Below are 56,919 nucleotides of genomic sequence, written 5' to 3' on the forward strand. Positions count from 1 at the left end.
GCCGGTCGCGAGGAGGGCCTCGCGGGCCCGGTGCCGTTCCTTGACCAGTGCCTCGACCCGCTCCATGAGCTCGCGTTCGGCACCGAGGGAGGCGACGGCCGCGGCCTGGGCCATGGCACCGACGCCGAACGGGACGACGGCTCGGCGGATCGCCGCCGCGACCGGCTCGTGGGCGAGGGCGTAGCCGACGCGCAGGCCGGCGAGCCCGTAGGCCTTGGAGAAGGTGCGCAGCACCACCACCTGGGGACGGTCCCGGTACAGTTCGACGCCGTCGGGCACGTCCTCGTCCCGGACGAACTCCCGGTAGGCCTCGTCGAGGACGACGAGGACGTGCCCGGGTACGCGGTCGAGGAAGCGTTCCAGTTCGGTGCGGCGCACGGCCGTGCCGGTCGGGTTGTTGGGATTGCAGACGATGACGGCCCGGGTGTCGGCGGTGACCGCGTCGGCGAGCGCCTCCAGGTCGTGCCGGTGATCGGTCAGCGGCACCCGTACGGACCGTCCGCCGCACAGCCCGGTCAGGTGCGGGTAGGCCTCGAACGACGGCCAGGCGTAGGCGACTTCACCACCCAGCCCGCCCTGCCGGCCGTCCACGCTGTCCACGCCGTCCGCGCCGACGAGCAGCGAGTGCAGCAGGTGCAGGGTGACGCCCACCGATCCGGCGCCGACCGCGACATGGCCGGCGGGAACGGAGTGCCGCCTGGCGACGGCCTCGGTGAGCTCGGTGCAGAAGCGGTCCGGGTAACGGTTGATCCGGGCCGCCTCGGCGCCCAGCAGTTCCCGCACCGAGGGCAGCGGCGGGTAGGGGTTCTCGTTCGCGGAGAGTCCGTACGGAGCGGACGGCATGGGTCACCTTTCGGACGTGGGGCTGCGGCGGACGGCGGGTCGGTCCGGGGCCGTCGGGTGGGCACCCTGGGACGGCGGGGTGCGATCGGCGGCGCGCCCGGTGGGCGGTAAGACCTTCAGGGTTCCGGAGGCTTCGGTCTCCGAGACGGTCGCGTCGCGTGCGCACGAGCCGCGTCCGGGCTCCGCGAGGTCCCGTTCGACGCCGCTGGGGTCGTCGGGCGCGGTGACCAGGTCCTCCGGGCGGGCCTCGGTGATGCGGCCCTCGCACCTCTCCTTCACACCCATGAGGTAGCCGAGCTGGAGCCGGTGCTCGGCACCGTAGTCGTCCTTGAGCCGGGCGACGTGCGACTGCAGGGAGCGCAGGCTGAATCCGAGGCGGCGGGCGATCTCCCGGTCGGACCGTCCCTCGACGAGGAGTTTGCAGATCGCATCACGTATGGACGGGATGATTTCCGCCGCGGCGTCGGCGGCCCGAACCGGAATGAAAGGATACGGTTCCGCGCGGTCCCAGGCCCTTTCGAACATGTCCGTCAGGAATTTCACGACGGCCGGTTCGGTGACGACGATCGCGGTGGTGCGGTCGGCGTTCGCCGGGATGAACACCGTCTTGCGGTCGACGATGATGAGCCGGTCGAAGAATTCGGCCAGGGTGCGTATCTGGGCACCGAAGCCGGTCACGGTGCGGACGTATTCCTTTGTCGGTTCGTCGAAGCGGGTGCTGTGTTGGTAGAGGGTCCGCATGGACACCCCGGATGCGATACGGTCGCGTACCGCTTCGAGGGCGTGGGCCAGCACGACCCCGGGGCGCGGTCCGTCCGGCTGTGCGGTGAGGATCTCCGAGGTGGCACGGTCCAGTTCGCGCTGAATGGCCTCGCCGATCTCTTCGAGACCGTGTACGTAGCGGAATCCGGAATCGGAGGGGCCGGTCCCGCCTTCGGGGTGGCGCCCGTCGGCGGGCGGGCGGAGGAGTTCCGCCTGCGTCTCGAGCGACCGGGACAGCCCCTTGAGCGCCACCGCCGCGTGACGCAGCGCCTGGGTTGCGCGCCCGGCGTCGGCGGGAGCGCGGCACGGCTCCCCCCACACCGTGCCCGACATCTCCGTCATGCCACTCTCTGGCACCTGTGTATGCATTTGCATCCCTCGTTTCACAGCAGTGCGCCGACCCGAAGTATCCATGATTATCCGGGTCCACTCCAAGGCTGGCACCATTTTTCGAACGGGAGGGGGCCCGCCATTCAAGACGCATTCTTGCCAATGGGCCGAGGAAACGTCGATCCGTTATCGATCGGCTGAAAACATTCGGCCAGACTCCGCTTCTCATTCAACCGGGCGTCGACGCGCGGCCCATTGCCGCGGTGTCCGGGGGAACGGCGTTCGCGGGCCCGATCACCAGCACATTCCACATGCCACTCGGGGATCACCGAGGACAGACGAAGAAGGGGGACTTCCATGTTCGAGGGGATTGCCAGGACGTCACGATCCTGGCGTGCCGACGGCCGGGGGGCCGTCACCGCACTGGCCCTGGCAGGCGCGCTGGGGGCGGCCGTCACGACCGGCGGCTCCGCGCGGGCGGCCGATGTCGGCTGGAACCGTCTCGTCGCGTCCGGCACCGCGGTGTTCGCCACGTCCGTCGGCGGCGGCAGCGGTCCGTCCGGCGTCGTCACCGGAAACGCCACTGGTCACGATCGTGAGAGCGACCGCACCCTCCGCCGGGCCGGCGCCGCCGCGGTCCGTGCCGTCCCGGCCGGGGACGTCGGCTGGAACAGCGCCGGGCGGCTCCTCACCGCCGGACTGCCGGCCACCGGGCCGGCCCCCGACGGCGACGTCGGCTGGAACGCCGTGCGCGTATGAGCAGCCCCGCTCCGGTCCACCGGCCCACGCCCACAGCGGAGGCCGGCAACTGAACACCGGAGGACACTCAGAGATCGGCACCGCCGGGACGGGCACCCGGAGGCTGTCCGCTCCACCGGCCGGGACGTCTTCGGCACCGGCGCGACACTGATCGCCTCCCGCGCCCACGGCGTGGTCCTCGACGACCTGCGGCGCCCGGCCGCCATCCGGCGACGGCGGTCTCCGGGCGGGCCGGCGAGGAGGGCCGCACCCTCGGCTCCGTCCTGGCCGGCCTGCCCGGACTCGACGGCGTGCTCCGGCCGGGGGAGTTCGCCGCGCCGCTCGACCCCACCCAGTACACGGGAACGGCAGGCCCCCCGGCCGACCGCGCCCCGAAGAGAGGGACACCACCGCTGTGACCGTCAGCCGGCTCACCGAGCACCCCATCGACACCAGCCATCCGAGCGGCCGCCCGGCCGGAGCCGCCCACCGCACGACCGGTGCGGCGACCCCGCCGGACGGCCGCGGGCCCGGACGCCCGCACTCCGTACCCACCCCGCATCCCTTCCCGCCGTCGGACCTGCCCGCCGCCCAGCAGCCGGAGTGGCCCGACCGGGAGGCCCTCGCCGAGGCCGTCGCGGAACTCGGCCTGGCTCCCTCCCTGGTCCTGCCGGAGGAGTGCGACACCCTCCGCGACCGCCTCGCCGCCGTCGCCCGCGGCGAGGCCGTCGTCCTCCAGGGCGGCGACTGCGCCGAGACCTTCGACGGAGCCCGCGAGGAGCAGATCGACGCCAAGTTCCGCACGCTCAACCAGATGGCCGCCGTCGTCGCCGAGGCGGCCGTCATGCCCGTCGTCACCATCGGCCGCATGGCCGGTCAGTACGCCAAGCCGCGCTCCCACGCCCACGAGACCCGGGACGGCGTGACACTGCCCGCCTACCGGGGCGACCTGGTCAACGCCTCCGCCTTCACCCCCGAGTCCCGCACCCCGCAGCCCGGCCGTCTCGCCCGGGCGCACCGGGTGTCGGCGACCACGCTGAACCTGCTGCGTGCGCTGGCGGCGCACAGCCGCACCGAGTTCTGGACCAGTCACGAGGCCCTCGTCCTGGAGTACGAGCACGCCCTGACCCGCGGTACCCCGTCCGGCCCCTACAATCTGTCCGCCCACACCGTGTGGGTGGGCGAACGCACCCGCCGACCCGGCGACGCCCACATCGACTACGTCGCACGCATCCGCAACCCGATCGCCGTGAAGGTGGGCCCCACCACGACCCCCGACGACGCCCTCGCCCTCGTGGACCGGCTCGACCCCGAACGGGAACCCGGCCGCCTCACCTTCGTCGCCCGCATGGGAGCCGACGCCGTACGCGACGTCCTTCCCGACCTGGTGGCCAAGGTGACCGCCGCCGGTTCGCCCGTGGTCTGGGTGTGCGACCCCATGCACGGCAACACCTTCCTCGCCGACGGCGGGTTCAAGACCCGCCGCCTCGACGTGATCGTGGACGAACTCCGCGGATTCTTCGAGGTGCACCGCGCACTCGGCACCCATCCCGGCGGGGTCCACACGGAACTGACCGGTGATCAGGTCACCGAATGTCTGGGGGGCACCTACCCGGTCACCCCCGCCGACCTGCCGACCCGCTACGAAACCGCCTGCGACCCCAGGCTGAACCGCGGCCAGTCGCTGGACCTGGCACGGGCGCTGGCCGATCTGTACGCCGAACACCAGCTCAGTAGGAGGTAACCCTTGCAGAGTCTCACCCCCGCCGAAGACTTCCGTCGCATGCACCAGCGGGAGGAGGCCGCGTCACCGCTCGTCATCCCCAACGTGTGGGACGCGGTCAGCGCCCGCGTCTTCGCCGGGGCGGGCCATGCCGCGCTCGCCACGTCCAGTGCGGCCGTCGCCGCCGTCCTCGGCCACGAGGACGGCGGGCACACCCCGCCCGACGAGATGTTCGCCGCCATCGCCCGCATCACCCGCGCCGTGGACGTCCCCGTGACCGCCGACATCGAGGACGGATACGGGCTGTCCCCGCGCGAGATCGTCGAGCGGCTGCTCGAGGCCGGCGCGGTCGGCTGCAACCTCGAGGACTCCGACCCCGCCACCGGCCAGGTCAAGGACGCCGACCGGCACGCCGACTGGCTGGCCGAGGTCAGTGTGGAGGCCGGCGACCGGCTCGTCGTCAACGCCCGGATCGACACGTTCCTCTTCGGGGACGGCTCCGTGGAGTCCGCCGTGAAGCGTGCCCGCCGCTATGTCGAGGCGGGCGCCGACGTGGTGTACCCGATCCTCGCACCCAGCGAGCTGCTCCCCGACATCGTGGCGTGCGTGGACTGCCCGGTGAACGCGCTGTGCCTGCCGGACGGGCCCACCCCCGCCGAGCTGGGCGCTCTCGGGGCGATGCGCGTGACGTTCGGCCACACCCTGCACCGCCGGGCCACGAACGCGCTGCTCGACATCGTCAGCGACCTGGCCTGACGGAGCTTTCGTTCCGGCCTCCGGAGCCGTTCCGACCTTGTCACCGGCCCCGGAGGCATCGCCTTGCTCACAGGTGCCCCGCCCGGACCTTCCCCCTGCTCCGCGGCCGGGTTCCACCGGTGGCGTCCCGGGACGCCGCACCGCCCGAGCGGTCAGTGGTCAGCGGTGGTGACGAGCCGCGAGGACGACGTTCTCCTCGGAGCTCTGATCCGTCGGTGAGCCGGCGCAACCCGTCCGGCGCGCAGCTGACCTTCTTCCCGCCGGTGGGCGGCCCGTGGTGCGGGTCGTCTCCACCGCGCGGGCAGTGATCTCCGACTGCCGCCGGACGGGACTGGCTCATGTGAACCGCCATCCGCAGGTGTGGGGCGGTAGGCCCCTCCCGGCGACAGCGTCCCCGCTCCGGCCGCGAAGTCCCCTCCCCCACCGGATGGGAGAGCACATCGTAGTCGAGGTCCGGCGGGACGGACTTCCCCGCGTCCCCCTGTTCGGTGCTCGAGGAGCCCGGACGCGTCAGGCCTCCGCGACCTCGGCGTACAGCTGCGACAGCTCCGGCACCCCACTGGCGGCCCACTGGTGTCCGGAGTCCACGACGTCGAACTCCCGCCCGGAGGCGAGCCGTACGACGGGCTGCCCGTCGTACCGGATCTTCCAGGCGGCTCCCGGCACGGTGCGCACGATGACGGTGCCCAGGTAGAGCCCGGCGTCGTTGCCCAGCCAGGTCAGCGTGTCCTCGTCGTCCCGCCAGCTCCCGGGCACCAGTTGGTCCAGCGCCTCCAACGAGGCCTGGGAGTCGTCCAGTCGGACTCCGGCACGGGAGGCCTGGGAGCGCAGCAGCTCGCATTCGGCGAGGAGTTCCGCGATGCCCTCGGAGTCACGGACTGCCGGCTTCTCGCGCCGGTGGCCCAGGAAAGGGATGTTCATCCCCCCAGCCTGACATTCGTACCGCCGTGCGCACCACAGGCGCGCTGCCGGCGCCTTGGCCGAGTACCGCCGCCCCGGGCCCTACACGTCGAGGTCCACCACGACCGGCGCGTGGTCCGAGGCGCCCTTGCCCTTGCGCTCCTCACGGTCGACGTACGCGTCGGAAACGGCCTTGGAGAACGGCTCGTTGCCGTACACCAGGTCGATGCGCATGCCGCGGTTCTTGGGGAAGCCGAGCTGGCGGTAGTCCCAGTACGTGAACGGGTGGTCGTACTTCAGCGGGCGCGGGACGACGTCGGTCAGGCCGGTCTCGCGCAGGGAGGCCAGGGCGGCGCGCTCGGCCGGGGTGACATGGGTGGAGCCTTCGAAGACGGCGATGTCGTGGACGTCCTCGTCGGTCGGCGCCACGTTGTAGTCGCCGAGCACCGCGAAGGGGCGGCTGCCCGCCGCGTCCCCGGCCACGGCCGCCTTCAGCGCCTCGAACCACTGGAGCTTGTACGCGTAGTGGGGGTGGTCCACCTCGCGGCCGTTGGGCACGTACACCGACCAGACGCGGACCGGGCCGCAGGTCGCGGAGACGGCACGGGGCTCCAGCTCGCCGTCGTACCCCGGATCGCCGGGCAGGCCCTTGACGACGTCCTCCAGGCCCACGCGGGAGAGCACCGCCACGCCGTTCCACCGGCCGGTCGCGTGCACCGCGGACTCGTAGCCCAGCTCGCGCAGTTCCTCGGCCGGGAAGCGCTCCTCGGCGACCTTGGCCTCCTGGAGGCACAGCACGTCCGTGCCGCTGCTCTCCAGCCAGGCCAGGAGCCGGGGCAGGCGGGCGGTGATCGAGTTCACGTTCCAGGTGGCGATGCGCATGTCCCACAACCTACCCGGCACCACCGACAATGCCCGCCCGGCGGTGGGCGGCCCCGGCTCACAGCTCGGCCGTCGCCCCGGGGGCGAGCCGCAGGTGCTCGGCGCCGCCGAGCTCGCCGATCTGGCGGTCGTAGATCGGACGGGCCAGATCGGTGAGCAGGGCGTCGTGGATGTCGTAGGCGCGCTCCGGCCGGACCTCGCGGACGTAGTCGATGACCTCCGAGATCTTGTTCCAGGGGGCCATGACCGGGAGCATCAGCGTCCGGACGGGGTGGTCGGGGACGGTGAGGGCGTCGCCGGGGTGGAAGAGGGCCCCGCCGTCGACGAGGTAGCCGACGTTGGTGACGCGCGGGAGGTCCGGGTGGATCACGGCGTGCAGCTCGCCGTGGACCTGGACGTCGAAGCCCGCGGCGGTGAACGCGTCGCCGTGCCCGACGGTGTGCACCCGGCCCGGGAACGCGGCCGAGAGCTGTTCCGCGACGGACCTCAGAGTCCAGACCGCCGCGGCCGGGTCGGCCTCCAGGGCGGCCCGCAGCCGGCCCTCGTCGAAGTGGTCGGGGTGCTTGTGCGTGACCAGGATGACGTCCGCGCCGAGCGCGGCGTCCTCCTCGCTGAACCCGCCGGGGTCGACGACGAGGGTGCGGCCGTCCTTCTCCAGGCGGACGCAGGAGTGCGACTTCTTCGTGAGCCTCATGGGCCCATCATGCCCCCGCGCCTCCGTCCGCGCGGGGTGCCCGGTGCTCACTCCCGGTCTCACTCCTGGGGGGTGGTCTCCTCCCGGACGACCTGCTGGGCCACCCGGAACGCGCTGTTCGCCGCGGGGAGGCCGCAGTAGACGGCCGCCTGGAGCAGGACCTCCTTGATCTCCCCCGGGGTGAGGCCGTTGCGCAGGGCCGCCCGGGTGTGGACGGCGAGGTCCTCCAGGTGGCCGCCGGCGACCAGGGCCGTGAGGGTGACGCAACTGCGGGTGCGCCGGTCGAGACCGGGCCGGTCCCAGACCTCGCCCCAGGCCGAGCGGGTGACGAACTCCTGGAAGTCGCCCGAGAAGTCGTCGGTCTGCGCCAGTACCTGGTCGACGTGCGCGTCGCCCAGCACCTCCCGGCGGACCTTGATCCCGGTCTCGTACGGGTCGGGCCTGCCCTGGGCCTGCGGCGGTACGGCGGCGGCGATCTCGGCGACGGGCCCGCCCTGCGGCCCCACCACCGCCCGCACGGCCTGGTCCGGGACGGCGGGCAGGACGGTCTGCCCGGTGGTCTGCTCGAAGCCGGGCTGCCAGGCGGTGGAGAAGTGCCGGACCAGCAGGTCGGTGACCGCGGCGGGCTGCTCCACCGGTACCAGGTGGGAGGCGCCGGGCACCACGGCCAGCCGGGCGTCCGGCACGCCGGCGACCAGCGTGCGGGCCTCGGCGGGGCCGGTGACCTGGTCGTCCGAGCCGACCAGGACCAGGGTCGGCACGCCGAGGCGGCCGAGTTCGGCCCGCACGTCGAACGAGGCGAGGGCCTCGCAGGCGGCGATGTAGCAGCCCGGGTCGGTGGTACGCACCATCTGCACGGCCCACTCGGTGATCGCGGGCTGCGCGGCCGCGAAGCCGCTGGTGAACCAGCGGTCGGGCGAGGTGCGGGCGATCGGGTCGAGCCCGTTGGTCCGGACGACCACCCCGCGCTGGCGGAACTCGTCGGCGGTGCCGAACCGGGGCGAGGCGGCGATCAGCGCGAGGGAGGCGACGCGCTCGGGGTGCCGCAGGGCCAGTTCGAGGCCGATCGCGCCGCCGAAGGCGCAGCCGGCGTAGCCGAAGCGCTGCACCCCGAGGCCCTCGAGGGTGGCGAGCAGCCGCGCGGTGAGCTCGCCGACCGATCCCGCCGGGTAGGCGGGCGCGCCCCCGTGCCCCGGCAGATCGAACCGGAACACCCGCCACTGCTTCGTCAGCTCGGGGATCTGCCGGTCCCACATGTGCCAGGTGGTACCCAGTGAGGGAGCCAGGATCAGGACAGGTGCCTCTTCCGGCCCGTCGAAGCGGTATTGCAGGGTGTTCGGTGGTGTCTCACTCACGCCCCAAACTCTCTCACGTGTCACGAGCTGTCACACGGCTGGGGAAAAACCCGGCGACTCCCGCGCCCGGCAGCGCCACACCGCCGGCGCTGGCGGAACCCTCGGAACCCGGGTACGAGTTCTCCGGCGTGCACACGTGGTCGCCCGGACAGTGCATCCTCCTGACACGCGTGCTCTCCCAGTACCTGCTCCGCAGAGCTTCCCGCTTCGGCGCGGCCTTCAAGCGGTCCGGTTTGCAGCAAAGCGTATAGTGTCGGCCCCAAGGGTCAGCACGACGCACCTGAAAGCCTTCCGGGATCTCACCGACCAGCAGCCGGAACTGAACCGCCGACTTATACGTCCGTAGCGGAGCGCGGTAGTCACGCAGGTCTTGCCGCCGACGCTGCCCTTGGTCTTGTTGCAGGCATACAGGAACAGGGTTCGTTTCACGGACCTCCCCTGCTGGAGCCGACGCCGGGACACGATGCGGTGGTGCGCTTCGCGGCACGGCCACACGTGGACCGCTCGCCCGACGGCGCCGCGGAGTTCGTGCGCACGAACGTGCCTGGCACGCGGTCGGCGCTTCAGGCGGCACTGCGCACCGGGACCGTGCGCAGTGCCCGCTGCTCGAATGACTACGGCTGGTGTCGGCGCACCGAGAAGCCGATCCCACGATTCGCCACCGGCCTTCTGGAAGGCTCGCCCGTCTCCGGCCCCCGGTCCACGGCGAAGCCATGCCGAAGGTCTCGCTGATCGTGGCCGTCGCGCAGCGATCTCCTCGAACCCACGCCGTTCGTCCGTTTCCGCCTCGGGTCCGAAGCTGACTGGGCATCAATTTCTTCGGAAAACAGATCTTTTCGGTGGTCGCTGCGAGGGAAAAGCCCGCGTCGCGACGATCCGTCCCGGTGACGGCGGCACCGGCGATGAGAAGACCTCATCCACTTCACTTGCATGACATTAACATGTCAAGTCTTCAACTCCCTTGATTATAACCACCAGTTACCACACTCTTTACTCGGCCTTGAGCGGAACGCAGCGCTCAGGGCCGTGTGCGCGACCCCGTGCGCACCCCCACATCGCGCGCCACACCCAGGCGCGCTTGCCTGAGGAGGACTCCCTCGCATGGCACAACCGCGTAGCAGGAAGATCCGCTTCGCCGCCCTCACCGGCGTTGCGACCGCCGCCCTTTTGGGCGGACTCACCGCGCTTCCCGCCCAGGCCGCCCCGGCCGAAGGAAAAGTACTCGCCGCCGACTCCCCCACGGCGATCAAGGACAGCTACATCATCACGCTCAAGAAGACCGCGGGCTTCAAGTCCGCGTCGAGCAAGGGCAAGGGCCTGATCACCAAGTACGGCGGCACGGTGGAGAAGACGTTCGGCAGCGCGCTGAACGGTTACACGGCGGACCTCTCGGCGACCGAGGCCAGGAGACTCGCGGCCGACCCGGCGATCGCCACGGTGGAACAGAACCAGAAGGTCCACCTCGACGCCACGCAGACCAATGCCCCCTGGGGCCTGGACCGCATCGACCAGGCGGCACGCCCGCTCTCCGGCACGTACACCTACCCGGACTCGGCGGGCAGCGGCGTGACCGCGTACGTCATCGACACCGGGGTGCGCATCACACACTCGCAGCTCAGCGGGCGGGCCTCGTACGGCTACGACGCCGTCAGCGGCGGCACGCCGTCGGACGGCAACGGCCACGGTACCCACGTCGCCACCACCATCGCGGGCTCCACCTACGGCGTCGCCAAGAAGGCCAGGATCGTGGCAGTCCGCGTGCTCAACGCCAGCGGCTCGGGGACCACGGCCGGCGTCATAGCGGGCGTCGACTGGGTCACCAAGAACCACTCCGGCCCCTCGGTCGCCAACATGTCGCTGGGCGGCGGCGCCTCCGCCGCCCTGGACACGGCCGTGCGCAACTCGATCGCCAGCGGTGTCACCTACGCGGTCGCCGCGGGCAACGAGAACGCCAACGCGTCCTCCTCCTCCCCCGCCCGGGTCACCGAGGCGATCACGGTCGGCGCCACCACCAGTACGGACGCCAGGGCCAGCTACTCCAACTACGGCTCGGTCCTCGACCTCTTCGCCCCCGGCTCCTCGATCACGGCGGGCTGGCACACCAGTGACACCGCGACCAACACCATCTCGGGCACGTCGATGGCGGCACCGCACGTCGCGGGCGCGGCCGCGGTCTACCTCGCGGGCCACACCACGGCCACCCCGGCACAGGTTTCCGCGGCCCTGGTGAACGGCGCCACTTCGGGCGTGGTCACCAGCCCGGGCTCCGGTTCACCGAACAAGCTTCTGCGTCTCGTTCCGTGACGCACCGTCAGGTGTGAACGCCGTTTCCCGGAGGCCGCCGTGCCATCGGGAAACGGCACTTGCCCGGCCGGCGAGCGGACGGAGCCCGCTCCAGCTGCTCCGGCCGGGCCTGTCCGGCGTGCATACGGCCGCGCAGCCCCTGAACGGTCGTCAGCGCGGCCTGCCGCGCGGGGTAGAACCGCCCGTCGACCCACCGTTGGAGCCGGGTGCGCAGCGGGGACAGCGCGGCGGCGCAGACGGCGGTGGCCGCGGCGGCCGCGACCGGTGAGGACCGTCCGGCGCCGAGGCCGGCCACGAACGAGGCGGCCGTGTAGAAGCCCAGCAGGATCGTGGTCACCAGGCCGTAGGTGACGGCGGTGCTGATCGCCCGGTCGATGTCGTAGAGGTCGTGCCGCAGGATCGCGATCGTGGTCGCGGCCGGAATCGCCAGGGCCGCCGCCGCCAGGCCGACGACCGCCGGCTCCGGCCCGCCGAGGAACAGGTAGCCGGCCCAGCACAGCAGCAGCGTCAGTGGCAGGAAGGCGGCACCGAGCGCGAACCACTTGAGCTGCGCCCGCCTCGCCTCGTCGGCCGCCCGCCGGTAGCGGACGACCACCGCCGCCGCGGACGCGATCAGCAGCCCGAGGAAGACCGGCAGCAGGGCGAACGCCACCGCGCGCAGTACCGGGAGGCAGGGCTCGGGCACCCGTACAGGGTGCGGCATCGCCTCGAACGGCGGCCGGAACGGTGCAGGGTCCAGCGCCGCGATCAGCATGAACAGCGGAGGCACGGCCAGCAGTCCGGCCGCCGCCCACCGCCGGCGCCGGCCCGACAGCCTCCCGTCGGGGAAGACCAGCATGAGCAGCGCGGCCGGGACGTACAGGAACATCCAGTCGCCCTGCGACAGGGCCGCGTACCACTGCGCGAACGCCAGGTCCGTCCGCCGCGCGAGGAGCAGCCCGCACAGCTCGCCGACCGTGAGCCACACCGCCGTAGCGCCGACCAGCACCAGCAGCAGCCCGACCACGCTGTCCGGACGGCGCACCGCCACCACCACGCCCAGCACGACGGAGGGCAGCCCGAACGCCACACCGATCGCGAACGCCGTGGTGGCGCCCCCGTCACCGCCGAGCACCGCCAGGATCACTCCGGCGGCTGCCAGCACGCTCGTCAGGACCGCGGCGGCGACAGCGAACAGACCCCGAGTTGCCACGCACCCAGGGTAGTGCAGCGGTCACCCGGAGTGAATACGTGGCAGCACGGAGAACGGTTCCGGGCCCGCCCCGATCCGCGGACCCGACCCGCGAACCCAGACTGCGGACACGACACCGGTATTTCCGACCCCGGTACTTCGTCCCTCACTCAGGAGGACCACGTGAACCGCACCCGCCTTCTTGTCACCGGACTGGTTCTGTCCGCCCTGCTCGGCCTCATCGACGTGATCTCGCTGCCGTTCGGAGACGGTGGGCACCCTCCGGTCGCGGTGGCCGTCGTGGGTGCCGCACTCGGGCTGATCACCCTGGTCGGCGCCGTTCTGGCCTGGCGGGGCAGCCGCGCCGGCGCGGTGGCCGTGATCGTCACCCGGCTGCTGTCGGGGCTCAGCGCCGTCCCGGCGTTCTTCGTCGACGACGTGCCCGGAGCGCTGGTCGGCGCGGTCGCGTTCGCCCTCCTCGTCACCCTCGCCGGCGTCGCGCTGGTCGCCTCGGCACTGCGGACGCGGGCCGTGACGGAGGGGTGACCATGTCCTCCACCACGGCGGACACCGCCCCGGCACGCCGGACACGCCGACCCGCCGCCCCGTCCGCGACCTGTGCGGCTTCTGGCGGGCGACGGCGACGGTCCTCGGCACGGTGCTGCTGGGGCCGGCCCTGTGGCGGGCACGCGTGGTGCCGCTCCGGCTCGCGCTCGGGTTGACGGTGTCACAGCCCGTCCACCTCGCCTCGGTGCTGAGCGGTGTCCGCGAGCTCGACCTGGTCGGCTGGGGGCTCACGGCGGTCGGCTTCGCGGCGGCCGGCCGACTGCTGCTGCGCATGCAGAACGACGGGTTCGACCTGCCGCCCCTGCGGGACTGAGCGCCCGGCCGGGCGGCGCGTCATCCCCTTCCCCGTATGAAGGCGGGGGAGAGAAGTCGACTCCGAGTCAGCCCTTCTGCCGCTCCACGAGATCCCTGAAGTGTTCCAGGTCGTCCCGGACCGTCCGCTCGACCGCGTGGATCTGGGCCATTCCCTTCGGACCGCCGAAGGCGTCCTGGATGCCCTGCGGGTCGTACTCCATCCGGATCTGCACCTGGCTGTGGTCCCTGTCCAGGGACCTGACCGCGAGGGTGCCCTGCAGCTCCGGGCTGCCCTGCGTCTGCCAGGTGATGGTCTGTTCGTCGGAGCGGTCGGAGAGAACGGCCTCGAACACCTGTTCACCACGGCCGGTCCGGACATCGAGACGGGCACGGTCACCGCCGCGTGCAGCAGCGCGCTGCACCCCGTTCATGAACGACGAGTACTCCTCAATGCGGTGCAGCTGGTCCCACACCTTCTGTGCCGGGGCGCTGATGTCGATGTGCTCCTGGAGCCTGCTCATCGCGGACCTCGCCTCCTGGCCCGGCCACCCGGGCACATGGTCCCTTCCAGGTTGCGCCGTGAGTCGGCCACCTGGCAACCAGACCGGGAAGCGCCCTGCCGATCACGAGCACGGCCGGCCCGTCAGCTCCTTGGCCTGCTCGGCCTTCGGGCAGGGCTGATTCGAAGTCGTGGTGATCACGCTGCGGCGCTGGTCAGCTGATGCCCAGGAGCTCGAGCGGGCGGGTGAGGGATCTGCAGGACATCTCGCGGAGTCCGGTGGCGATGCTGCGGTACACGGCCGGCGCATCGCGGCGGCGCGAGCGCGGGCGGTCTTGCCGTCCACCGTCGGGGGGGTCGGCGGGGTCCTGGCCGGTCAGATCCGCCAGACCGCCCGGGCACACCGCGCCGACCACCTGGCGGATCGTGGACAGCGACGGCATCCGAAGGTGGCCTGCACGGCTGTTACGGAGCAGGTCAGACCCCGAGCAAAACACGCACAAGCCAGTAAGAACTACGGCTGTGCCAAGCGTCTGATCCAGGCCTCCTACCGCCCCTCAGCGAGCCCGGAATCTGCGGGCTTTCCTCAGCGTGTGCCGGTCGTCGCAGTGCTGTAGGCGTACAGGGCGACGACGCCGACCACACAGGCGAGGATCATCCAGGAGGCGAGGCTCATCCGTCTCCCTTTGCGCCCGGACCGTTTCGGCTTCCCCGACCGCTGGGCCCGGCCGGGTGCCGCCGGGGCGGGCGGTGCGGGGTCGGCGGCGGTCTCGGCGAGCAGGCGGCGGCAGGCCGTAGCGAGCTCGCCGGTGCCGGCATCGAGCGGTAGGACCATCTCCGAACGCGCCGGAGCGGTGGTGCCGCCGTCGAGGATACGGCCCGCACGGAGCAGGATTTCGTCCCTGCGGCCCGAGGGGGCGAGACTGATCCAGCGCTGCACATGCTCTCCGCGGATGACCACTCCCCCGGCCCGGTCCCGGTACACCGTGTACCGGCGCCAGAGCATGTCCGCCAACTGCGTTGCGGTTTCTCTCAGTTGGGCGCTCAAAACCCGTCCCCCAGAGCCGTACGGTCAATCGAACGGGAATCGTACTCCAGCGTCTCCGTTTCGCTCGGGGCGGCCCACCGCGAGGTGAGGCCCTCGCCGATCTCGCCGACCGCCTCGGCCCGGAGTCACAGCGCTGAGCATCGGCTGGCGAGGACCCCCACGACCATCCGATGATCCACAACAGCGACTCGTCATCACCCCCCCATGAGCCCGCGGAGTCGCATCGTGTGACTGAGTCTTTGACCTGGGCCGTGAGCGGCCGAGGTGGCCCGGGCGAGTATCGGAGGTGGCCCACACCCCAGATCTGGGAGGTCAGGGGCGGACGGCGGCCACCAGCTCGCCGGTTGTCACCACCCGGGCGAAGCCCCCGCCGTGCAGCGAGACAGCACTCGCCCGGGCCAGCTCGTCGGCCGTCAGGCGCCAGCCGTTCGGACCGGTCAGGTCGAAGGTGTGGGTGGCGTCGAGAGGGACCAGCACGTCGTAGCCGAGGTTGCCGCCCATGCGGGCGGTGGTCTCCACGCACATGTTGGTCTGGATGCCGGCCAGTACGACCTGGGTGATGCCCACCGCCTTGAACCAGTCGTCAAGGTCGGGGGTGCCGTAGAACGCCGAGTTCACGGACTTGGTGACGAGCAGCTCCGGCCCGCCGCCCTTGCCGCGCCGCTCCTCGACGTACTCCTTGAAGTCGTTGCCCTCGTACCCGGTCCGCAGCGGGGAGCCGGGCTTGTTGGAGTCGTGCCGCACGAAGACGACCGGCCGGTCCGTGTCCTGCCAGGCCGCGATCAGGGAAGCGATGTTCTCGTCGGCGGCCGGGTTGTTGCGCGGGCCCCAGAACTCCGACTCGTCGAAGCCCTTCTGCACGTCCACCACGACCAACGCCGCGTTCGATGTGATTTCCATGCCCACGATCCTGCCGCCGGGCGAGGCCGGTTCACAGGAGACGGAAAGACAGCGATCGATGGTTTACTGCCAGGATGACCCGACCAGCACCGGCCCACCGCATCGCCCTGCTCGCCTTCCCCGGCATCCGGGCCTTCGACGTCTCGGTGATCACCGAGGTATGGGGCGCGGACCGCACCGACCGCGGGGTGCCCGCGTTCGAGTTGCGCCGGGTGGCCGTCGGCCCCGAACCGGTACCGATGCGCGACGGGCTCGCGCTCGCCCCGGACCGCACCCTCGCCTGGCTGCCCCGCGCCGAGCTGATCCTGGTGCCGGGCCTGGACGACCATGTCACCCCGGCGCCCGAGCCGGTCCTTGCGGCACTGCGCCGCGCCCACGTCCGGGGCACCACCATCGCCGCGCTGTGCGGCGGGGCGTTCACGCTCGCCCAGGCGGGCCTGCTGGACGGCCGCCGGGCGCTGACCCACTGGGCACTGGCCGATCAGCTGCGGGCCCGGCACCCACAGGTGCGGGTCGAGCCGGACGCCCTGTTCGTCGGAGACGGCAATCTGTGGACGTCCGCCGGCACCGCCGCCGGCATCGACCTGTGTCTGCACCTGGTGCGCGCCGCGCACGGCGCGGAGGCGGCCGCGACGGTCGCCCGGTCCATGGTCACCGCACCGTTCCGGACCGGCACCCAGGCCCAGTTCATCGAGCATCCGACACCGCACGCCGACCGCGACACGGACACGCTGGCCCAGGTACGCGCCTTTGCCCTGGCGCATCTCGACGAGCCGCTCACCGTGTCCGCGCTCGCCGCCCGTGCCGGGATGTCGCCGCGCTCCTTCGCCCGGCACTTCGCGGCGGCCACCGGGACCACCCCGCTGCGCTGGCTTGTGGGCCACCGCATCGTGGCGGCCCAGAAGCTCCTCGAACGCACCGACCTGCCCATGCCCGAGGTCGCCCGCCGGTCCGGTTTCGGCAGCGAGGTCACCATGCGCCAGCAGTTCGCATCCCGCCTGGCGACCAGTCCGCGCGCCTACCGGGCGTCGTTCGCTGCACCGGACAAGCCCTGCAGATAGCGGTGCAAGGAGGTCTTCGGAATTCCGGTCTTGGCCGCGATCTGGCCGAGGCTGCGGTCCTGCTCCTTGGGGAGCTCGGCGTATTCGATCTTGTCGTCGGGGTGGGCGACGGGACGGCCGATACGGCGGTCGGCGGCTTCGGCGACAGCGCGGGCGTGGGCGTGGGCGTTCGGAGGTGAAGGGGCGTTCCCTCTCGGCGAACAAGGCCACTTGGCCAACCCCCGCCACCGCCGGGACACCGATACGAGAACTCTCACGCACGCAGCCCCGGAGCCGGTGAGGGCGGCTCCAGGGCTGTCATGAGTTCCTCCGGGCGCCGGCAGCGCGAACGCGCCGCACTGCCCTCACCCGTCTACCGGCAGACGCTCGCCTGTGGGCGTCAGGGGGTGGTGCGTGCCTCGGCGGCGGAGATGACCTTCTGGCGCTGCTGGTGGCGTCGTTCGTACTCCTGGACCTGGCGGGCGACGCCGGCGGGGACGTTCTGCACCTGGGCGGTGAGCTTGTCCGGGCTCATGGTGTCGTAGCCGGGCCAGGGTTCGCTGCCGCGCAGCTGCTCGATGGCGTCCAGGACCGGGGGGCGGTTGGAGTGGGTGCGCTCGTATCCCTCGATGACCGTCAGGTCCGACTGGGAGAGTGTGCGCAGCTGCTGCTGGATTTCGTCGACGCTGAGCTGGCTGAAGCGGAGGATCGGCAATTCCTCCTCCCGGGTCACCGCACCCTGGACCTTTTCGGCCATGCGGGTGGGCCCGGGCATCTCGCGCACCGCGCCCCCGGCGGCACCCCGGGCCCGTCGGCCGCCGCTCTGGGCGACGTCTTGCACCCGGTTGGCGGCGGTCCGCACGGCGTGGGCGGCCGCGTCGGCCCAGCCGCCGCCGTTCTCCTGGATGAAGCCGTTGGCCGCGGCCGCCACGGCCCGGGCGTTCTGGGCGACGCTGTCCTCCAGTTGTTCGAGCAGTTCCTCGTCCTGGCGGCGCAGTGCGGCGAGCAGGTCGGCGGTGGCCTGGTCGTGGGCCACTTCGGCGATGCTCTGCCCGGCCCGGCAGGCCGCCAGCGCCCGGGCGGTGACCGCGTACTCGTCCTGGGCGTTTTTCAGCAGCCGCCGCTCGTCGTGGGGCCGCTGGCCGCGCAGCATGTCCGTTATGAGCGTGGATCCGATCGTCAGCGGCAGCATGACGGTGCGCACGGCGCTGCGCGAGATGAACCGCGCGATATCGACGCGGTCCCCGACCAGCCCGCTGCGGGGCCGCAGCTCGCGCATGTGGTGCTCGATGCGCCGGAGGCTGTCCTGGACCTCGTCCACCTGGCGCTCGAGCATCTGCCGGTACGGGCCGGGTGGCGTGATGGTCGCATCCGCCCGCAATCGGTCGACGACCGCCTCATGTGCCTCACGAGCGTCCTCCAGCGCCGGTACCAGCGCGTCCGTCATCACTGTCATGGGGTGGCTCCCTGGGGTGGGGGTCAGGCGGCCGGCCCACGCCCGCCGCGCGTCGGGAATCGGCTGTCTGCGGCCAGTGCCGAGGCCGGGCAGCCAGGGACCATCCTGTGGCACCCCCGGCAAGACTGCCCGGCGACCGGGTCCGCGTCCGATACGGCCAAGACCGGCCGGGACGCCTCAGGCCTGCCGCCGGCCACCCCGGTGGGGCCCACGGCACCAGGCGGAAAAGACCTTCCGGGGCGGCCCGACCCCCGGGTGGGCGCCGTGGTGAAGGCAGCGTGGGCCGAACGGGTGAGGGCGGCGGAGGTGCTGTGTCGAAAATCCTGATCACGCGTTGGTCCGGGCGTGAATCCTCGCGTCGATGACGCGGTGCCCCGTGCGGCACCGCCCGGGCCGACCCGCTCCCGGCCCGATCGCGCCGGCCTGGGCGCCGGTGTCCGGCGGGACGGCAGGCGGGGCCGGGCCGTGATGGTCATCGGCTCAGCGGTGCTCGTTGCCGCTGCCGGGGTGCGTGTCCTCGCGGACCGGCTCGCTTGAAAGACTCAGAACCGGGTGGCCGGGACCGACCGGACGGTCCGGGCTCGACCGCGGCGGCAGCCGGGATGGATGCGGGGGCGTGCCTGCGTGATCAGCTGGTCGAGGCGATCGCCTCCCTCCGTCGGCAGGCAGCGGTGATGCTGTCGCACGCTCCCGGCCCTGTCGGTGGAGCCGGTGCCGCCGGGCCGGAGGGCGAGTCGTCACCTGGCCCGCGGCCCTGATCAGAACCCGGGCGGCTTCAGGTCGTTGCCTGCGCTGCTTCCGTGGACGTTCAGGCCCCCGGGGTTGTCCGGCACCCGGGGCGAGTCGCTCCAGCCCGACGGAACGCTCAGACCGCCCTCACCGCGAGAACGACGCCGCCCGGGGAGCGCTCCACCGGGCTGACCTCGCACAGCGCGGCGAAGCCGGACCGCGTCAGCCGGTCCGGGAGCACGGTCGTTTTTCCTGCGGCGCTCCTGCGTCCACCGCACGCGGGGGGACGCAGGAGCGTGCCGCCGGGTGCGGTCGAGAATGTCCGAGAATCGTCTCGATCATGTGAACCACGTGCTCGCACGAGCGTGCGACGACGTCCTGCGAGCCCCGTCCGGCGCCGGGTCGGCCGGTCCGGGCAGCCCGCCGGGACCGGCTTCGGGGACCGGGCACTCGGGGGCCGAGTCGGTGCTCTCGCCGAGGAAGCCGCCCGACTGGTGCTGCCACAGTTTGGCGTAGGCACCGTTCGCCGCGAGCAGTTCCTCGTGGGCGCCCTGTTCGACGACGCGTCCGCGGTCGAGGACGACGAGACGGTCCATTCCGGCGACGGTGCTCAGACGGTGGGCGACCACGAGGGCCGTACGTCCGTCCATCAGCCGCCACAGGGCGTCCTGGACGAGGAGTTCGCTCTCCGAGTCCAGCGCGCTGGTCGCCTCGTCGAGCAGCAGGATCGGGGCGTCGCGCAGGATGGCCCGGGCGAGGGCGACGCGCTGGCGCTGGCCGCCCGAGAGTTTGACTCCCCGCTCGCCCACCAGGGTGGCGAAGCCGTCGGGGAGTTGTTCGGCGAACTCCGTGACGTGCGCGGCCTCGGCCGCCGCGCGGACCTCCGCATCGGTGGCGCCGGGCCGGGCGAAGGCGATGTTGTCCCGCAGGCTGCGGTGGAACATCGCGGGTTCCTGCGGAACGTAGGCGATCAGTGAGCGCAGGTCGCTCTGGCGCAGCCGGCTGATGTCCTGTCCGCCGATCAGGATGCGGCCGTCGTCGATGTCCGACATCCGCAGCAGCAGCCGGGTGAGTGTGGTCTTGCCGCCGCCGGACCTGCCGACCAGACCGATCCGTGCGCCTGCGGGCACGTCCAGGTCGAGGCCCTCGAAGATCGGCTTCGCACCCGTGTGGGCGAAGGTCACCGCCTCGAAGCGGACGCCGGTGTCCCGCAGTGCGAGCGGTTCGGGTTCGGCCGGGTCGAGCACGGTGGGCGGGTCCAGCAGCAACTCCGTGAACTGCGCGGCCTCGGTCATCGAGCTCTCCAGCCGCCGGTAGATCTGGTTGAACTCGAACATGATCTGGGTCGCGTTGGAGTAGTAGGTGAAGGCGACGACGATCTCCTCCACTCCCTGGCCCGGACCGCCGAAGGCGACGGCGACCAACAGGCCCAGCACGTTGGTCAGCACGGACAGGGGGGCGATCAGGGTGTCGACGCGCAGATTGCCGTAGTCCCACGACGTCAGCGTCAGGCGCCGGGAGTCCGCGACCCGGCTGCGGTGTTCGTCGGCCTCCCGCCGCTCGGCGGCGAACGCCCGGATGGTCTCCATGTTCATGAGGCTGTCGGCGACGTGGCCGGAGACCCGGGCGATCGCGGCCTCACGGTCGTTGACGAGCCTCTGCCGGCGGCGGATCAGCGGTGTCGCGGCCACCACGGTCAGCGCGATCATCACCAGGAGGCCGACGACGAGCATCGGTTCGTAGCTCCACAGCACCACGGCGCCGAACACCAGGGGGACGAGACTGCCCACGATCCGGTACGTCAGCGTGTCGACGAAGTCCTCGAAGCGCTTGCCGTAGCTGAGCACCCGTTTGGTCAGGGAGCCGGCGAAGTTGTCGTGGAAGAACGCGGCGTCCTTGGCGAGGAGTTCGTCCATGCCGCTCACGTACAGGTGCTCCATGCCGAGGGCGTCCACGCGGTTCAGGCAGTGCTGCCCGACCCGCCACACGGCCTCGGCGAGCAGCAGCGTCACGCCGAAGCCCAGCACGTACGGCAGCGCCGAGGCGAGGGTGAGACCGCCGTCGCCGGCGGCCTGTCCCGCCAGTTTGGCGATCAGCAGGGGGGCGACGTAGCGGATGCCGATGTTGCCCACGGCCGGCAGCAGCAGCGCGGGCAGCGCCAGCAGTCGTAGTCGCAGCAGTTCCCGGCCGTAGCGGCGCAGGGCCAGGACGACCGCGCTCCTGCCCGGCGCCGGCCCTCGCGTATCTGTTGTCCCCATCACACTCCCGGAGGTTCGGAAGTCGGAAGTTTCCCGTCAGGGGAGGCTCCCGGTCCAGGCATTTACCGCGGACCGGTGAGAACCGGACACCTCTGCGCCGCGTTCGGCGTACGCGGCGCAGCGGTGTCCGGGGGTCAGCGGTGTCCGGGGGTCAGCACGGGTCCCGCCAGACCCCCAGTTCCAGCTTCTTGCGCATGGACGACAGTTTCAGTTCGCGGGACTCGGCACAGAATTCACCGGTCGGCTCCGCGTACTCCACGTGGAAGACCGCCTTGCCCGCCTCGATGAACGGAGTGAGTTCGGCGCACTCGCCGTACTGCGCGCACTCCTCGTTGACGGCGAAGTCGAAGTCGTCCACGAGCTGCGGGATCTGCGGCAGGTCGTTCTTGAGGCCCACCGACAGACCGCGTGCGTGCGCGATGTCCGCGATCATGCGGTTGTAGCGGAGCTGGTCGGCGGCGGTGAGCGGGAACCCGGTGTCGTTGCCGTAGCCCTCCATCAGGTCCGGCTCCACCGCGTCGAAGCCCTTGTCCCGGCACATGTCGAACCGTCGCTCCATGATCGGCTTCAGTACGGGGATCCGGCGGATGTCCAGCCAGCGCTCGCCCTCCCAGCCGTTGTTCCTGCCGAGGACGGAGCGCGGGAATTCGTCCCGGTCGGGCCGGAAGTCCTCCCAGGCGCCGACGTTGACGTAGCAGATCACCTTGCGGCCGTCGCGGTGGAGGCGGGCCACGTCCGCGGCGGTGTTCTCGAAGCCGTCGATGTCGTAGACGGGCACCTCGACCGACGGGTCGGCCCTGCCGTCGAGCTGCCACTGCCAGGCGAGCCCGGGGCGCGGGCGCCAGCGTTCCCCGCCGGGGGCGGGGGAGGTCCCGGTCGGGGCCTCCGGTGAGGTGCGGGGCGGGGCGGAGCACCCGGTCAGGGCCGTGACGGCCAGCACGAGCAGCACGACCGACGCGATCAGCACGGGCGGCGCGGTCGACGCGGCCGGCACCCTCGGCGCGGGCGTGTGGGGCGGAGGCTTCCCGGTCATGCTCGTCCCTCGGTTTCGGCCACGGTCAGGGCAGGGGTCAACTCGGCCCATGGGTTGGGCAGTTCGCCCGTCACGGGGCAGCAGACCCCGGCGCCGCGGTCCTGTGCGGTGCGTACGGCCAAGGGTACGAGTGCCTCGGGCACGCCGTAGACGAGGTGGCAGATCCGTTCCGGTGGGTGCGGCTTCGTCCGGGCGGGGCGGCTGAACGCGGCGGCGTAGGTGGACCAGTGTCCTTCGAAGGTGACGGTCAGGTCGGCGAGGCGGACGTAGCCGGGCGCCGGGTCCACTCCGGGGTTGAGCACGACGGTCCGCGCGCCGGCCCCGCGCAGGGACCGGACCAGCCTGCGGCAGCCCGGCAGGCCGTCCGGCCCCGCGCTCACCCGGTCCAGGAAGCAGCCGTCGACCGCGTACCACTCCCGGTGCCGGCGCGCGTCGGCGGTGACCGCGGACGGGTCCCGCGCGCCGTAGTCGGTGTCGACGTAGCCGAGCAGCCGGGCTCCGGCCGCCCGCAGCGCCTCCGCGACCGCCGTGAACGCCTGGTCCGGCCCGGTCCCGGGGCCGTTCGCGGGGTTGAGCACGACGGAGTGGGTGCGGTCGGCTGCCGTGATCAGCCGGTGCCAGGCGCCCGGGTCCTCGGCCGGGTGGACGTACAGGGGGATCAGCAGGCTCACGGCGTACGGCCGCCTTCCGCGCCGGCGTCCGCCCACAGCGCGGCCAGTGACTCCTCGAGGGGGTACGAGGGACGCCAGTCGAGTGCCTCGCCCGCCGCCGTGATGTCGGAGCACTGCCAGGACACCGCCGCCGAGCGGGCCGATCCGCCCGTGGCCCCCGTGGCCCCTGCGGCCTCCTCGATTCGTCCCCCGAAACCGGCCCGGCGGGCCAGCAGGTGCACCAGGTCGCGCACCCGGACCGCCTCGCCGCCGCCGATGTTGAGCACGGGCGGGAGCGGCCCGGCCGCCAAGGCGGCGAGCACCGCCGCACGTGCGACATCGCGTGCGTCGACGAAGTCGCGGTACGCGGACAGGTCACCGAGCCGCAGTACCGCCCCTGTTCCTGCCTCCGGCTCGGCCGCGCCGGTCTCGCGCAGCAGGGCGGCGACCCTGCCGGGCAGCCCGGTGGGCGGCGCGCCCGGTCCCACCGGATTGCCCACCCGCAGCACCACCGCGTCCAGGCCGGAGGCCGTCACCACCGCCGTGCCCGCGAGTTTGGTCGCGCCGTACGGTCCGAGCGGGCGGGTCGCCGCCGTCTCCGTCACCTTGGTGCCCTGTTCCCCCGGGCCGTACTCGGCGGCCGACCCCAGGTGCACCAGGCGTGCCCGGGGAGCGGCCTGCCGCAGTGCCGCACACAGGACGGCGGGGCCGCGGGTGTTGACCTCGGCCAGGGTGACCGCGTCCCCGGCGGTCGCGCCCGCGCAGTTGATCACGGCGTCGGGCGCCGCCTCCGCCAGGGTCTTGGCGAGCCGGTCGGGGGAGTCGGTGGCCAGGTCGACGCGCAGACCCGCGCCGGCCCCCGCGGTCGAACGGCCGGCCTCGGGCAGCTGGGTGTCCGGCAGGCCGCGCAGGTGGGCGACGACATGACGGCCCAGGTAACCGGTGCGGCCCAGGACGAGAACGCGCATGGGTGCTCAGGCCCCCTTGAGCAGCATGGACTTGCGGGTGGTGAACTCCGCGTTGGCCCGGTCGTAGTCGTCCGGGCGTCCGATGTCCAGCCAGTATCCGTCGAACTCGTAGGCGTGCGGCGGGCGCTGGGCGGCGAGGAGGTCCAGGACGAGTTCGTCGAAGCCCAGCGGGAGGCCGGGCGTGTAGCCCTCGAGCGTCGAGCGGGACAGCCCGTAGACGCCCATGGAGACGCGGTAGTCCATGCTGGGCTTCTCCGTGAAGGCGACGACCTGGCTCGCCCGGGTGGTCAGCACGCCGAAGTCGATGCGGACCTTGCGGGCGTAGGTCGCGATGGTCAGCGGGGCACCGGATTCCCGGTGCCGGTTCAGGACGTCGGCGTAGTCGAGGTCGGTCAGGACGTCGCCGTTCATCACCAGGAAGGTCTCGGGCAGCCGCTCGCGCAGCGAGAGCAGGGGGCCCATCGTGCCCAGCGGGTTCTCCTCGGTGGCGTAGTCGATCTCCATGCCCCACTGGGAGCCGTCGCCGACGTAGGCGCGGATGATCTCGCCGAGGTGGCCGATGGCGATGGTGCAGTGGGTGAAGCCGGACGTGGCGAGCTGGCGCAGCACGATCTCCAGGATGGCGTGCTGGTCGCCGATGGGGACGAGCGGCTTGGGGAGGGCCGTGGTGTAGGGCCGCAGCCGGACGCCCTTGCCTCCGGCCAGTATCACTGCGTGCATGGGGCTTCTCCTTCGGATCCTTCGTGTTCCCGGGGACGTGCCGGACACCGGCCGGACGGTGCGGGCCGGGTGGTGCGGGCCGGACGGGTCAGATGTTGTAGATGCCGGTCTTGTAGCGGGCCAGGTGGGCCGGGTCGCGGAAGAACTCCACGGTCCGGGCGAGCCCCTGCTCCAGCGTGTGGGCGGGCTTCCAGCCGGTGGCGGCGGCGAGCCGGGTGGCGTCGGCGACCAGGCGCATCACCTCGGAGTTGGCGGGCCGCAGCCGTGCCGTGTCCTCCCGCACGTCGAGGGCGCTGTCCATGACCTTGCCGATCAGCGCGACGAGGTCGCCGACCGAGATCTCCCCTCCGGTCCCGGCGTTGAAGGTGCGGCCCACGACCTGCTCGGCGGGTGCGGTGCCGACGGCGAGGAAGGCCTGCGCCGTGTCCTTCACGTAGGTGAAGTCCCGCGTGGGCCGCAGGTCGCCGAGGGTGATGGTGCGTTCCCCCGCCGCGACCTGGCCGATGACGGTGGGGATCACCGCGCGCATCGACTGGCGCGGCCCGAAGGTGTTGAACGGCCGCAGCGTCACCACCGGCGTGTCGAAGCTCGCGTGGTAGCTGTCGGCCAGCCGGTCCCCGCCCGCCTTCGAAGCGGCGTACGGGGACTGGGTGTTGATGGGGTGGTCCTCGGTGATCGGCACGGTCCGCGCGGTGCCGTAGGTCTCGCTCGTGGAGGTGTGCACCAGCCTCGGTGTGCCCAACTGGCGTACCGCTTCGAGCACGTTGAGGGTGCCGGTCACGTTGGTGTCCACGTAACTGTGCGGCGCCCGGTACGAGTACGGGATCGCGATGAGCGCGGCCAGGTGGTAGGCGCTGTCGGCTCCTTCGAGCAGTCCGCGTACCGATCCGGGGTCCCGGACGTCGCCGAGGACGATCTCCACCTGGTCCAGGACGTCCGGGGACAGGGCCTCCAGCCATCCGTAGGAGGAGAAGGAGTTGTACTGGGCCATGGCCCGGACGCGGTGTCCGGCGGCGACGAGCGCTTCGGTGAGGTGGGAGCCGATGAAGCCTTCGGCCCCGGTGACGGCGGCGAGCGGTGCGGAGGTCAACGCAGGTGTCCTTCCGGTTGCTTGAACGGGTGCGGTGCGACGGTGCGGTACGGGTCGCGGGTGGTGGTGATGTCGTGCGCGCGGGCGGTCAGGCGTGTACCGCCGGCCGGCCGAGCAGCCACAGCACGCACACCGACAGGCACAGGGCCGCGGCGGCGCAGCACAGCGGCAGGACGGCCGGGCCCGGTGGCAGGCGCAGCAGGGTGACCAGGGCGGCGCAGCCCGCGGCGGTCAGGCAGATCAGGGCGGGGGGCCAGGCGATGCCGAACGCCTGGAGCAGCAGGGCGGTCCACAGTGTCGCGGCGAGGAGCAGCAGGGCGGCGGGGTCGGCTCCGGTGAGGAGGGCCGCGGGCGTCAGCGGCAGGAGGTAGGCGAGCAGGCAGAGAGCGAGCAGGCCGGCCGACCGCAGGAGGAAGGCGGTGGGCGTCGCGGTCGCCCGCAGCGCCGCGACCGACCGGCCGCGGTAGCGGTACAGCAGCCACTCGGCCGGTCCCATGCTCACGGTCAGCACGATCACGGCGTACGGATGCTGTCGGCCCTCCAGCAGGACCAGGGACGCCGCGGCGAGGCCGAAGAGTCCGTAGGGCAGGGAGGCCCGCAGCGGTGGCCGGCGCGCGCCGGGGACGGGCGGGGTGCCGAGCACGCCCCGGAGCACCCGGCCGGTGGTGGCGAGCGTGGCCGCCAGCGCCAGCAGGGGCAGACCGAGCCTCAGCACGGGGCCGGGCTCCCGCCACGGCAGCAACGCGGCGCCGGCGATCAGCGGTGTCAGGGCCGCCAGCAGCAGCCGTTCCCGGGCGAGGACCAGCAGCACCGAGGCGGCGGCCAGGTACAGCGACTGTGCGGCGGCGGCCAGGACGACCGGTCCGCCGCCGGCCACCACGGCCGCGGTCGCCGTGGCCAGGGCCGCGCCGAGGACGGCTCCGGTCAGCAGGGTGCGGCCCGCCTCGTGGCGCCCCGTCGCCAGGCGCAGGTGGGCGCGGTGCCCCAGGGCCTGGCCCCAGGCCCAGGAGACGACGCCGGCCGCGATGAGGGCGGGCGCGTGCCGTGCCGCCTGCCCCAGCGGTGCGACGAGCAGGTAGGCGAGGCCGGGCAGGGCGAACAGCACGCCGCGCAGCAGGCAGCGCACGGTGTCGGGACGCCAGGGGTCGGGGGCGGGGGCGAGGTCGGGGAACGTCCTGGGGACGCGCTCGTACAGGGCGGAGGCCAGGGAGAACAGGTTCGGATGGCCGTACCGCCGCCGGATCACGTCCGTGGGCAGTCCTTCCGCCTCCAGCAGCGCGGCCACCTCGTAGGGGTGCACGGCGGGGCCGATGCGGTCGGCCAGGTCGGCGGCCAGCCGGTCCACCTCCTCCTGGTCCGGCACGGGCCGCGGTAATCGCATGGTGAGGGTGGTGTCGTCGGCCGGGAGGGCCCGCGGCGGCCGGAGTACGGCGGGCGGCCGGAGGGCGAGGGTGTCCTGTTCGGCCCCGCCCGGTTCCAGTGCCATGGGGCCGCTCATACGGCCACGCTCCTCGTCGCCCCGGGTGACGGAACCTGTGTGCGCTCGTCCGGGGGCGGTGCGGCACGGCCGGCCGGCTGCCGCCGGGGGCCGGAGAGCTCGAGGTAGACGGCGCGGAAGGTGTCGACGGTCCGGCGCAGGGTGAACTGCTCGATCACCCGGAGCCGGGCGGCCTCCCCCAGGGCCGCACGCCGTGCGGGATCGCCGAGCAGTTCCAGCGCGGCGGCGGCCATCGCGGCCGGGTCCCGGGGCGGTACGACGAGACCCGCGTCACCCACGGCCTCGCGGACTCCGCCGACATCGGTGGAGACCGTCGCCCGCCCGCAGGACATGGCCTCGATCAGCGTGAAGGGGAAGCCCTCGCTGATGCTGGAGAGCATCACGACGTTGCCGGCGGCGTACGCGTCCCTGATGTCGTCGACGCGGCCCTCGAAGACGACGGCGTCCCCGTGACCGAGTTCGGCGGCCAGGGCCTCGCACCGCTCCCGGTAGGCCTCCCCGCCCCGGGGTGTCCCGCCGAACAGCCGCAGCCGGACGCCGGGCTGTTCCGCCCTGACCAGGGCGAGGGCCCGGACGAGGGTCTCCAGGTCCTTGATCGGGTCGACGCGGCCGGCCCAGCTGAGGGTCGGCGCCTCCGGTTCGGGTCCGGCCGGCGGGAAGGCCTCCGGGTCCACCCCGTTGTAGACCGTGCGGATCGACGCCGGGTCGGCCCCGCCCTCCTCCTCCCACAGCCGGTTGTAGCGGTTGCCCGGTGTGATCAGGGCGGCCCTGCGGTAGCTCTCCTCGGCCAGCAGCCGGAAGAAGCCCAGGACGAGCGCCTTGACCGGCCAGCGGTAGGGGCCGGTGCGGTAGCCGAGGTAACGCTCGCGGAGGTAGACGCCGTGCTCGGTGAGGAGCAGGGGGACGCCGTGCCGTTCCAGGGCGGCCAGTCCGGGCAGGACGGCGATCCCCCCGCTGACCGCGTGGGCGACCCCGTCCCTCGGCAGGGGCGCGGCCAGCGGGCGCAGGGCGTGCTCGAGCAGTCCGGTGGCGGTGACCGCGTCGTGCAGCGTGGGGCGGGCCTCACGGACGACCAGGCCCCGGCGGTTCCACACGGCGGTCAGCACGGCGATCGCCCGGTCGCCGCGCAGGAACGGGCCGAGTGTTCCGTCGGCGGCGGCCCGCGCCATGGTGTACAGGGCCGGGGCGAATCCGCTCTCCGCGCACGGGTCGAGCAGCGCCGTCAGGAACTGCTCGTAGGCACCGGCCAGGACTTCGCGCGGCCGCCGCCCGGGCGGACGGCCCGCGGGCGGGGGTCCCCACATCGGGACGGTCAGGAGGTTCGAGACGTGTGCGGGCAGGTCCCACACGACGGGTTCGCGGCCGGTGCCGGTGACGGCGAGGACGTCGAAGTCGATGTCGGGCATGCCGCGGACGAGTTGGTCGCACCAGACGCTCACACCGCCGTGACTGTGCGGATAGGTGCCTTCGGTGAGCAGGGTGACGCGCGCCGAGCTGGGGCGGCGCGCGCCGTGGTGAACGTACATCGGTGGGCTCCACGGCCGGGTACGGGGTGGGGTGGGGTGCGGCGCGGGGTGGGGATCGTGCCGGGGCGGGGATCGCGCCGGGGCGGGCCCCGGCGCCCGGTCACCCGTCGGTGACCGGGGCCGGTGCCTCGGGTGGGCCGGTGGGCCGTTCAGTTCCGCGCGGTGTACGGCACGTGGTCCCGCACGCCGGCGGGGACCCGGGTGTCCGGGGCCGGCTCGGCGACCGGAGCCTTCGCCTCCGGGGCCGCTCCGTCGCCGTCGGTGGCGGAGGCCGGCAGGGTGAAGGAGAGGGCGGCCTGGCCCGCCGTCCGCGTCCAGCCGGACACCCGGCCCGCGTAGGCCTCGCCGAACGCGTCTCCCGCGAGGGTGGTCCCGGCGGGCGCGGTGGCGGTGACGGCCGTGCCGTCCGGCGCCTCTACGGTCACCGTGCCGCCGACGCGGTAGGCGGTGACCTGGTCTTCCCGCAGGGCGTCGGCCCAGGCGGCACGGCGCTGGAGTTCGGCGCCGATGTCCTTCATCCGCAGGTTCACCACGGGGGTGTCGTCGGCGAACAGGGCCTCGTAGCCGTCGAGTACGCCGTCCAGGACCGGGTAGGCGATGCGGTCCTCGGCCAGGTTGGACTGGTGGATGAAGTGCGGCTTGGGATCGTTGGCGAGGACGTGGCCGAACGCGATCCGGGTCTCCAGAGGGACGATGTACCCGGTGTACCCCGTCGCGGGGTCCAGCGGAGCCGGCAGGCACGTCGTGGTGGCCGGGTTGTCCTCGCAGATGCCGCTTCCGCCCTGGGCACGGCTGGTGTAGATCCAGTTGTACTCGTCGACCTGCTCGGCCGTCCGCCCGGCGTTGAAGAAGACGTTCATCGGGTAGCGCGAGACGGTCGTGGCCGGCCCGACCCGACGCTGCACGGGGTCGCGGGAGTTGTCCGAGGCGAGCCAGGTGATGCCGTTGTCGGCGAGGGCGGGGGCCAGGTTCGGATTGTCCTCGGGCTGCTGCGGCAGCACCTTGAGTCCGGAGTGTTCGCCGGTCACCAACTCGTCGTCGTGCAGGGGCAGTCCGGCGGTCTCTCCCCAGACGCGGTTGGCGGCGATCTCGTCGGCGATGGCCGTGCGGCCGACCCACTTGGTGCTGCCGTCGGCGTGGGTGGCGCACCGCCACGGCACCACCGATGTGTCCTGCTCGCAGCCGAGGAAGGAGTGCGTGTAGGTGTGGTTGATCCAGCGGAACCGGTCCCGCTCGGCGATCAGTCTGTCCGCCAGGGGGTCGGCTCCGCCGTTGCCCTGGCGGTGGTCGACGCTGCCGGCGCCGTTGTAGGCGAGGTCGAGGGTGAAGTCCTGCTCGCTCTGCCAGGAGGTGGCGTGGTCCACGTCGGCGGGGAGCATGCGGATCGGGTCGGGTGTGCCCTCGCCCTCCGGGCAGTCGACGTCGCCGGGAGTGCAGTTCAGCTCCGTGTCCCAGCGGTCGTCGGCGGCGAGGACGTCGTCGACGTGCACGGCGAAGTAGTTCCTGGAGGCGCCCAGGTGCACGCCGCCGGTCATCCAGTCCACGATGCCCCGGGCCAGCAGTCCGAACTGCTGCTGGTGCTGGTTGTAGACGAAGGTGACGACGAGTTCCCGCCGTCCGTCGTGCCGGTACTCCCCCACCAGCGAACCCCGCCCGGTCCCGCCCGGGATCGCGGCCTCGACGTACGGAGTGAAGTCCGCGCCGGCCACGGGGGTCGACAGGTAGGCGTAACTTTCGCTCACGGCAGGTGAGTTGTCCTCGAAGGGGACCTGGCCGTCCAGGTAGCCGAAGGGGCCTGCCCGGCCCGCGTCGGTCACCTCGGCCCGCACCCCGTCGATGCTGCCGGCGTAGCCGTCGCCGACCGGGTACTCCAGGCCCGCCTCCGGGCGCGCGTAGGTGTAGGCGTCGACCTGCGGGATGTCGTAGGTCCGCTCGTAGGCGGCGAGCGCCGTCATCTCGGGCGCGTTCGCCGGGAACGGGTTGTCGTTGGGCAGCACCACCGCCTGGTACTTGGCGCGTGGCAGCCCGTCCACGGTGTCGGCGAGGAAGCCGGAGTCGATGACGGGGCGGTCGGACCGGGTGAGGTCCACTTCGGTGTACGGCGTGCCGGCGGTCCTCAGTTCGGCCGCGATCGCGTCCACGGCCGGACCCCCGTCGCTGACGACCAGGACACGCAGGTCGACGCGGGGTAAGTCGTCGGCGGCGTGCGCGGCCGCGCCCGGCACACCCAGGGCAGCGATGAGTGCGCCCACCGTGAACACGGCGGTGCGTGTGATCCGCTTCATGCGGTGCAGTCCCCTCCCACGGACAGGGGTGGACACCGCTCCACCGGAGCCGACGCACCCCCGCGCGCGACGCCGGCATCCCCCTCAGAAGCCAGTCGTCGACGCATCCGTCACATCACATGGTGACGGCTTTGTGTGCTTCTCGTGGGCCAATTGCGAAAACTGACGGAAAAGCGCGGGCGGCCATCAGGGTGCCGGCGGTCCGGAGGCGGGGCCGGTCATCGGATGTCCGGGCTGTCCAGGGCGTCCAAGGCGTCCAGGGCGTCCAGGCCGGTGAGGGCGCCGACGGGGTCCGGGTCGGGGGTGCCGCGGGGCCACCAGTCGTCGTGGCCCGGTTCGGACTCGTACGCGTACCAGAGGTGGTCCCGGCCGAGGCGGAGCTGGACGTGTCCGCGGGGGTGGGTGAGGTGGTTGCGCCAGGGACGGAAGGCGGGCAGGTCGGCGGCGAGGAGCAGTGGGCGGGCGCGGTCGAAGCGGCCGGCCGGCGGGTCCCAGGGGTCCTCCAGTGCGTCGAGTCCCGTCGGACCGCCCTGGCGCCACGCGGCGACCGCGCGCGCCAGCTCGGCCGGGGTGCGCCCGGCCGCTCGGGCGAGCGAGGAGTACAGCGCGCGGGTGGCCGCGGTGAGCCCGGAGCCGGGGCGGGCGGCCGCCAGCCGTACCGCGTCCTGCCACAGCGTGAGCCCGCCGACGGGGTCGCGGCCTGTGGTGAGCAGGGCGTGCGCGCGGGCGGCGGCGTCGGTGGCGAGCTGGTCGAGCGCGAACGGGTCCGGGCCGCCGGGGGACGCGGGGTACACGGGCGGCTGCTCGGGGTGCGGGGGCGGGGGCAGCGGGGCCGGAAGCGGCGGGAGGCAGCGGCGGGCGACGGCCTCACCGGCCCGCACTCCGGGGAGGGACTCCGGTTCCCTGCCCCGGGTGGCGCGGGCCGCGCGGGCCGCGCTGCGCCGGGACAGGGCCTCGATCACCTGGTGCTCGCCCCGGCCGCGCAGCAGGAGCAGCACGAACGGGTCGGCGTCGAGCAGCCGGGCGGTCTGGTAGCAGAGGGCGGCGGCGTGCTTGCAGGGGTGCCCGGAGTCGGGGCAGCTGCACTGCGGTTCGAGGTCCCCGGGACGGGGGAGCAGCGGGGCCCCGCAGTCGGCGAGGGACTGGGGCAGCTCTTTTTCCAGCAGGGCCGCGATGTCGCCGGGCCGGTCGGCGGCGGTGTCCAGGAAGCGCTCCCAGTCGGCGTCCCCGAAGGTGCGCAGCCGCACCTGCACCCGGTACGGGCGGGGGCGGCTCCCCTGGACGTAGGCGAGGACGAGCCCGGGGGTGACGGTGACGGCGTCGACGTGTCCCCGCTCCGCGTACCGGCGTCCGCGGGCCAGCCGCGCGGTGTCCAGCGCGCCCTCCTCCAGCGCCGTGACCCACGCGTTGCCCCACCAGGTCTCGGCGAACCCCGGTCCGGCCGAGGCGCCGGGCGGGAACGCGGGGAAGGTGCGGCGCAGCTCGCCGTCGCGGGCGGGGGCGGCCATGGAGCGGGGGGTGTGCGACGGCGGGGAGGCGGAGGGGGTGGAAGAAGCCGGGGGCGCCGGGAGGGTCGGGGGTGCCGGGGGCGCCGGGAGGGTCGGGGGTTCGGGGCGGGTTCCGTTGGGCTTCGGGGCCGGTTCGTCCGCCTCGGGGGGTGAGGGGAGGGCGCCGGTGAGCAGTTCCCGTACCTGGTGCGCTCCTTCTTCCGCTGCTCGCTCACCCGTCCGGGCACTCTCGGCGCGGTCGCCCCGGGTGGTGCGCGGGACCCGGGGAACGGTGCCCGACGGTAGGCTCCCGGCACGCCGCACGGCGGTCTCCCGGTCGCCTGTTTCCCGCACACCGGTTTCCCGGTCGTCGGTCTCCCGGTCGGTTGTCTCCGTGTGTGCGCGCAGCGCTCCCTCCCGGGCCGAACGCAGGGCCTCCCGCGCGATGTCACCGGGACGTCGGCCGGACCGGTCCGGCGGATCCGGCATGATCGGCCGGTCCGGCGCGATCGGCCGGTTCCGGGGGGCTGCGGCTGCCGACGGTGCGGTGGTGTCCGTACCCTCGTCGCCCTCGTCGCCCTTCTCTGCTCCTGTGCCCCTCTCCCCCGACGCGTCCGCGGGCCCGGTCGCTTCGGGGTGTCCCGTTCCCGCCGCGCGTCGGGCGAGCACCGCCCTGCGCAGGGCGTCGCGGGCCACGTCACCCGGGCGCTGCTCCCGGTCCGCGGCCTGCCCGCGCGCCCCGGTGCCCGGGTCCGGGTCGGGCGCGGCGGCGGGCGCGGGGTGCCGGTCCGGGGTACCGGTGTCCGCCGGTTCGGTGTCCGCCGGTTCGGCGTTCGCCGGTTCGGCGCCCGCACGCCGGCGGGCCGCCCGCAGGGCCTCCCGCGCCTGGTCGGACGGGCGGGGCGTCATGACGTCCTCCGCAGGGAGACCAGATCGGACAGTTCGCGGTCGGAGAGTTCCGTGAGCGCCGACTCGCCGGAGCCGAGGATCGCGTCGGCGAGGGCCCGCTTGGCCTCCAGCATCTCGGCGATACGGTCCTCGATCGTGCCCTCGGTGATGAGGCGGTGGACCTGGACCGGCTGCGTCTGGCCGATGCGGTAGGCGCGGTCGGTGGCCTGCTCCTCGACCGCCGGGTTCCACCAGCGGTCGAAGTGGACGACATGGCCCGCGCGGGTGAGGTTCAGGCCGGTGCCCGCCGCCTTCAGGGAGAGGACCAGGACGGGGGTCGTACCGCTCTGGAAGCGGTCCACCATGCGCTCCCGCTCCGGTACCGGCGTACTTCCGTGGAGGAGCTCGACCGGGACCGCGCGCCCGGTCAGATGCGCGGTGATCAGCCGGGCCATGCCGACGTACTGCGTGAAGACCAGGGCCGATCCGTCCTCGGCGAGCAGGGTGTCCAGCAGTTCGTCCAGCAGGGCCAGTTTGCCCGAGCGGGCCGCCATGCGGTCGCCGCCGGCCCGTGCGTGCTCGTCCTTGAGGTAGAGCGCCGGGTGGTCGCAGATCTGTTTGAGCGCGGTCAGCAGCTTCAGCACCAGACCGCGGCGGCCCATGCCCTGGGCGGTCTCGATGGCGAGCATCGACTCGCGCACCACCGCCTCGTAGAGCGCGGCCTGTTCCCGGGTGAGCGGGACCGGGTGGTCCGTCTCGGTCTTCGGCGGCAGTTCGGGGACGATGCCCGGGTCGGACTTCCTGCGCCGCAGGAGGAAGGGCCGCACCAGGCGGGAGAGGCGCTCGACGGCCTGCTCGTCCTCGCCGTTCTCCACCGCGCGGGCGTGCCGGGCGCGGAAGGACTTCAGCGGGCCGAGGAGCCCGGGGGTCGTCCAGTCGAGGAGGGCCCACAGCTCGGAGAGGTTGTTCTCGACGGGGGTGCCGGTGAGCGCCACGCGCGCCGGGGACGGAATGGTGCGCAGCGCCCTGGCCGTGGCCGAGTGCGGGTTCTTGACGTGCTGGGCCTCGTCGGCGACGACCATGCCCCAGCGCTGTGCGGCCAGTGTCGGGGCGGCCGAACGCATGGTGCCGTAGGTGGTGAGGACGAAGCCCCCGGCCAGGTCGTCCAGGGTGCGGTCCGGGCCGTGGAAGCGGCGCACGGGGACGCCGGGCGCGAACCGGGTGATCTCCCGCTGCCAGTTGCCGAGCAGGGAGGCCGGGCAGACGACCAGTGTCGGCTCGGTGCGGGCCCGCTTCAGATGCAGCGCGATGAGGGTGATCGTCTTGCCCAGGCCCATGTCGTCGGCGAGGCAGCCGCCGAGGCCGAGCGAGGTCATGAGGTCGAGCCAGGCCAGGCCGCGCAGCTGGTAGTCGCGCAGGGTGGCGTCGAGTCCGGGCGGCGGGTCGGCGGGCTGCACGCCGGCGGTGAGGCGGTCGCGGAGTACCGCCAGGGCGCCGACCGGGACCGCCTCGACGGTCTCGCCGTCGGCCTCCGCGGTGCCGGTGAGGGCGATGGACAGCGCGTCGACGGGGTCGAGCAGGCCCAATTCCCGTGTGCGGGCCTTGCGGACGAGGGCCGGGTCGACCAGTACCCACTGGTCGCGCAGCCGGACGACCGGGCGGTGGGCCTCGGCCAGGGCGTCCATCTCGGCCTCGGTGAGCGGATCGCCGCCGAGCGCGAGCTGCCAGCCGAACCGCAGCAGGTCCTCGCTCTCGAAGAAACCGCTCCCGTCGGTCGCCGCACCGGGGGCCGACCGGACCACCGCCGTCGCGGTCAGGTCCTGGGCGAGGTCCCTGGGCCAGTGCACGGCGACACCGGCCGCCGCGAGCCGGGTCGCGGCCACGCCGAGCAGATCGTTCACCTCGTCCTCCGACAGGGCCAGCACGTCGGGTACGTCCTGGTCGGAGAGCCGGTCCAGCGGGGCCCAGACACGGGCTGCCCGGCGGACGGCGAGGGCCGCGTCCACCCGCGCGCGGGGGCCGAACGCACGGTCCGCCGTACCCGCCCACAGGGCCGCCGCGTCGGCGACGAGGGTGGGGTCGGCGAGGCTGTGCACCTGGACGATCGCCGCACCGGCCGCGCGCGCGCCGTCGCCGGCCGCGCTCTGGTCGGCGCCGTCGAACAGGTCGAACGCCGAGAGGTCGAGGCGGAGCGAGACGCGCACCCCGGCGTCCATGCCGGCGGCGACCTCGGCGGCCCAGTCGTGGGCGCCGGGCAGCCGCTGGGCCTTTCGCGCGGCGAACGGCAGCCCCGAGGCGTACGGCGCGGCGGGGGTGCGGGGCAGGGTGTCCGCGACCGCGTCGAGGAAGGCGCGGACGAGTGCTTCCGGCTCCGGCAGCCGCAGCGGGCCGGAGCCGGGAAGCGGGACCGCGTGCCCCTCGAACGGCAGGGCCGCGGCCACCGCGCGCAGGTGCGCCACGTCGTCGGGGTCGAGCGGGCCGGCCCGCCAGGCGTCGTGACCGGTGGGCGTCAGACCGGGCAGCAGCCGGCCGCGGGCGGTGAGCCGCAGCGCGTGCAGGGCGGCGGCGCCCCAGCAGGCGGTGGCGGGATGGGCGGCGGGGTCGTGCCGGGCGCGGACCAGCAGGGGCAGGGCCTGGTCGAGGGACAGGAAGTGGGCGCCGACCGTCCGCCGCCGCACCCCGGCGCCGTGCGGGTGGGTGACGGTGAGCCGGGCACGCGGGGCGGGCTCCGGCCCGGGGGCGGTCAGCACCATGGGGTCCGTGGGACCCGTGGGACCCGTGGAGTCGACGGGCTCGACGGGGTCGCCCTCGGGGTCGTAGAAGGCGATCCGTCCGTCGCGCGGAAGGGGTGCGGGCAGGAACACCGCGGCGAGCCCGACAGGGATCTCCGCCGGCTCCATCGCCTCCGCGCCCACGGCACTCTCAGCGATCCTTGCGCTCTCCGCCCCGGCCGTGCGCCGCTCGGCCGTCACGGTCGTCCCCTCGCCCATCCGTCCTGCCACCTCCCGCCCGCTCCTGCCCGCTCCGCCCGCGTGGTCACCTCGACCGTCCTCGACTCTACGGACGGGCACTGACAATCCGTCCCGGCGCCCTGACCGGGCCGGCCGGGGCGAGGGGGGAGCGAGGGAGCGGCGGTGGGGTCAGGGAACCGTCCGGGAGACGACGTACACCTTGGGAAAGCCCGGCTTGCCGTGGTTGACGACGACATCGTGGGTCGGCGCGGGCTCCTTCTGCTCGTTGACGAGCCCGTACCACAGGCCGGGGCGGTCGAACTTCCAGCCGGTGACCTCCCGGTCGCGGTCGCCGATGGTGATCTCGTCCCGCTTCAGTTCGTCCTGCTGCACCCCCATGCTGGTGAGGAACGCGCTCAGGCCGGCGTCGGTGGTCTCGAACTCGACGTAGAGACGGCTGGTCTTCCAGTTGTTGGTCTCGTAGGAGGCCACCCACCAGGCAGGGTGCGGGACCGGCACCTGGTAGAGGCGGCGCTGCAGCTTCGTCGGCCAGCCCTGGGTCAGGCTGTTGGCCGAGTACCTCGCCTCCTTGTCCTTGCCGCTCGCGCGGCTCTGGTTCGCGGAGATCACCAGGTACCCGGCCGGGACGCCGATGAGCAGCACGATGGTCAGCAGGGTGAGCGCCCTGCGGCGGATCATGTGCCGGCGGTCCTCGGGCGGCCGGGGCCTGCCGGGGAAGCGGGCCTGCGGGGGGAGGTCACCCGTCACAGCGTCTCCTGGGGGGTCCGGCGGACCTCCGCGTACCGCTCGTACCGCTCGACCCGGCGGCGCTTGGCGCGGCGGAAGCGGCGGGCGACCAGGCGGGCGAGGTCGGCGGCGCCCACCATGCCGGCCTCGGGACCGAGCTGGGCACGGACGATACGGGCCTCGGGGCGGTAGCCGCGGCCGGTGAGGTGGCGCTTGAAGGCGTCCCGCGCGGGGCCGATCAGCAGGTCGTCGGCGGCCGAGACCCCGCCGCCGATGACGAAGCAGGAGGGGTCGAGGGCGGCGGCGAGATTGGCGATGCCGACGCCGAGCCACTGGCCGATGTCCTGGAGGAGCTCGATGCACATGGCGTCGCCCTCGCGGGCCAGCTCGGTGATCATCGGGCCGCTGATCTCGGCGATGTTCCCTTTGACGTGCTCGATGATCCCGTAGGCGACCGGCGAGTCGGCGGCGGCCAGTTCGCGCGCCTCCCGGACCAGTGCGTTGCCGGAGCTGTACTGCTCCCAGCAGCCGCGGTTGCCGCAGGGACAGCGGTGGCCGCCGGGGACGACCTGCATGTGGCCGAACTCGCCGGCGACGCCGTACTTGCCGCGTTTGACCTGGCCGTCCTCGAGGATCGCGCCGCCGATGCCGGTACCCAACGTGATCATCACGAGGTGGTCCTCGTCACGCCCGGCGCCGAAGCGCCACTCGGCCCAGGCGGCGGAGTTGGCGTCGTTGTCGACCAGGACGGGGACGGCGAGGCGTCCGGCGAGCCGGTCGCGCAGCGGTTCGTTGCGCCACGACAGGTGCGGGGCGAACAGCACGCGGTTGCGGTCGGCGTCGACCCAGCCGGCCGCGCCGATGCCGACCGCGTGCACGTCGTGCCGGTCGGACAGGTCCAGCACCAGTTCGACGATGGTGTCCTCGACGACTCTCGGGCTCTTCGACTTGTCCGGGGTCTCGGTGCGGAGCCGCTCCAGAATGTTGCCGTCGGCGTCGACGACGCCCGCCATCACTTTCGTACCGCCGATGTCGATGCCGACGGTCGGTACGCGCGGTGCCGACAGGTGGGAGCGGCGTTCCCGGGTGCCGACCGTGCGGAGCACGGGTGCACGGCGGGAGCCGACGGGGGCTGTGCCCGCCCGAGTGGAACTCAGCGCCCTGGGCAGTGTGAGGTCGCGGTAGGTGCTCATTGCCGCCGATTCTGCCTCACGGTGACCCCGGGGAGCGTACCCGGGAGCAAAGGCATCGCGTGACGCCCGCCGCTCCCGGGACGCCCACGGCGGCCTCCTGCCGCCCGCCGGCGGCCCCATAACCGGAGCAACGCCCCCCTCCACACCCGACCCCGGAGCCGGTCACATTGTCCGGACAATGTGAGGAAGGTCGGCTCACGTCACCCGGCGTTCACCGGGACGCCCGTACCCGCTCACCCCGGCTCGCACCGGCATCACGGTCGTACCAGCAGCTGGAACTCGAACGAGTAGCGGCCGGGCCGGTAGATGTGGGTGCCGAACTCCACGGCGCGTCCGGTGTCGTCGAAGGTCACGCGCTCCATGGTGAGCAGCGGGGCGCCCGTCTCCTCGCCGAGCCGCTCGGCCTCGACGGCACCGGCGGCGCGGGCGCCGATAGTCTGGCGGGCGCTGTGCAGGGTGATTCCGGCGGCCCGCATCAGCCGGTACAGGCCGGTGGCCTCCAACTGCCCGGTGTCCAGGTCGAGCAGCCCGGGCGGCAGGTAGTTGCACAGGTACGCGATCGGCTCGCCGTGCGCGAGCCGCAACCGCTCGATCCGGTGCACCTCGCCCGCCTCGGCCACCCCGAGGGCCGCGGCGATCTCGGCGGACGCGGGGACGACCGTGTTGACCAGGACCTTCGTGGCCGGGCGCTGGCCCGCCGACTCCAGGTCGTCGTAGAGGCTGCTGAGCTCCAGGGGGCGCTTGACCTGGCTGTGCACCACCTGGGTGCCCACCCCCCGCCGCCGCACGAGCAGTCCCTTGTCGACGAGGGACTGGATGGCCTGACGGACCGTCGGCCGGGACAGGCCGAGCCGGCCGGCGAGCTCGATCTCGTTGCCCAGCAGGCTCCCGGGGGTCAGCCTGCCGTGCTCGATGGCGGCCTCCAGCTGCTGGGCGAGCTGGAAGTACAGCGGGACGGGGGAGCCGCGGTCCACGCTCAGCTCCAGCTGCACGGTCGGGTCCACTCCTGGTTTCGGCACGGGCCGAGCGTAGTACCACGCATGGTTGACGGGAAGTCGTGTAGTTCGGTTGTCCGGACATGTGAATTGACAGGGAGGGGCGCGGGCCGCAGTTTGTTCCCATGCGCATCGGGGTCATCGGTACGGGCCGTATCGGCACTATTCACGCCCACACACTCAGCAGGCACCGCGACGTCGGTTCCCTGATCCTCACGGACGCGGAACCGGCTCGGGCCCAGGCACTCGCCCAGCGGCTCGGCGAGACGGCGGCGCCCGGGGTGGACGAGATCTACACCTGGGGGGTGGACGCCCTGGTGATCACGACGGCCACGTCCGCCCACGCCGAACTCATCGGCCGGGCGGCCCGTTCGGGGCTGCCGGTGTTCTGCGAGAAGCCCATCGCCCTGGATCTGGCCGGGACGTTACAGGCGGTCACGGAGGTCGAGGCGGCCGGGACCGTGCTCCAGATGGGTTTCCAGCGCCGGTTCGACCCGGGCTACCTGGGCGCGCGCGAGGCCGTGCGCTCGGGACGGCTGGGCCGGCTGCACACCGTACGGGCCATGAGCAGCGACCCGGAACCGCCGCCCGCCGGGTATCTGCCGCAGTCCGGCGGTCTGTACCGGGACACCCTGATCCACGACTTCGACCTCGTGCGCTGGGTGACCGGCCGGGAGGTCACGGACGTCCACGCCACCGGCTCCGACGCCGGTCCGGCCATGTTCCGCGAGGCGGGCGACGTGGACACCGGCGCGGCGCTCCTCACCCTCGACGACGGCACGCTCGCCGCCCTCACCGCGACGCGGATGAACGGGGCGGGCTACGACGTGCGCATGGAGCTGGCCGGGGAGCGGGACCAGATCGTGGTCGGCCTCGACGAGCGCACGCCGATCGCGTCCACCGAGCCGACCGGACCGCCGGCCGCGGACAAGCCGTGGACCGGGTTCGTGGAGCGTTTCGGGCCCGCGTACGAGGCGGAACTGATCGCGTTCGTCGAGGTGGTGCGGGGTGAGCGGGCCAACCCCTGCGACGGGCGCGAGGCCCTGCAGGCGCTGCGCGTCGCGGAGGCGTGCGAGGTGTCCCGGCGGGAGCGCAGAGCGGTACGGCTGATGGAGATCGCGGGCGGGCCGGCCTCGCCCTTCGGCTGAGGTCCGAGAGCCCCTGGGTGTGCTGACGCCCCTCCCCGGTGCGCACGCGGCGGCCGGAAGACCGGACCGCCGCGTGCGCGCCAGGGAGCGTCGGCCGCCCCGACAGGTTGGGCAAGGGTCCTTACTAGAATGGGTGCACGGCCCCGCCGAAACCGTCCCCGAAGATGCAGAACAGGACCCGTCCATGACCGCGCCCACCGCGTCCGCCGACCTCCCCCACCTGCCCGGTGCGCCGGTCGACATCAGGCTCGTCGTCACCGACATGGACGGCACCCTCCTGGACGACGCCGGGAATCCGCCGCGGCGGCTGCGCCGGACGGTGGCGTGGCTGCGCGAGCGCGGGGTGCTGTTCAGCCCGGCGAGCGGCCGCCAGTACGCCACCCTCGCCCGCCTGTTCGAGGGCTTCGACGACGGCATGGTCTTCATCGCGGAGAACGGCACCCAGGTGGTCCGCGACGGCGTCGAACTGGCCTCCGACCCGCTGGCCCCCGCCGTCGCCGCCCGGCTCGTCAGGACGGTGCGCCGACTCGCGGACGACGGCACGGACGTCGGTGTCGTCGTCTGCGGCAAGCGCCACGCCTACACCGAGCGCACCGACGCGGCCTTCCTCGCCAAGGTCGAGCAGTACTACGTCGCCCACCGGAACGTCGCGGACGCCACCGCCGTCGACGACGAGATCAACAAGATCGCGATATTCGGTTTCGCCCCCGCGGCCCGCACCATCGCACCGGCCCTGACCGAGTTCACCTCCACCCACCGGGTCGTCGTCTCCAGCGAGCACTGGGTCGACGTGATGAACCGGACCGCCGACAAGGGCACCGCCCTGCGCCGCGTCCAGCGGGAGCTGGGCATCACCCCGGCCCAGACGCTGGTGTTCGGCGACTACCTCAACGACCTGGAGATGCTCGACGCCGCCGAGTGGTCCTTCGCCATGGCCAACGCACACCCCGACGTCCTGGCCCGCGCCCGCCACGTCGCCCCGTCCAACAACGAGGACGGCGTCCTGCGCACGATCGAACGACTGCTCGCCCTGCCCGGCGAGTGACGCGGCACTGCACGTCGGGACTCCCGGACGTCCTCCGGGCAGAGCGGCCGACGCCGGAGGCGGCCTCGACACCGGCCCTCTCGACAAGGTGGCGCCGGCTCACCGGCGGCAGCCGGGACAGCGGCGCGGCGACGGGGCTGCGGCTCGCCCGGGAGGGCTCGGACTCGGCCGTCACCGGCGTGGAGTTCCCGGTGAACGGCGGCCACTCGGCGTGACAGACGTGATGTGCTGACCCGCCGCAACCCGGCGAGCCGCGTCGGGTCTCGGCGGTCAGTCGGCCGGTTCCCGGTGGCGGGCGGCCAGGGCGGTCGCGCCCTGTTCGGTCAGCGAGCCGAACAGGCGCAGCCGGGAGATGCCGCCGTCGGGGAAGACGTCCACGCGCGCGTGCGTACCGATCACCGGGGCGGGGAGGACGAAGCGGTGCTCGGTGTCGGGCTGGAGGCGGGTACGGGGCAGGATCTCCCGCCAGCCGTCGGCCCCGCTTGTTCCCGCTCCCTCGGCCGCGCCGCCCTCGGCGTCCCGTACCGACACCGAGGCCCAGCCGGCGCTGTTCCCCTTCAGGTACGCCGTGTCGATCTCGAGGGCGCGGATCAGCGCCTGGCCGGTGAGCCGGTAGCGGATCCAGTCGTGGCCCCGGTCCCGGCGGCGCCGGGTCTCCCAGCCGTCGTCCATTTTGCGGGAGCGGCCGGGCCGGATGGTGTTCGCGGCCGGTGAGTAGAAGCGGTCGGACGCGTCCTCGACCCGGCCGCCGTTCTCCAGGGCGACGACGTCGAAGGTGCCCAGGGCCTCCAGCCACCCGGGGTCCGGGACGACGTCGCCGTACACGCGCAGGCGCGCGATGCCGCCGTCGGGGTACTGGGACAGCCGCAGGTGGGTGAGGCGCCGCCCGGCCGGGACGGCGAAGCCGTTGGCGGCGTGGCCGCCCACCGGGGTGCGCGGGAGCAGCGTCGTCCACCGCACCCCGTCCGAGAGCAGTTCCTCCGGTGCCGGGGAACCGGACACCGAGGCGCCCTCGACCGACACGGCCTGGGGGTGGTTGCCGCGGAAGTGGGCGGTGTCGACGACGATGCCGCGGACGACTCCGGGTGCGCCGAGGCGGATCAGCGCCCAGTCGTGGTCCTCGGCCGCCGGCCAGGGCTGCCCGGCGGAGGGGCCGCGGCGGCGCCGGGTCTCCCAGCCGTCCATGATCTTGCCCTTGTGCCCGAAGTGCTCCGGGTCGAACAGGGGGCGCTCGGGCAGCAGCAGGTTCTCGCGCTGGGCGAAGAACTCGTCGTTGGCGGCGACGACACCGGCGCCGAGCCGGCGGTCGGCGAGATCGGTGAGGCCGGCGAAGGGGAAGTCGGCGGTGCGGTAGTCCGCGTACGGGTCACCGCCGCCGTAGGGGGCCGCGGGGCCGCTGAAGCGGGGCCACGGGGAGGGGTGCTGCGCCGTCACGGTGGTCCGATCCTGCCTTTCGGGGGTGGGAAGCCAAAAGTTCGAGGTCGACCGGAATTCGACGCCGGATGGCGGCCGGCGTCAGGGGAGGCGGGTGAGCAGGCGGCCCTTCGGTGCGGTGAACTCGCCGTCGGTCATGACGCGCCGGCCGCGCAGCCAGGTGGACTTCACCACGCCGTACAGGGTCCTGCCCGCGTACGCCGTCACCGGGTTGCGGTGCTGGAGCCCTTCGGGGTCGACGGTGAAGGTCTCGTCGGGGGCGAGGACGGCGAAGTCGGCGTCGCGGCCGGGCGCGATGGCGCCCTTGCGGGTGCCGAGGCCGACCAGTTCCGCCGGGCGCGTCGACATCCAGCGCACGACGTCCTCCAGGCCGTGGCCCCGTCCGCGGGCCTCGGTCCAGACGGCGGGCAGGCTGAGCTGGAGGCCGGAGATGCCGCCCCAGGCGGTGGCGAAGTCGGCGGTCTTGAGGTCGGCGGTGGACGGGGAGTGGTCGGTGACCACGCAGTCGATGACGCCGTCCGCCAGAGCCCGCCAGAGCGGGTCCCGGTTGGCGGCTTCACGGATGGGCGGGCAGCACTTGAACTCGCTGGCGCCGTCCGGAACCTCCTCGGCGGTGAGGGTCAGGTAGTGGGGGCAGGTCTCGACGGTGACGCGTACCCCGTCGGACCTGGCCTCGGCGATCAGCGGCAGCGCGTCGCTCGAGGACAGATGCAGGATGTGCACGCGCGCGTCGAGGCGCTTGGCCTGCGCGAGGAGCAGGGCGACGGCGGTGTCCTCGGCGTCGCGCGGACGGGAGGCGAGGAAGTCGGCGTACTTCGGGCCGCCGCACCGCGGGGCGGCGGCGAGGTGGCCCGGGTCCTCGGCGTGCACGATCAGCAGCCCGTCGAGGGCGGCGATCTCCGCCAGGGTGCGGGCCAGTTGCTCCGGACCGAGGTGCGGGAACTCGTCGACGCCGGACGGCGACAGGAACGCCTTGAAGCCGAAGACCCCGGCCTCGTGCAGCGGGCGCAGGTCCAAGGCGTTGCCGGGCAGGGCGCCGCCCCAGAAGCCGACGTCGACATGGGCCCGGCTCGCGGCGGCCCGCTGCTTGATGCGCAGATGGCCGACCGTCGTCGTCGGCGGAAGGGAGTTGAGCGGCATGTCGACGAGCGTGGTGATGCCGCCGGCCGCCGCCGCGCGGGTGGCGGTCCAGAAGCCCTCCCACTCGGTACGGCCCGGGTCGTTGACGTGCACATGGGTGTCGACCAGGCCGGGCAGCAGGACGTCGTCGCCGAGGTCCGTCAGGCGGGCCGCCCCGGGGACGGTTGCCTCGTACGGCAGAACGGCCGTGACGGTGCCGTCGGCGACCGCGACCGACGCGGCCCGCGTTCCCTCGGGAGTGACGACGCGCGTCGAGCGCAGCACCCGTTCGGTGTCGGCCACCCGTGCCCTCCTCCCTTCCACCGGCGCGCTTCCCGGGAGTTCAACTTTCTGTTGAAGGAGTCTTCACTCCCCCTCCCGCGCCGTCAAGAGGCACACTGCCCGGACGGCGGCCGACGGCCGCTCCCTGGAAGTTTCCGGGAGACGGAATTAAACTTCCGGCAGACAGAATGCAGTAACACGCCATCAGGCGGCCCACCGGCCGCCGGGTAGGCTTCCCCCTTCCCGCAGCCCCGAGCAGCCCCGAGCAGCCCCGAGCAGCCCCGAGCAGCCCCGAAAGGAAACGCGCCGTGCCGACGTCCAGCGCCAGCACCAACGGCTCCGTCCGGTCCGCCTCCGGCGGCGGGGTCCAATCCCTCGAGCGCGCCTTCGACCTGCTCGAAAGGATGGCGGACGCGGGCGGCGAGGTCGGCCTCAGCGAGCTGTCGGTGAGCAGCGGGCTGCCCCTGCCGACCATCCACCGCCTGATGCGCACCCTCGTCGCCTGCGGTTATGTGCGCCAGCAGCCCAACCGCCGTTACGCGCTCGGTCCGCGCCTGATCAGGCTCGGCGAGTCCTCCTCCCGCCTGCTGGGCACCTGGGCGCGCCCCTGTCTCGCCCGCCTGGTGGAGGAGACGGGCGAGACGGCGAACATGGCACTGCTCGACGGGGACGAGGTCGTGTACGTCGCCCAGGTTCCGTCCAAGCACTCCATGCGGATGTTCACCGAGGTCGGCCGGCGCGTCCTGCCGCACTCCACCGGAGTGGGCAAGGCCCTGCTGGCCGGTTTCCCGCCGGAGGACGTACGGGCCCTGCTCGCCCGTACCGGGATGCCCGCCGCGACGGACAGGACCATCACCACGCCGGAGGGCTTCCTGGCGGCGCTCGACGAGGTGCGCCGCCGGGGCTACGCCATCGACGACAACGAGCAGGAGATCGGCGTGCGCTGCCTCGCCGTCCCGGTGCCCGACTCCCCCACCGCCGCGGCCATCTCGATCTCCGGCCCCGCAGGGCGGGTCACGGATTCGGCCACGGAGCGGATCGTGCCGGTGCTCCAGCAGGTGGCCAGGGAACTCTCCGAGGTGCTCACCGCTCCGGGCGGCGGCCCGACGGCCTGACCGACCCGGCCGCCCGATCCGGTCGGCCGATCCGGTCGGCCGATCCGGTCGGCCACCCCCCGGCAGATCCGCCGCCCCTCGACCTCAGCGCCCGCGCACGCCCCCCTTTCCGGGGGCGCTCCGCACGCCCGTTCGTCAATCCCGGGGTGACGGTCCGAACAGTTCCACCGCGTCCCGCACCTCCCGCAGCCCCGGGCCCAACGCGCTCACCGAGCCGATCGCACCGGCGATCAGCAGCAGGGAACGGCGCAACCGGGGGACCTCGGCACCGCCGTCCGCCACCAGGGCGTCCAGAGCGGCCAGCTCCTCCTCCGCAATGCTCCGATCAGAGAACTCCGCAGGATAAGCCGCGAGTCGGCGCCGCAGCCGGGACACGGCGGAGCGCAGCTCCGTCACCCGTGGATCGTCCTGACGACTGCCGCTCGCACGCCTCTGCTCCACGCTCCGCAACACGGTCCTCCCCCTCACGCACCGCTGTGCGCCTCTCCCCACCGGCCCCACGCCCCCGTCGCCGGTGCGCGCCAGTAAACGCCACCCCGTCCCCTCCGCGCCAGTCCGCTGCGTCATCGGTGCGCTCCACAGCGTGACATCGCGCCGCACGGACACCCGGCGACGGGTGCGGTATGCAGATTCCGTGACAACACCTACGCCACCTACGCCGTCTACGCCACCCATGCCGCTCACACCGCACCGGCGGAGCCCAAACGCCGGACAGGCGGCCCCGGAGCGGGTCGTGGGACTGCTGCTCGCGGCGGGCGGCGGGCGACGGCTGGGCGGCCGCCCCAAGGCGCTGCTGACGTACCGGGGACGGCCGCTGGTGGAGCACGCCGTACGGTCCCTGCGCGAGGGCGGCTGCGAGCGCGTCCACGTGGTGCTCGGCGCGGGGGCGGACGAGGTGCGTGCGCGTGCCGCGCTGCCGGACTGCGTGCTCGTCGACAACCCCGCGTGGGAGCAGGGCATGGGCTCGTCCCTGCGGGCCGGGCTCACCTCGCTGACCGGCACGGACGCACGGGCCGCACTGGTCCTGCTGGTCGACCAGCCCGGGATCGGACCGGGGGCGGTCGCGCGGGTGCTCGGCGCACGCGCGGCGCGGGAGCCGCGGGAGTCGCTCGCCTCGGCCACCTACGCCGGTGTACGCGGTCACCCGGTCCTGTTCGGGGCCGCGCACTGGGCCGGTGTCGCCGCGAGCGCGACCGGCGACCGGGGGGCACGCTCCTACCTGAAGGAGCACGCGGACCGGATCACCCTCGTCGAGTGCGGGGACGTGGCCGAGCCCTACGACATCGACACGGAGGAGGACCTGACCCGCCTCAAGTGAACTCGGGGGAAGCTCGGGTGAGGGGGACACCCGGCGCCGCTGCGGCCCGGCCCGGCCCGGCCCGCAGCACCTGGACCCGGACCACCCCGGCCTCGACAGACCATTGAACTTCCACCATGAGGAAACTACTATCCACTGCCCAGAGCGCCCGCCCGAAGGAAGTGACAGCTGATGTCCGCACCAGCGCCGTCCCCGCTGGCCATCGTCGACGCCGAACCCCTGCCCGGGCAGGAGGAGGTCCTCACCGAGGCGGCACTCGCCTTCGTGGCCGAGCTGCACCGGCGGTTCACACCCCGGCGTGACGAACTCCTCGCCCGCCGGGCGGAGCGCCGTGCCGAGATCGCCCGCACCTCCACGCTCGACTTCCTCCCGGAGACGGCCGCCGTCCGCGCGGACGACTCCTGGAGAGTGGCCCCGGCCCCCGAGGCCCTGAACGACCGGCGCGTCGAGATCACCGGCCCCACCGACCGCAAGATGACCATCAACGCCCTCAACTCGGGCGCGAAGGTCTGGCTCGCGGACTTCGAGGACGCCTCGGCGCCCACCTGGGAGAACGTGGTCCTCGGCCAGCTCAACCTGATCAACGCCTACACCCGGACCATCGACTTCACCGACGCGGTGTCCGGCAAGACCTACGCCCTGCACCCGGCCGAGGAACTGGCGACGGTCGTCATGCGCCCGCGCGGCTGGCACCTGGACGAACGGCACCTCTCCGCCCCGGACGGCACCCGGGTACCCGGCGCCCTGGTCGACTTCGGGCTGTACTTCTTCCACAACGCCCAGCGTCTCCTCGACCTCGGCAAGGGACCGTACTTCTACCTCCCGAAGACGGAGTCCCATCTGGAAGCCCGCCTGTGGAACGACGTGTTCGTCTTCGCGCAGGACCACCTGGGCATCCCACAGGGCACCGTCCGCGCCACCGTCCTCATCGAGACGATCACGGCCGCGTACGAGATGGAGGAGATCCTCTACGAGCTGCGCGAGCACGCCTCGGGTCTGAACGCGGGACGCTGGGACTACCTGTTCTCCATCGTCAAGAACTTCCGTGACGGCGGCGCCAGGTTCGTCCTCCCGGACCGCAACGCGGTCACGATGACGGCCCCGTTCATGCGGGCGTACACCGAACTCCTCGTGCGCACCTGCCACAAGCGGGGCGCGCACGCGATCGGCGGTATGGCGGCCTTCATCCCCTCCCGCCGGGACCCGGAGGTCAACAAGGTCGCGTTCGAGAAGGTCCGCGCCGACAAGGACCGCGAGGCGAACGACGGTTTCGACGGCTCCTGGGTCGCCCACCCGGACCTGGTCCCGATCGCCATGGAGTCCTTCGACCGGGTGCTGGGCGACAAGCCGAACCAGAAGGACCGGCTGCGCGAGGACGTCGACGTCAGCGCCGCCGACCTGCTCGCGATCGACTCCCTGGAGGCCAGGCCGACGTACGCGGGCCTGGTCAACGCCGTCCAGGTCGGCATCCGCTACATCGAGGCCTGGCTGCGCGGCACGGGTGCGGTCGCCATCTTCAACCTGATGGAGGACGCGGCCACCGCCGAGATCTCCCGCTCCCAGATCTGGCAGTGGATCAACGCGGGTGTCGTCCTCGACAACGGCGAGCGGGTCACCGCGGAACTGACCCGCAAGGTCGCCGCCGGGGAACTGGCGAACATCCGCGCCGAGACCGGCGACGAGGCCTTCGCGGCGGGCCACTGGAAGCAGGCCCACGACCTGCTCCTGAAGGTGTCCCTCGACGAGGACTACGCCGATTTCCTCACCCTGCCGGCGTACGAGCAGCTCCAGGGCTGACGCCCACCCCCGCCCGTAGCCCCGGGAGACCCCGGGGCCACGCCATTTGACCGACCCGTCCCTCCTTCTCCGATTTCACAGGTCATGTGTTGACATTCACCTGAAGCCGTGAAATGCAGACGGCATGGATTTCCGCCAACTCGAATACTTCAGGGCCGTCGTCGAGGCCGGTTCGGTTTCACAGGCCGCCAAGAATCTGAACATGACACAGCCGCCGGTGAGTCACGCCATCGCGAAGCTGGAGCGGGAACTCGGCGTGCGCCTCCTCGAGCGGACCGCGAAGGGCGTCCACCCCACCCCGGCCGGACTCCACCTGCTGTCCAGGGGCGAGCGCCTGCTCGCCGACCGGAACCGAGTGGTCGAGACGCTGAAGTCGATGGCCGAGGGGGCGGCCGGAGATCTGCGCATCGGCGTGGAGCCCATGGTCATCAACGAAATCATCGCCGATGTCCTGGCGGAGTTCCTCGAACAGGTTCCCAGCGCGCGGGTGATTCTGACCGACGTCACTCCCGATGTGATCGTTCAACGGATCCGGACCGGCGAGCTGGACATGGGCTGCGTTCCGTTCGCCCCCGCGCAATTCGCCGGATTCGTCGCGGACGTCTGCGAATGGTCTCCCGTTATCGATATCAACATCAAGCTTGCCGTGCCGAAATATCGCGCAAAGGAACAGCACCCTGACGGAAAGGGTTGGGGACGTTGGATTCTCCCGTCCCCGATTCCCGCTTTCTCGGGCATGCCCGACGCCGCGGAGAAAGCCCTGTCGGCCGACGACTCCTTCGAAGTCATCGAGGTCTCCACACCGCAGACCGCGCTCGCTTTCGTCGCCGCGGGGCTGGGTGTCGCCCCCGCGACCGAGCGCATGGCCGGCAAGAGCGACGCGATGGCCCTTCTCGACCCCCCGCGATGGCTCAGACCCATGCAGGCGACGCTCCTGTGGAAACGCGGGGCCGAGATCACGCCGTTGATGGAGCGATGGCTGCAGGCGACGCGCACCGTCGCCGAGCACCGCCGCACGCTTGGGCGGTGAACAAGCCATACACGCGACTTTGCACCCCCCCATGGAGCCCTGTATGGAAAGAGAGGAAGAAGTCAAGAAAACAACCTGTGAACTACGGTGAATTTTATGTGATACGCATCACATCGCAGCGTCTCCAGTCTACTCCCGGGCACCCTCACCGACGCTCGAATTGCCTGGTCAGAGGTGGTTTCCGGGTCACTCTGCAGTCGACGGACAGGACGTCGGCCGACACCCCCGAGCGCCCTTGCTTTCTTCTCGCCTCTCTTGCCCCGCCTTACCGGCCGTGCCAGCCTTCCCGGCAATTCGACGGCGTAGACAGCTTCGGATCGAGAGGGAAAACCTCGCGATCGCTGCCCTCGTCCTGGCTGCACGAACCGAGGGATTGCCCCGGTTCCGCGCACGAAAAGAAGGGGCCCGGTCAATGACGACTGGAAATGCAGAACAGTCCGCCCACAGCCCTTCCGGCCGCGAGTATCTCCCCTTTACCGGAGACGAGTACCTCGAGAGCCTCGACGACGGCCGCGAGGTCTGGATCTACGGGGAGCGGGTGGAGAACATCGCGGAGCACCCCGCCTTCCGTAACTCCGCCCGCATGATCGCGCGCATGTACGACGCCCTGCACGACCCGGCGCGCAAGGACATCCTCACCGCGCCCACGGAGTGGGGAGGCTTCACCCACCGCTTCTACCAGGCGCCCAAGAGCGTCGAGGAGCAGGTGGCCTCCCGCGACGCCATCGCCGAGTGGCAGAAGATCGCCTGGGGCTGGATGGGCCGCTCCCCCGACTACAAGGGCTGTTTCCTCGGCACCCTCGGCGCCAACGCCGAGTTCTACCGCGGGTTCGAGGACAACGCGCGCGCCTGGTACCGCAAGGCCCAGGAGAAGACGTGGTACATCAACCACGCCATCATGAACCCGCCGGTGGACCGCGGTATGGGCGCGGACGCGGGCAAGGACGTGTTCATCCGGGTCACCAAGGAGACCGACGCCGGCTTCTACGTCACGGGCGCCAAGGTGGTGGCCACCGGATCGGCCCTGACGCACTACACCTTCATCGGTCACGTGGGCCAGGTCGCCGTGCAGGACCCGGCCTTCTCGCCGGTGTTCATCATGCCCACCAACTCTCCCGGCGTGAAGCTGCTCTGCCGTACGTCCAACGAGTACCGCGCGGCGGTGCTGGGCAGCCCGTTCGACTACCCGCTGTCGAGCCGCCTGGACGAGAACGACGCCATCCTGGTCCTCGACAACGTGTTCGTCCCCTGGGAGAACGCGTTCATCTACAACGACCTGGAGCAGGCCAACAAGTACAACATCCACTCGGGTTATCTGGAGCGCGCCTCCCTGCACGGCTGCACCCGGTTCGCCGTCAAGATGGACTTCCTGGTCGGCATGCTGGCCCGCGCCCTCGACGTCACCGGGGCGGGGCAGTTCCACGGCGTCATGTCCCAGCTCGGTGAGGTCATCGCCTGGCGCAACACCTTCTGGGCGCTGTCGGACGCGATGGCCAAGAGCGCGGTGCCGTGGAAGGGCGGCATGATCCAGCCCGATCAGCAGTTCGCCGGCGCCTACCGGGTGATGAACCAGCTGGCCATGCCGAAGGTCAAGAACATCATCGAGCAGGTCGTGGCCAGCGGCCTGATCTACCTCAACTCCCACGCGAACGACTTCAAGACCCCCGAGATCCGCGGCTACCTGGACACGTACGTGCGCGGCACGGGAGGCATCGACGCGGAGGAGCGCGTCAAGGTCATGAAGATGCTCTGGGACTCCATCGGCACGGAGTTCGGAGCCCGCCACGAGCTGTACGAGATCAACTACATCGGCAGCAACGACGTGACGCGTCAGACCAACCTGTTCGGCGCCCGGGGCAGCGGTCTCCTCGACTACTGCAAGGACTTCGCGCAGAGCGCCATGGACGAGTACGACCTGGACGGCTGGACCGTGCCGGACCTCAAGGGCCCGGACGACGTCAGCATCCTCAAGGCCCTCAAGGGCTGATCGCCTGCGCGGCTCCCGCCCGGAGCGGGAGCCCCGGCTCATCCGGCGGCGCCGGCTCCGTGCGTGCCGCCGCGCTCTCATCCACCACAGGAGGACCCGTGGCTACGGCAATCGATGCTGCCCACGTCACCTACGAGGCACCGGATCTCGGGGTGATGGAGAAGTTCCTGACCGCGTTCGGCATGGTGAAGGCCGAGGGCAGCGACGACCGGACCCTGTACATGCGGGGGACGGGCACCCAGCATCACATCCATGTGACCCGCAAGGCCGACAAGCAGCGCTTCATCGGTGCCTCGATCGAGGTCGCCGGCTACGACGACCTGGTCGAGCTCGCCGCGAAGCCGGGGTCCTCCCCGGTCCGGGAGTCGACGGAGCCCGGCGGTGGCCACGAGGTCTCGATGTCCATGCCCGACGGCATCGAGATCCGGGCGGTCTGGGGCCGGCGGAAGGTCGAGCCGATCCCGGACCGCGACCCCTTCGTCATGAACAACATCCGCGACAAGAACCGGGTGAACGCCGCCGTCCGCCAGTCCGTCGCGCCGTGCACCATCGCACGCCTGGGTCACTTCGTGCTCCATGTGAAGGACCACGACGCGTCGATGGCCTGGCTGAACGAGCGCTTCGACTTCCTCCCCTCGGACTACTTCGTCCCGCCGGGCGAACAGGGCCCGATCGTCGGCACCTTCGTCCGGCTGGACCTGGGTGAGCAGCGGGTGGACCACCACTTCATGCTCGTCCTGCAGTCGGACTGGGCGGGCATCCACCACAGCGCGTTCGAGGTCACCGACATGGACGCGGTGATGTCGTCGCACGACTACCTCCTCCAGCAGGGGTACACCTCCGACGTCGGGGTCGGCCGCCATCTGCTCGGCAGCCAGATCTTCGACTACTGGAAGGACCCGTTCGGCTTCCGCATCGAGCACTACACCGACGGCGACGTCGTCGACCACCACCACCGGCCGACCAAGTTCAACGGCACCGCCAGCGAGACCACCCAGTGGGGGAACCGCCCGCCCCTGGAGTTCTTCCAGTGACCGGCGCAGCGGGCACGGACCGCGCCCGGCCGCTGCCGGAGCAGGTCCGCGCACAACTGGCGCGAGCGGGTTCGGCCACCGTGGCCAACATGCTGCTGCGGCGCGGCCTGCGGAACGTGATCATGAACGGCGTGCGGCCGCTGGCGGCCGACCAGCCGCCGCTGGTGGGGCCGGCCTACACACTGCGGTTCATCCCCGCACGTGAGGATCTCGACACCCTCGCCGACTACGCGAGCAGCGAGAACCTGCACCGGCGGGCGATGGAGGAGTGCCCGCCCGGCGCGGTGCTCGTGATCGACGCGTTCGGCTGCACGACCGCCGCGTCCATGGGCGACATGATGGCGGCGCGGCTGAGGCAGCGCGGTGTGTCGGGCGTGGTCACCGACGGCGGCTACCGGGACTCGGCGGCCGTCAGGGAGACCGGTCTGCCGTGCTACCAGCGGGCCAACGCGCCCCGGGCGACCCCCATCGCCCTGCACCCGGTCGCGCTCGACGAACCCGTCGGCTGCGGCGGGGTGGCGGTCTACCCGGGTGACGTGGTGCTGGGCGACAGCGACGGCGTCGCGGTCATCCCCGGGGAACTGGCCGCCGAGGTCGCTGCGGAGGCCGCCGACGCCGCCGCGTACGAGGAGTTCGCGGCACTGGAGATCCAGCGCGGCCGGTCCCTCTTCGGGCTCTTCCCCGCCACGCCGGAAAGCCGCCGGGAATACGACGCGTGGGTGGCCGCCGGCCGCCCCGGACGGGAGTGAAGCAATGACCATCAACCCCGAGACCATGAAGTCGCTCGAGGTCCTGATCCACGCCGCGGACCTCGAGGACCTCAAGGACGAGGACTGGATCGACTACCCTGACCACGGGTTCCGTCAGTACTTCCTCCACAAGAACCCGGAGACCGGAGCCAGCATCGCCCTTCTCGAGTACGAGAAGGGCGGCACCATCCCGACCAGGCACACGCACGCCTCGAACCAGTTCATGTACTGCCTCGAGGGCGACTACGAGTACACCGACTCCGGCCTGAGGCTGCGTCCGGGCTCCTTCTACATGAACCCGAAGGACCACCCGCACGGTCCGACGCTGGCGCACGAGCGCAGCGTGCTGATCGAGATCTACGACGGCCCGCACTACTACGAGAAGCCCGAGTACCACACGGACGAGACCATCGGGGACTTCCTTGCCAAGGAGTGAGGTGCCGGACCCTCCGACGTACTGCCGCCGAACCCGCGACGTTGATGGAAAGCGATGATGAGCGAAACCACCAAGACTCTGTTCGACACCGACAAGGTCCTGGCCGAATTCGGCCTGGACCAGGTGCACCCCGGTACCTATGGGGACTCGATCGGCTGGGGCACCACCGAGGGACGGCCGGTCATCGAGGCGCAGTGTCCCGCCGACGGTGAGGTCGTGGGCCGGATCGCGGCCTCGGACGGACAGGACTACGAGACGCTCGTGGCCGCCGCCGTCGAGACCCAGAAGCGCTGGCGGATGGTTCCGCCGCCGCGGCGCGGTGAATTCGTGCGCCGGATCGGTCAGTTGATCGAGGAGAACCTGGAGAGCCTGGCCGCGGTCGTCTCGCTGGACACCGGCAAGTCGACGATGGAGGCCAAGGGCGAACTCCGCGAGGCGGTCGACATGTCGACGCTGGCCGCCGGCCAGGCGCGGATGATGTACGGCTTCACCCAGCAGTCCCAGCGGGTCGAGCACCGTATGTACGACCAGTGGCTGCCGCTGGGCGTCGTGGGGCTGATCAGCGCGTACAACTTCCCGGCCGCCGTGTGGGCGCAGAACGGGTTCCTGTCCGCGATCGCCGGCAACACGGTGATCTGGAAGCCGAGCCCGAAGGTGCCGCTGACCGCGATCGCCGTGCAGAAGCTGGTCAACCGGGCGGCGGCGGAGATGGGCTGTGAGGGCGTGTTCTCGCTGTTCATCCCGGACGACAACGCCGTCGCCGAGACGATGGTCGCCGACACCCGGATCGCCATGATCTCGTTCACCGGTTCGACGACGGTGGGCCGCAAGGTCGCCGACATCGTCGGCTCGACGCTGGGCCGCCGGTACCAGCTGGAGTGCTCGGGCAACAACGGCTGCATCGTCGACGAGACCGCCGACCTGGAACTCGCCGCCAGGGCACTGACGTTCGGTGTGGTCGGCACGACGGGCCAGCGCTGCACGAGCACCCGCCGGATCATCGCCCACACGAGCATCGCGGACGAACTGGTCGAGCTGCTGAAGAAGGCCTTCGACCAGATCACCGTCGGTGACCCGCGCGATGCGGACACCGTGGTCGGCCCGCTGATCGACCGGCAGGCGGTGGAGGACTACCGGAAGGTCCTCGCCGGTGCCGAACGCGAGGGGGCCACCGTGGTGTACGGCGGCAACGTGCTCGACCGCCCCGGTCTGTACGTCGAGCCGGCCATCGTCACGGGTGTCGAGCCGCACTTCGAGATCGCCCAGTCGGAGACCTTCGTGCCGATCGTCTCCGTGCTGACCTACGACGATCTCGAGGAGGCCATCGAGATCCACAACGGCGTCGCCCAGGGGCTCGCCTCGGGCATGCACAGCACGAACCTGACCAACATCGAGACCTTCCTCTCCGCCCGCGGCAGTGACTGCGGCATCGTCCGGATCAACATGGGCACCACGGGCGCCGACGTCGGTTCCGCGTTCGGCGGCGAGAAGGAGACCGGGGGCGGCCGCACCGCCGGCTCGGACGCGTGGAAGGGCTTCATGCGCCGCCAGAGCGTCTGCGTGAACTGGGGCGGGACCTCCGCCTGGGACAACCGGATCGACCTGTGAGGACCACCACCATGAAGAAGAAACGTTTCATCTCCGACGCCGTGCGTGAGCCGGCGGACAAGATGTGGTCGAACTGCCTGCGGGTCGACGACCTGATCCTGATCTCCGGAATGACCGCGCGCGGGCAGGACGGGGTGAGCGTCCTCGGCGACACCGCCTACGACCAGTCCAAGGTCGTCTTCCAGAAGATCAAGGACCTGGTCGAGGCGGCCGGCGCGGTCATGGACGACATCGTCAAGATGACGATCTTCGTCACGGACATGGGGGACAACGCCGGGGTGTGGAAGGCCCGTCAGGAGTTCTTCTCCGGCGACTTCCCGGCGTGCTCCCTGGTCGAGGTCTCCGCTCTCGCCAAGCCGGAGATCCTGCTCGAGATCGAGGCCATCGCGGTGGCCGGCTGCAGCGTCGACTGAGCGTTCTCAGCGACTTAGGCGCGTCCCACTGTGAGAAGTGGCCGTGGGCGCCATATCCCTCGGGGGTAGGAACTGTGTCCTCACCAACCAGAAATCCCAGATCCACCGATTCTGCACTGGCGACCGCCGCGGAGGACCATGCCCTGGTCAGTGTGCCGCTGAGCGAGCGGAGGAGCGGCTACCAGCTCTCCCTCAGCCCGGTCAGCGTCGCCACCGCCCTCGTCATCTTCGCCATCGCGGGCTTCACCGTCGTCCTGGCCGGTTTCGCCATCGGCATGCTCGTCGGTGTCCTCGTCGCGGCCTTCGCCGTGTTCCTCGGCAAGGCCCTCGGCCGGATGGCCTTCGAAACCGGCATGTCGAGCACCATCACCTCCCGGTTCTTCGGGTTCGGCTTCATGGGCTCGTCGATCGGCTCGATCATCTTCGCGTTCATGATCCTCGGCTTCCTGGCCATGGAGTCCGCCCTGCTCTACCAGGGCACGCTGCTGATGTTCGACCTGCCCGACTCCTGGCCGATGCGCGTCCTCCTCTACGGCCTCATGACACTGGCGTGGATCGCTCTGGCCATCTTCGGCCTCAAACTCGCCCTGCAGGCGTCGGCCGCCCTGACCGTGATCACGCTCCTGGTCACGATCTACATGATCGTGCACATCTACGTGATCCAGGGCGCCGACCCGATGGACGTGTTCGCCTACGGCGGTGTCGTCCCCGGCGGTTTCTGGCCCAAGGCCGAAGCCGCGATCGGAGTCATGGGCGCCACGGCGGGAACCATCGCCCTGGTCACCACGGACTTCGCCCGGTACTGCCGCACGCGCCGCGACGTGACGGTGCTGGCCGCCTCCGGTCCGATCACCCAGAACGTCATCATGACCGTCCTGGGATCGCTCGTCGTCATCGGCGGCATGCCCGAGGTCATCGACTACCTCATGGCCCACGATCCGGACCTGAGCCAGGAAGCGGCCGCCGCCGCGGGCAGCACGTACGTCATGGAGAACACGGGCGCCTTCTTCGTCGTCTTCGCCGGCTGGATGGGCTTCATCACCATCTACGCCGCCCAGGCGAAGGCGCAGGCCATCAACGCCTACTCCGGCTCTCTCTCACTGGTCAACCTGATCGACTCCCTC

The 56,919-nt window shown here is 72.1% G+C and carries 51 protein-coding genes (2 of these 51 cut by a window edge); 21 read left to right on the forward strand and 30 right to left on the reverse strand.

Annotated features, from left to right (window positions below):
• Positions 1 to 843, reverse strand: the 5' portion of a protein-coding gene (locus ACTWJ9_RS04365) for a histidinol-phosphate transaminase (RefSeq protein WP_443295222.1). 204 nt of this gene lie to the left of the window's left edge; the window shows 843 of its 1,047 coding nt (coding positions 1–843); the start codon lies at positions 841 to 843; its stop codon lies off the left edge, out of view.
• Positions 844 to 846: 3 nt separating this feature from the next.
• Positions 847 to 1,947 carry a hypothetical protein gene (locus tag ACTWJ9_RS04370; RefSeq protein ID WP_387039963.1) on the reverse strand — a complete coding sequence of 367 codons (1,101 nt, stop codon included), beginning with the start codon at positions 1,945 to 1,947 and terminating at the stop codon, positions 847 to 849.
• Positions 1,948 to 2,292: 345 nt separating this feature from the next.
• On the opposite strand from ACTWJ9_RS04370, the gene ACTWJ9_RS04375 reads away from it, so the two are divergent.
• The 3 genes from ACTWJ9_RS04375 to ACTWJ9_RS04385 all read left to right on the forward strand — a co-directional run bounded on the left by ACTWJ9_RS04375 (position 2,293) and on the right by ACTWJ9_RS04385 (position 5,152).
• Positions 2,293 to 2,694: a hypothetical protein gene (locus ACTWJ9_RS04375; RefSeq protein WP_279332716.1), complete on the forward strand. Its 402-nt coding sequence runs from the start codon at positions 2,293 to 2,295 to the stop codon at positions 2,692 to 2,694.
• Between the two features lie 559 nt (positions 2,695 to 3,253).
• Positions 3,254 to 4,417, forward strand: a complete 1,164-nt coding sequence (locus ACTWJ9_RS04380) for a 3-deoxy-7-phosphoheptulonate synthase (protein ID WP_387039974.1) — start codon at positions 3,254 to 3,256, stop codon at positions 4,415 to 4,417.
• Between the two features lie 3 nt (positions 4,418 to 4,420).
• Positions 4,421 to 5,152, forward strand: a complete 732-nt coding sequence (locus ACTWJ9_RS04385; RefSeq protein WP_387039964.1) for an isocitrate lyase/PEP mutase family protein — start codon at positions 4,421 to 4,423, stop codon at positions 5,150 to 5,152.
• Positions 5,153 to 5,662: 510 nt separating this feature from the next.
• Here ACTWJ9_RS04385 and ACTWJ9_RS04390 read toward each other — a convergent pair.
• The 4 genes from ACTWJ9_RS04390 to pcaDC form a co-directional block, all read right to left on the reverse strand.
• Complete coding sequence (locus tag ACTWJ9_RS04390; protein ID WP_279332717.1) at positions 5,663 to 6,073, reverse strand: DUF6278 family protein; 411 nt, start codon at positions 6,071 to 6,073, stop codon at positions 5,663 to 5,665.
• Between the two features lie 81 nt (positions 6,074 to 6,154).
• Positions 6,155 to 6,934: an exodeoxyribonuclease III gene (locus ACTWJ9_RS04395; protein ID WP_279332718.1), complete on the reverse strand. Its 780-nt coding sequence runs from the start codon at positions 6,932 to 6,934 to the stop codon at positions 6,155 to 6,157.
• 58 nt (positions 6,935 to 6,992) lie between these two features.
• Positions 6,993 to 7,628 (reverse strand): MBL fold metallo-hydrolase, encoded by a 636-nt coding sequence (locus ACTWJ9_RS04400; protein ID WP_443295223.1) that lies wholly within the window; start codon positions 7,626 to 7,628, stop codon positions 6,993 to 6,995.
• Positions 7,629 to 7,687: 59 nt separating this feature from the next.
• Positions 7,688 to 8,983 carry a bifunctional 3-oxoadipate enol-lactonase/4-carboxymuconolactone decarboxylase PcaDC gene (pcaDC, locus tag ACTWJ9_RS04405; RefSeq protein ID WP_387039966.1) on the reverse strand — a complete coding sequence of 432 codons (1,296 nt, stop codon included), beginning with the start codon at positions 8,981 to 8,983 and terminating at the stop codon, positions 7,688 to 7,690.
• 471 nt (positions 8,984 to 9,454) lie between these two features.
• Here pcaDC and ACTWJ9_RS04410 point away from each other — a divergent pair, with 471 nt between their 5' ends.
• Both ACTWJ9_RS04410 and ACTWJ9_RS04415 read left to right on the forward strand, forming a co-directional pair.
• Positions 9,455 to 9,715: a hypothetical protein gene (locus ACTWJ9_RS04410; RefSeq protein ID WP_341483671.1), complete on the forward strand. Its 261-nt coding sequence runs from the start codon at positions 9,455 to 9,457 to the stop codon at positions 9,713 to 9,715.
• Between the two features lie 369 nt (positions 9,716 to 10,084).
• A complete protein-coding gene (locus ACTWJ9_RS04415; RefSeq protein WP_387039967.1) occupies positions 10,085 to 11,287 on the forward strand; it encodes a S8 family peptidase in 1,203 nt (400 codons plus the stop codon).
• A gap of 7 nt (positions 11,288 to 11,294) precedes the next feature.
• On the opposite strand, the gene ACTWJ9_RS04420 is transcribed toward ACTWJ9_RS04415, so the two are convergent.
• Positions 11,295 to 12,479 carry a hypothetical protein gene (locus ACTWJ9_RS04420; protein ID WP_443295224.1) on the reverse strand — a complete coding sequence of 395 codons (1,185 nt, stop codon included), beginning with the start codon at positions 12,477 to 12,479 and terminating at the stop codon, positions 11,295 to 11,297.
• Between the two features lie 162 nt (positions 12,480 to 12,641).
• Between ACTWJ9_RS04420 and ACTWJ9_RS04425 the strand changes: the two genes are divergently transcribed.
• Positions 12,642 to 13,004, forward strand: coding sequence for a hypothetical protein (locus tag ACTWJ9_RS04425; protein ID WP_279332841.1), 363 nt, complete (start codon positions 12,642 to 12,644; stop codon positions 13,002 to 13,004).
• A 112-nt stretch (positions 13,005 to 13,116) separates the two neighbouring features.
• Positions 13,117 to 13,338, forward strand: a complete 222-nt coding sequence (locus ACTWJ9_RS04430; RefSeq protein WP_387039971.1) for a hypothetical protein — start codon at positions 13,117 to 13,119, stop codon at positions 13,336 to 13,338.
• Positions 13,339 to 13,405: 67 nt separating this feature from the next.
• Here the strand turns inward: ACTWJ9_RS04430 and ACTWJ9_RS04435 are convergent, their stop codons facing one another.
• The 4 genes from ACTWJ9_RS04435 to ACTWJ9_RS04450 form a co-directional block, all read right to left on the reverse strand.
• Positions 13,406 to 13,840 (reverse strand): SRPBCC family protein, encoded by a 435-nt coding sequence (locus tag ACTWJ9_RS04435; RefSeq protein ID WP_279332843.1) that lies wholly within the window; start codon positions 13,838 to 13,840, stop codon positions 13,406 to 13,408.
• A gap of 193 nt (positions 13,841 to 14,033) precedes the next feature.
• Positions 14,034 to 14,261, reverse strand: a complete 228-nt coding sequence (locus ACTWJ9_RS04440) for a hypothetical protein (RefSeq protein ID WP_443295225.1) — start codon at positions 14,259 to 14,261, stop codon at positions 14,034 to 14,036.
• Positions 14,262 to 14,404: 143 nt separating this feature from the next.
• Positions 14,405 to 14,824 carry a hypothetical protein gene (locus tag ACTWJ9_RS04445; protein WP_279332844.1) on the reverse strand — a complete coding sequence of 140 codons (420 nt, stop codon included), beginning with the start codon at positions 14,822 to 14,824 and terminating at the stop codon, positions 14,405 to 14,407.
• A 354-nt stretch (positions 14,825 to 15,178) separates the two neighbouring features.
• The gene (locus ACTWJ9_RS04450) at positions 15,179 to 15,766 is read right to left on the reverse strand and encodes a cysteine hydrolase family protein (protein WP_279332845.1); all 588 of its coding nucleotides are present in this window, start codon (positions 15,764 to 15,766) and stop codon (positions 15,179 to 15,181) included.
• Positions 15,767 to 15,840: 74 nt separating this feature from the next.
• Here ACTWJ9_RS04450 and ACTWJ9_RS04455 point away from each other — a divergent pair, with 74 nt between their 5' ends.
• On the forward strand, positions 15,841 to 16,827 hold the full coding sequence (locus ACTWJ9_RS04455; RefSeq protein ID WP_443295226.1) for a GlxA family transcriptional regulator: 987 nt from the start codon (positions 15,841 to 15,843) through the stop codon (positions 16,825 to 16,827).
• On the opposite strand, the gene ACTWJ9_RS04460 is transcribed toward ACTWJ9_RS04455, so the two are convergent.
• The 16 genes from ACTWJ9_RS04460 to ACTWJ9_RS04535 form a co-directional block, all read right to left on the reverse strand.
• A complete protein-coding gene (locus tag ACTWJ9_RS04460; RefSeq protein ID WP_387039972.1) occupies positions 16,785 to 17,045 on the reverse strand; it encodes a helix-turn-helix domain-containing protein in 261 nt (86 codons plus the stop codon). The genes ACTWJ9_RS04455 and ACTWJ9_RS04460 overlap by 43 nt on opposite strands.
• Before the next feature lie 161 nt (positions 17,046 to 17,206).
• The gene (locus tag ACTWJ9_RS04465; RefSeq protein ID WP_387039973.1) at positions 17,207 to 18,262 is read right to left on the reverse strand and encodes a hypothetical protein; all 1,056 of its coding nucleotides are present in this window, start codon (positions 18,260 to 18,262) and stop codon (positions 17,207 to 17,209) included.
• A gap of 1,067 nt (positions 18,263 to 19,329) precedes the next feature.
• Positions 19,330 to 21,249, reverse strand: coding sequence for an ABC transporter ATP-binding protein (locus ACTWJ9_RS04470; protein WP_279332849.1), 1,920 nt, complete (start codon positions 21,247 to 21,249; stop codon positions 19,330 to 19,332).
• Between the two features lie 151 nt (positions 21,250 to 21,400).
• Entirely contained in the window at positions 21,401 to 22,282 is an 882-nt protein-coding gene (locus ACTWJ9_RS04475; RefSeq protein ID WP_279332850.1) for an endo alpha-1,4 polygalactosaminidase, read from the reverse strand.
• Positions 22,279 to 22,953 carry a spherulation-specific family 4 protein gene (locus ACTWJ9_RS04480; RefSeq protein ID WP_279332851.1) on the reverse strand — a complete coding sequence of 225 codons (675 nt, stop codon included), beginning with the start codon at positions 22,951 to 22,953 and terminating at the stop codon, positions 22,279 to 22,281. The genes ACTWJ9_RS04475 and ACTWJ9_RS04480 overlap by 4 nt, the downstream gene beginning before the upstream one ends.
• Entirely contained in the window at positions 22,950 to 23,900 is a 951-nt protein-coding gene (locus ACTWJ9_RS04485) for an NAD-dependent epimerase/dehydratase family protein (protein WP_279332852.1), read from the reverse strand. Before ACTWJ9_RS04485 ends, ACTWJ9_RS04480 begins: the two co-directional genes overlap by 4 nt.
• A 6-nt stretch (positions 23,901 to 23,906) precedes the next feature.
• Positions 23,907 to 24,620, reverse strand: coding sequence for a sugar phosphate nucleotidyltransferase (locus ACTWJ9_RS04490; RefSeq protein ID WP_384199413.1), 714 nt, complete (start codon positions 24,618 to 24,620; stop codon positions 23,907 to 23,909).
• A gap of 88 nt (positions 24,621 to 24,708) precedes the next feature.
• Positions 24,709 to 25,710 carry a GDP-mannose 4,6-dehydratase gene (locus ACTWJ9_RS04495; RefSeq protein ID WP_384199411.1) on the reverse strand — a complete coding sequence of 334 codons (1,002 nt, stop codon included), beginning with the start codon at positions 25,708 to 25,710 and terminating at the stop codon, positions 24,709 to 24,711.
• 88 nt (positions 25,711 to 25,798) lie between these two features.
• Entirely contained in the window at positions 25,799 to 27,208 is a 1,410-nt protein-coding gene (locus ACTWJ9_RS04500) for a hypothetical protein (RefSeq protein WP_443295227.1), read from the reverse strand.
• A complete protein-coding gene (gene pelF, locus ACTWJ9_RS04505; RefSeq protein ID WP_279332856.1) occupies positions 27,205 to 28,734 on the reverse strand; it encodes a GT4 family glycosyltransferase PelF in 1,530 nt (509 codons plus the stop codon). Before pelF ends, ACTWJ9_RS04500 begins: the two co-directional genes overlap by 4 nt.
• 149 nt (positions 28,735 to 28,883) lie before the next feature.
• Entirely contained in the window at positions 28,884 to 31,019 is a 2,136-nt protein-coding gene (locus tag ACTWJ9_RS04510; RefSeq protein ID WP_443295228.1) for a hypothetical protein, read from the reverse strand.
• A 218-nt stretch (positions 31,020 to 31,237) separates the two neighbouring features.
• On the reverse strand, positions 31,238 to 33,415 hold the full coding sequence (locus ACTWJ9_RS04515) for an SWIM zinc finger family protein (RefSeq protein ID WP_443295229.1): 2,178 nt from the start codon (positions 33,413 to 33,415) through the stop codon (positions 31,238 to 31,240).
• Positions 33,412 to 36,294 carry an SNF2-related protein gene (locus ACTWJ9_RS04520; protein WP_443295851.1) on the reverse strand — a complete coding sequence of 961 codons (2,883 nt, stop codon included), beginning with the start codon at positions 36,292 to 36,294 and terminating at the stop codon, positions 33,412 to 33,414. The genes ACTWJ9_RS04515 and ACTWJ9_RS04520 overlap by 4 nt, the downstream gene beginning before the upstream one ends.
• 240 nt (positions 36,295 to 36,534) lie before the next feature.
• Positions 36,535 to 37,113: a sugar kinase gene (locus tag ACTWJ9_RS04525; RefSeq protein ID WP_384199401.1), complete on the reverse strand. Its 579-nt coding sequence runs from the start codon at positions 37,111 to 37,113 to the stop codon at positions 36,535 to 36,537.
• A complete protein-coding gene (locus ACTWJ9_RS04530) occupies positions 37,110 to 38,285 on the reverse strand; it encodes an ROK family glucokinase (RefSeq protein ID WP_279332860.1) in 1,176 nt (391 codons plus the stop codon). The genes ACTWJ9_RS04525 and ACTWJ9_RS04530 overlap by 4 nt, the downstream gene beginning before the upstream one ends.
• 254 nt (positions 38,286 to 38,539) lie before the next feature.
• Positions 38,540 to 39,277, reverse strand: a complete 738-nt coding sequence (locus tag ACTWJ9_RS04535; protein WP_279337882.1) for a GntR family transcriptional regulator — start codon at positions 39,275 to 39,277, stop codon at positions 38,540 to 38,542.
• Positions 39,278 to 39,405: 128 nt separating this feature from the next.
• On the opposite strand from ACTWJ9_RS04535, the gene ACTWJ9_RS04540 reads away from it, so the two are divergent.
• A complete protein-coding gene (locus tag ACTWJ9_RS04540) occupies positions 39,406 to 40,428 on the forward strand; it encodes a Gfo/Idh/MocA family protein (protein ID WP_279332862.1) in 1,023 nt (340 codons plus the stop codon).
• A 184-nt stretch (positions 40,429 to 40,612) separates the two neighbouring features.
• Positions 40,613 to 41,473 carry a Cof-type HAD-IIB family hydrolase gene (locus ACTWJ9_RS04545; protein ID WP_388705264.1) on the forward strand — a complete coding sequence of 287 codons (861 nt, stop codon included), beginning with the start codon at positions 40,613 to 40,615 and terminating at the stop codon, positions 41,471 to 41,473.
• Between the two features lie 270 nt (positions 41,474 to 41,743).
• Here ACTWJ9_RS04545 and alc read toward each other — a convergent pair whose 3' ends face one another.
• Positions 41,744 to 42,907, reverse strand: a complete 1,164-nt coding sequence (alc, locus tag ACTWJ9_RS04550; RefSeq protein ID WP_387040218.1) for an allantoicase — start codon at positions 42,905 to 42,907, stop codon at positions 41,744 to 41,746.
• Positions 42,908 to 42,988: 81 nt separating this feature from the next.
• Positions 42,989 to 44,329, reverse strand: a complete 1,341-nt coding sequence (gene allB, locus ACTWJ9_RS04555; RefSeq protein ID WP_387040216.1) for an allantoinase AllB — start codon at positions 44,327 to 44,329, stop codon at positions 42,989 to 42,991.
• A gap of 287 nt (positions 44,330 to 44,616) precedes the next feature.
• On the opposite strand from allB, the gene ACTWJ9_RS04560 reads away from it, so the two are divergent.
• Positions 44,617 to 45,423: an IclR family transcriptional regulator gene (locus tag ACTWJ9_RS04560; RefSeq protein WP_279332866.1), complete on the forward strand. Its 807-nt coding sequence runs from the start codon at positions 44,617 to 44,619 to the stop codon at positions 45,421 to 45,423.
• A 135-nt stretch (positions 45,424 to 45,558) separates the two neighbouring features.
• On the opposite strand, the gene ACTWJ9_RS04565 is transcribed toward ACTWJ9_RS04560, so the two are convergent.
• Complete coding sequence (locus ACTWJ9_RS04565) at positions 45,559 to 45,819, reverse strand: DUF5955 family protein (protein WP_279332867.1); 261 nt, start codon at positions 45,817 to 45,819, stop codon at positions 45,559 to 45,561.
• A 277-nt stretch (positions 45,820 to 46,096) separates the two neighbouring features.
• Here ACTWJ9_RS04565 and ACTWJ9_RS04570 point away from each other — a divergent pair, with 277 nt between their 5' ends.
• The 10 genes from ACTWJ9_RS04570 to ACTWJ9_RS04615 form a co-directional block, all read left to right on the forward strand.
• Positions 46,097 to 46,741 carry a nucleotidyltransferase family protein gene (locus ACTWJ9_RS04570; RefSeq protein ID WP_388705276.1) on the forward strand — a complete coding sequence of 215 codons (645 nt, stop codon included), beginning with the start codon at positions 46,097 to 46,099 and terminating at the stop codon, positions 46,739 to 46,741.
• Between the two features lie 171 nt (positions 46,742 to 46,912).
• Positions 46,913 to 48,538, forward strand: a complete 1,626-nt coding sequence (aceB, locus tag ACTWJ9_RS04575; RefSeq protein WP_384199385.1) for a malate synthase A — start codon at positions 46,913 to 46,915, stop codon at positions 48,536 to 48,538.
• Positions 48,539 to 48,662: 124 nt separating this feature from the next.
• Positions 48,663 to 49,568 carry a LysR family transcriptional regulator gene (locus ACTWJ9_RS04580; RefSeq protein WP_279332870.1) on the forward strand — a complete coding sequence of 302 codons (906 nt, stop codon included), beginning with the start codon at positions 48,663 to 48,665 and terminating at the stop codon, positions 49,566 to 49,568.
• A gap of 412 nt (positions 49,569 to 49,980) precedes the next feature.
• Positions 49,981 to 51,555: a 4-hydroxyphenylacetate 3-hydroxylase N-terminal domain-containing protein gene (locus ACTWJ9_RS04585; protein WP_279332871.1), complete on the forward strand. Its 1,575-nt coding sequence runs from the start codon at positions 49,981 to 49,983 to the stop codon at positions 51,553 to 51,555.
• 98 nt (positions 51,556 to 51,653) lie between these two features.
• On the forward strand, positions 51,654 to 52,589 hold the full coding sequence (locus tag ACTWJ9_RS04590) for a VOC family protein (RefSeq protein ID WP_279332872.1): 936 nt from the start codon (positions 51,654 to 51,656) through the stop codon (positions 52,587 to 52,589).
• Complete coding sequence (locus tag ACTWJ9_RS04595) at positions 52,586 to 53,338, forward strand: dimethylmenaquinone methyltransferase (RefSeq protein ID WP_443295230.1); 753 nt, start codon at positions 52,586 to 52,588, stop codon at positions 53,336 to 53,338. The genes ACTWJ9_RS04590 and ACTWJ9_RS04595 overlap by 4 nt, the downstream gene beginning before the upstream one ends.
• 4 nt (positions 53,339 to 53,342) lie before the next feature.
• Positions 53,343 to 53,774, forward strand: coding sequence for a cupin domain-containing protein (locus ACTWJ9_RS04600; RefSeq protein WP_443295231.1), 432 nt, complete (start codon positions 53,343 to 53,345; stop codon positions 53,772 to 53,774).
• A gap of 54 nt (positions 53,775 to 53,828) precedes the next feature.
• Entirely contained in the window at positions 53,829 to 55,382 is a 1,554-nt protein-coding gene (locus ACTWJ9_RS04605) for an aldehyde dehydrogenase family protein (RefSeq protein WP_443295232.1), read from the forward strand.
• 11 nt (positions 55,383 to 55,393) lie between these two features.
• Positions 55,394 to 55,795 (forward strand): RidA family protein, encoded by a 402-nt coding sequence (locus tag ACTWJ9_RS04610; RefSeq protein ID WP_279332876.1) that lies wholly within the window; start codon positions 55,394 to 55,396, stop codon positions 55,793 to 55,795.
• Between the two features lie 152 nt (positions 55,796 to 55,947).
• Positions 55,948 to 56,919, forward strand: the 5' portion of a protein-coding gene (locus tag ACTWJ9_RS04615; RefSeq protein ID WP_443295233.1) for a purine-cytosine permease family protein. It continues 408 nt past the right edge of the window; the window shows 972 of its 1,380 coding nt (coding positions 1–972); the start codon lies at positions 55,948 to 55,950; its stop codon lies off the right edge, out of view.

The organism is Streptomyces sp. GDS52 (genome assembly GCF_052246875.1).
Taxonomy (GTDB): Bacteria; Actinomycetota; Actinomycetes; order Streptomycetales; family Streptomycetaceae; genus Streptomyces; species Streptomyces cathayae.

Coding starts and splice junctions, on each gene's coding strand:
- ACTWJ9_RS04570 (WP_388705276.1), top strand. CDS start 46,097: ATGCCGCTCACACCGCACCGGCGGAGCCCAAACGCCGGACAGGCGGCC.
- ACTWJ9_RS04500 (WP_443295227.1), bottom strand. CDS start 27,208: ATGAGCGGCCCCATGGCACTGGAACCGGGCGGGGCCGAACAGGACACC.
- ACTWJ9_RS04515 (WP_443295229.1), bottom strand. CDS start 33,415: ATGACGCCCCGCCCGTCCGACCAGGCGCGGGAGGCCCTGCGGGCGGCC.
- ACTWJ9_RS04545 (WP_388705264.1), top strand. CDS start 40,613: ATGACCGCGCCCACCGCGTCCGCCGACCTCCCCCACCTGCCCGGTGCG.
- ACTWJ9_RS04510 (WP_443295228.1), bottom strand. CDS start 31,019: ATGAAGCGGATCACACGCACCGCCGTGTTCACGGTGGGCGCACTCATC.
- ACTWJ9_RS04520 (WP_443295851.1), bottom strand. CDS start 36,294: ATGGAGCCGGCGGAGATCCCTGTCGGGCTCGCCGCGGTGTTCCTGCCC.
- ACTWJ9_RS04530 (WP_279332860.1), bottom strand. CDS start 38,285: ATGAGCACCTACCGCGACCTCACACTGCCCAGGGCGCTGAGTTCCACT.
- ACTWJ9_RS04440 (WP_443295225.1), bottom strand. CDS start 14,261: ATGCCGTCGCTGTCCACGATCCGCCAGGTGGTCGGCGCGGTGTGCCCG.
- ACTWJ9_RS04585 (WP_279332871.1), top strand. CDS start 49,981: ATGACGACTGGAAATGCAGAACAGTCCGCCCACAGCCCTTCCGGCCGC.
- aceB (WP_384199385.1), top strand. CDS start 46,913: ATGTCCGCACCAGCGCCGTCCCCGCTGGCCATCGTCGACGCCGAACCC.
- ACTWJ9_RS04475 (WP_279332850.1), bottom strand. CDS start 22,282: ATGACCGGGAAGCCTCCGCCCCACACGCCCGCGCCGAGGGTGCCGGCC.
- ACTWJ9_RS04400 (WP_443295223.1), bottom strand. CDS start 7,628: ATGAGGCTCACGAAGAAGTCGCACTCCTGCGTCCGCCTGGAGAAGGAC.
- ACTWJ9_RS04490 (WP_384199413.1), bottom strand. CDS start 24,620: ATGCACGCAGTGATACTGGCCGGAGGCAAGGGCGTCCGGCTGCGGCCC.
- ACTWJ9_RS04375 (WP_279332716.1), top strand. CDS start 2,293: ATGTTCGAGGGGATTGCCAGGACGTCACGATCCTGGCGTGCCGACGGC.
- ACTWJ9_RS04605 (WP_443295232.1), top strand. CDS start 53,829: ATGATGAGCGAAACCACCAAGACTCTGTTCGACACCGACAAGGTCCTG.
- ACTWJ9_RS04600 (WP_443295231.1), top strand. CDS start 53,343: ATGACCATCAACCCCGAGACCATGAAGTCGCTCGAGGTCCTGATCCAC.
- pelF (WP_279332856.1), bottom strand. CDS start 28,734: ATGTACGTTCACCACGGCGCGCGCCGCCCCAGCTCGGCGCGCGTCACC.
- ACTWJ9_RS04445 (WP_279332844.1), bottom strand. CDS start 14,824: ATGCTCTGGCGCCGGTACACGGTGTACCGGGACCGGGCCGGGGGAGTG.
- ACTWJ9_RS04580 (WP_279332870.1), top strand. CDS start 48,663: ATGGATTTCCGCCAACTCGAATACTTCAGGGCCGTCGTCGAGGCCGGT.
- ACTWJ9_RS04470 (WP_279332849.1), bottom strand. CDS start 21,249: ATGGGGACAACAGATACGCGAGGGCCGGCGCCGGGCAGGAGCGCGGTC.
- ACTWJ9_RS04485 (WP_279332852.1), bottom strand. CDS start 23,900: ATGCGCGTTCTCGTCCTGGGCCGCACCGGTTACCTGGGCCGTCATGTC.
- ACTWJ9_RS04395 (WP_279332718.1), bottom strand. CDS start 6,934: ATGCGCATCGCCACCTGGAACGTGAACTCGATCACCGCCCGCCTGCCC.
- ACTWJ9_RS04450 (WP_279332845.1), bottom strand. CDS start 15,766: ATGGAAATCACATCGAACGCGGCGTTGGTCGTGGTGGACGTGCAGAAG.
- ACTWJ9_RS04390 (WP_279332717.1), bottom strand. CDS start 6,073: ATGAACATCCCTTTCCTGGGCCACCGGCGCGAGAAGCCGGCAGTCCGT.
- ACTWJ9_RS04370 (WP_387039963.1), bottom strand. CDS start 1,947: ATGACGGAGATGTCGGGCACGGTGTGGGGGGAGCCGTGCCGCGCTCCC.
- ACTWJ9_RS04415 (WP_387039967.1), top strand. CDS start 10,085: ATGGCACAACCGCGTAGCAGGAAGATCCGCTTCGCCGCCCTCACCGGC.
- ACTWJ9_RS04455 (WP_443295226.1), top strand. CDS start 15,841: ATGACCCGACCAGCACCGGCCCACCGCATCGCCCTGCTCGCCTTCCCC.
- ACTWJ9_RS04465 (WP_387039973.1), bottom strand. CDS start 18,262: ATGACAGTGATGACGGACGCGCTGGTACCGGCGCTGGAGGACGCTCGT.
- ACTWJ9_RS04435 (WP_279332843.1), bottom strand. CDS start 13,840: ATGAGCAGGCTCCAGGAGCACATCGACATCAGCGCCCCGGCACAGAAG.
- ACTWJ9_RS04610 (WP_279332876.1), top strand. CDS start 55,394: ATGAAGAAGAAACGTTTCATCTCCGACGCCGTGCGTGAGCCGGCGGAC.
- ACTWJ9_RS04540 (WP_279332862.1), top strand. CDS start 39,406: ATGCGCATCGGGGTCATCGGTACGGGCCGTATCGGCACTATTCACGCC.